Raw genomic sequence first — 47,470 nt, 5'->3', positions numbered from 1 at the left:
TGTTGATTACAAAATCAACCTGCTGGATGACAACGATTTCACCAAAGCTAACGGCATCGCTACTGACGATATCGTCGCTCTGGGTCTGGTATACCAGTTCTAATCTGACGACAGTCTAACGACTGTAACAGAACAGAATTTAAGGCAGAGCTTCGGCTCTGCCTTTTGCTATCTGCTATATTCCCTTGTGTTAAGCCAGTATTTTTCCCTATCCTCGTACGACACTCGCTACCCTATTTTCCTCTCCCATTTCCCCTTTTCTTCTTATTTCTGGTGCTTTTATCGTCATTGAAGCGTTCAGGTAACAACTTTGTATTCTTTTTGTGGCAAACGGTTGGCAAGCCTGCGGCGTAGCGGTAATCTGAGGACTCTCTGGCTCAACTCGACACATGGAAGCCCCTACATGTTTGAAAATATCCCAGCCGCACCAGCGGATCCGATTTTAGGTCTTGCCGATTTATTCCGTGCCGACGCCCGTACCAATAAAATCAACTTAGGTATCGGTGTTTATAAAGATGAAACAGGTAAAACACCGGTGCTGACCAGCGTTAAAAAAGCTGAACAGTATCTGCTGGAAAACGAAACCACAAAAAACTATCTGAGCATTGATGGTATTCCTGCTTTCGCGACCTGCACGCTGGAATTACTGTTTGGTAAAGAAAGCCCAATCATTCAGGACAAACGTGCGCATGCCGCCCAAACTCCGGGTGGTACCGGTGCTCTGCGTGTGGCTGCTGATTTTATTGCGAATAAAACATCAGCTAAGCGAGTTTGGGTAAGCAATCCAAGCTGGCCTAACCATAAAAGCGTATTTAACGCCGCAGGGCTCGAGGTGCGCGAATATGACTACTATGATGCCGATAACCATCAATTAGACTTCCCTGGCCTGCAAAAGAGCTTAGAGCAGGCTGAAACCGGTGACGTGGTGCTGTTCCATGGCTGCTGCCATAACCCTACCGGTATTGACCCTACGCCGGAACAGTGGGAAGCGCTGGCTGAAATGTCAGTGTCCAAAGGCTGGTTACCGCTATTTGACTTCGCTTATCAGGGCTTTGCCAATGGTTTGGAGGAAGATGCTCAGGGCCTGCGTATCTTCGCCGCTAAACATGATGAACTGCTGGTTGCCAGCTCTTACTCGAAAAACTTTGGTTTGTATAACGAACGCGTGGGTGCTTGCACATTGGTTGCCGCCGACAGTGAAACGGCAGACAAAGCCTTCAGCCAAATCAAAGCCACGATCCGCGCAAACTACTCTAATCCACCGGCTCACGGCGGTTCAGTGGTCGCGACTATTCTGGGTAACGAAGCTCTGCGTACCATCTGGGAGCAAGAGTTGACCGATATGCGTCAGCGTATCCAACGTATGCGTCAGCTGTTTGTTAATACCCTGCAAGAGAAAGGTGCTGAGCAAGATTTCAGCTTCATCATCAAGCAAAACGGTATGTTCTCTTTCAGCGGTTTAACCAAAGAGCAGGTTATCCGCCTGCGCGATGAGTTTGGCGTTTACGCCGTGAACTCTGGCCGCGTGAACGTGGCGGGGATGACGCCAGACAATATGGCACCATTGTGTGAAGCTATTGTCGCCGTGCTGAAATAGTATTACCTCAGCAACGCAAAAGGAGCCTTTCGGCTCCTTTTGTATTACGGTTGGCTAAACGGTTATTACCACACCGCAGGCTCATCGCGCACAAACGGATTCGTCTGGCGCTCTTGACCAAAGGTAGACATAGGTCCGTGACCAGGGATAAAGGCAACATCATTCCCCAGAGGCCAGAGTTTGGTTTTGATAGAGTTAATCAAGGCCTGATGGTCACCACGCGGGAAATCACTACGCCCTACACCACCGCTAAACAAAACATCGCCCACCTGCGCTAAGCGTGACTCTTCACTGAAGAAAATCACGTGGCCAGGGGTATGTCCAGGACAATGGAGCACCTGTAGCGTCTGATTCCCTACCTGCAACGTATCACCGTCGTTAAGCCAGCGCGTTGGGGTCAATGGATCACAATCGGTGAAGCCAAACATTTTGCTTTGTGCCGGTAGCCCTTCAAGCCAAAACTGATCTTCTTCCTGTGGGCCATAAATGGGTACGTTCAGGCTCTTCGCCAAATTCCCTGCCGCTCCAACATGGTCTAGATGACCGTGGGTAAGCAGTATTTGAGTCACCGTTAAGCCAAGCGCCTCCACTTCACGCAAAATTTTTGCAGGCTCACCGCCCGGATCAACGATAGCGGCCTGAAGTGTATCTTCACACCACAACAGGGTGCAATTTTGTTGAAATGCAGTGACAGGAATTATTTTATATTTCATCGTTGCCTCAATACCTTGCCCACAATGATTTATCACAATAAAAAAACACGCCGGCAAAAGCCGACGTGATGGATGTCTTTGACTCTACCGCTAATAATACCTGCTTAGCAAAGTATTACCAATTTCTGACAGGGCCAGTATCAATATGAACAAAATTACTACGTGGATAATATCCAACGCCACCCGCACGCATTTTCAATGCGGCTTTACGAATATTCGCTAGCTGAACGCCTTCAATATGGAAATCCATCGCTTGACCGAGAGTATGGTAACTATGCTTAGCAACACCACTGCCACGCTCACGTAATTCACTATTCGTACGTGGAGAACGATATCCAGAAATAAGCTGAATAGGTTTGCGCGTACCTATCATCGCTTGTAAGCGGAATATTTGATCGAATAAACGAGGGTCAATGCGTTTAACTTTATTTGCGCGATAATCGCGGAATAAATGATTGAGGCGAGCCAGCTCTTCTTGAATATAGTTCTTGCCGTCGAAAAACTCGGCCTTGAGTTGTTCACCGGTATTTAAATTATTCAATACTAAAATACGTGGGCGCGGTGTAGAAAGCGTTGCTAACGCTTGCCCAGGCAGCATTGCCATTCCCATAGCAACGCCACCTAAAGCTAACCACTTGCGACGATGAATATTGATTGGATCCATGAGATGTTTTTACCCGGCAAAGTATCTAAAGATCACGCATTAAAGCGCACCGTCAGGCACCATAACCGCCATGGATGGTCGAGTCAACCCGCTTCCCGCCGTGCTCGGCGGGATATCACAGAAATTTATGACTCGCAGTTACATCATCAACAAAACAACGCTATTGCTAACTACTTGCTAAAGCTGAAAAAGACGTTCAGCTTGAGCTGCCACTTTTGCCCCTGAACGGACGGTATCATCATAATTGTAAATATCTGTGCGGAATTGCGGTTTTCCATCTTCAGAAACCCACGCCGTCAGATAATAGAGACGAACCGGAATACGGTGACGAATAGGCACATATTTCGTATTCCCCTCTTTTAATGCAGATGATACCCGTGCGTCATTCCAGCCAGCATCTTGTAACAACATATTTGCTAGCGTTGATGCTTTATTCACACGGACACAACCCGAACTTAAAGCACGAATGTCTTTTTCAAACAATCCATGATTCGGCGTGTCATGCAGATAAATAGCATCCTGACTCGGCATATTAAACTTGTAACGGCCTAATGAATTATTAACACCGGGTGCCTGCTGAATGCGATATGGGAAATTACGCGGGGAAACTGATGCCCAATCGATCATATAGGGATCGACAACTTCAGCATCATTACTCCAACCAGAAAACAGACGATATCCATGACGTTCAAAATAGCCAGGATCACGCATTGCTTTAGGGACAATGTCTTCGCGAATAAGCGTGGTCGGGACATTCCACGGTGGATTGACAACTACGTTATTCAGCTCACTATTCATCAGCGGCGTTTTACGCGTCGGGCGTCCAACGATAACGCGTGAAGTAAGCACCTCTGTACCGTTTTGGTAATAAATCAGAGAGTAGTTGGGAATATTCACCATAATGCCGGTATCCACTTCTCCCGGCAAAATACGCAGTCGCTGGATATTTAACGCCAGTAACGTTGCTCGTGTTTGCGGTGAAACGTTCAGCCACTCACGGGTACGTTTGCCAATCACTCCGTCGCTCGCAAGGCCCTGCCACTGCTGGAAACGTTTCACAGCTTCAACTAACTCAGGCGTATAGCGATTGTCCGTAGCTGAAACAGGCATTGTTTTCGCCGGTGTTGCTTCTGGCGTTGGCTGCTGCGTCAACTCAGACACTGCGGTGGTCGAAGGACTGATTACCGCGTTAGGTTCCTGACTTGCGGGTGATTGCAGCGGCTGAGCCTCTGGCACCGGTGTAGGCGGCTTGGCGCTTGCATCTTCGGTAAGCATCCCCGTTCGCTGTAAAACCTCACGCAGCGCAGGCATATCTGGGCTCAAATCGCCTGGTTTTAAGCTTGGACCATCGTTTACGGTTGGCCAAGGACGCGTATCCGCCAGCAAATCTTTTAGCGCTTTATGCATCGCAGCGTATTGGGGATGTGACGGTGCCAACGATTGAACAAACGTGGCCAAGCGCCCATCACGTACGGACAGCTGCCAGTTGTTAACCAACGTTGCTGGAGGCTCGGCTATAGCGTAAGGCACTGAGCTGTATAGCCAACTGCCCTTGGTTGCACTTACCCCCGAAACAAACTGCAGATACCCCAGCATCGCATCGGACAGTACAGCGTCACGCGCCATATCTTTGACCTCTGGGTTAACAAGCGCCTGTACCCATTGAGTAAACTGCGGTTGTACGCCAGAAAGCGCGACTTCAGCTAGCTGCTGCTGAAACTGCTGGACGGCGGCACGATCCTGCCACAAAGGCTGCATATTATTTGCAGCATAAAGAGAGGAAAGTTGATTTAAATAACGCAGCGATACTCCCTGCGGAAGCTGCGATATCAGCATAGAACGCGACTGAGGCACACTCATGGTCGCCACTGAAACCGCTGGCTGCTGCGTTACTGGCTGTATTACTGGCTGTGTGGCAACCTCTGCGTAAGCAGGCATCAGGCTCATCGCCAAAGCACTCATCGCCATTGAACCACCGACAACCATATGGCCTAGACGGAATCTGTTATTCAGCACCATCCCTTGCTCCCTTGTTAGCTCATTGGCTCCGACTTTCGGAACCTTAGCTTAATTATACAAATAGAAATGACTTTTTGCCGTTTCAAGTGCCGGTTGGTGCATCAACTGCCCGGACATCACGTTTTATTTATATGATGATACGTTACAGCCTACATTCTGCCAAAAAAAACGGCCTTATAAGAAGGCCGTTTGCGTTAATAATGATTTCAGTATATGAAATTTATTAGAATTTAACTCTCTGACTCTTCTTGAGTCACTGATTCCATTATGTTTTTCTCGGGAGCAAAGCCACGCAGACCCACAACATGAACATGTTCAGTGTTATTGAACACTTTACGCATCAGTTTATATGTGGTGCCCTTTTCTGGGCTGATGTTTTCCGGAGCCGCAATAATCAGCTGCATCTCCAGACGCTCGCACAGCTCAAACAGCGTAGCGATAGATTTCGCATCCAGACGCGCAGCCTCATCAAGGAACAGCAAACGACACGGTGAAATATCTTTGCCACGTAGACGGCGTGATTCCTCTTCCCAGCTTTGAACGACCATAACCAAAATGGACATACCGGTACCGATAGCTTCACCCGTTGACAGCGCCCCGCTCTCTGCTCGTAGCCAACCATCCGAACCACGGTTAACCTCAACTTCCATTTCTAGATAGTTGCGATAATCCAGCAGTTCTTCGCCAATGGTTTGCGGCGTGCGCTGGCCCATGTCGATTTGTGGATTCAGGCGCTGATACAGTTTCGCTAACGCTTCCGAGAAGGTTAACCGGTTGCTGTTAAACAGATCCTGATGTTGCTCCTGCTGCTCTGACAATACCGTCAACAGCGTTGAGTGAGCTTCACGTACGTTGACATTCAGACGAACGCTATTCACCTGCCCAAAGGCAACCGTCTGCAGACCTTGGTTGAGCATACGAATGCGGTTCTGCTCACGTTGAATGGTCTTGCGAATAATATTGGCGACGCTCTTCGAGCTAATAGCCAGTTTCTGTTCACGAGAGGTCAACTCTTCTGTCAAACGCGCAAGCTCGATTTCCATCTGCTCGATAGCGTCAACAGGGTCGTCACTGCGAATAATATCCTGACGGATACGCTCACGCAGATGCTGATAAACGGCAATATAGAACTGGATTTTACGTTCAGGACGTTTTGGATCTTCAGACAAACGCAGCACATCTCGCAAATGCTCGTTATCAGCCACCGCCAGACGCAACGCACCTAGCGCCTTATCCGACATAGAACGTAGCTCATCCGCGTCCATATACGCCAGCTCACGACGATGGAGTCGACGCTCAACGCCATTGTCTTTGACTAAGCGCATCACGGCACACCAGCCCGCTTTCGCGGTGGTAACCTGTTCGCGGATCTGATGGTAATCGCGCTCAACCTTACGCAGGCGTTTTTGCAGATTATCCATTTCTGATTCACAGAACATAATCTGTTTTTCAAGCTGATTACGACGCGCACGGTTATTGCTCAATGCGGTATGCAGCTCATCTCGACGTATGCGCGCGCGCTCTTCTGCATTTGGATCGGCCTGCACGCCAATATCTTGCAGCTCTTGAGACAGCTCTTTAAGCATGTCACGCTTGGCTTCAAACGAACTCTTCAGCGAAGCGAGCACCTGATGATATTGAGCCAACTGCACCTGCTGTTGACGAAGCTGATCGCGGGTACGCGCACGATCGGCTTCAGCGTGTTCTAAGCGCTGACGCAGTTTATCGTTAAGGTCAGAGTTCTCCATCAACATGCCAGCAGAATCGCTGTAGCTGAAGTGTGCACGACGCTGAACCACTTCAGTGAGCGCAAAGGTCTGCTGTTTCGCGGAACGCTGATTTTGCTGAGCCTGCTGATAATCTTGACGCAACTGCTCATGCTGCTCTGGGTCGCTCTGCAACACAGAGAGCATCGGTTCTAGCTTGGCTAGGTTTGCCCCATGCTGTTGCAGATAGCGCGCCGCTTCCTGCGCCTCTTCCAGTTCCTCACGGATCTCTTCAACGCGATCCTGTAAGGTTTCATCAGCAAGCAAACCAATATGCGGTGTTAACTTATGCAGCAACGCAACGCTTTCTTTCGCCTGAGCTAATTGCTGACGTTGCTGCTGTGTAATATTGTCCTGATTATTGAACTCACGTTCGATCTCGGTACGACGACCGTTAATTTGACGTAATTCAGCTTCCGGATCTTGCTCAAATGCAACGGCTAAATGGCTGCCGATAAAACGACTAAACGCCTGATGTAGACGTTGGGTTTTCTGCACGTCGAACGACAGGGTGGCATAACGTTCAGCCAACTCATCGCGCTGCGCATACAGCGTTTCCAAACGGCTTTCGCGGGCTGCACGGCCAAATAACGGCACTTCAGGGAAGCGAGAATAGCGCCATTGGCGATCCGATGCTTTGACAACCACGGCTCGCTCAAGCTCATCCGCGGCAAATACGCTGTCATCAAACGACTGCGGATCCCCTTCGATCAGATAGAGATCTTCCGGACAATCTTCCAGACCCGCCAACTGTTCACGCACCAGAGAAAGGTCAGGGACAACAATCGCATGGCGTGCGGGTCCATACAACGCAGAGAAATACGGTGCATCATCGATGGTCACGTCATCGTAGATTTCAGACAGCAGAACACCGCCGAAACGTTCGGCCAGCGCAATCAGTCGGCCATCTTCAGCTCCGCTTGGCTGGCTTAAACGCTCAATCTGGTTTTCAATTTCACGCTTCTGATGGGCAACTTCATCGCGTTCAACGGTAGATTCACGTTCACGCTCCAGCAGTTGTTGCATCTGCTCAGTAACCTGACGACTGTCGGAGAGCTCGTCACCGCACTGCTCGCTAAGCTGGCTTAGTGCTTCCTGCGCTGCTAACCATACTGGCGCTTTCGCCGTCAGATCTTTTGCTTTCGCGGTGATCTGTTCCAGCTCCTGACGCAGCACCATGCGGCGTTCGCTGGCTTCGGCTACGTCGAGGGTCAGCGTTTCAATCCGCTCTTCCATTTCGCGCTGGGCATCATCCAGCTCTTCAGGCTGATATTGCTGTCCGCTGCGTTTACAGAATTCCTGTAATAAACGTTCCGCGTCTTGCTGTGAACGTAAACGCTGTTCTAATTCAGCCAAACGCATACGTAATGGTTGTACACGTTCAGATTGGTGCTGGAGTGAAGACCAGTCGCGTAATAAATCTCGACCTGCCTGCCATGCCTCGCTGCGGCTCACTTCGCCCACCAGCTTAACGACCAGTTGGTAAGCATTTTCAAACTGGGAATGCGCAGCGCTTGCCACATTCATTTTTTGCTCAAGCTGCATCAGAATTTCAGTCGCTTCCTGCTCACGCGCACTGAAGGTTTCAAGCCACTCTTCGCTGTTATCGGCGTTGAGATCTGGCAGTTGGCACACCTGACGAGCACGCTCTAACGCTTGCAGTGCCTGCTGATACTGAATAGCGCGGGTCTGCTGCACGTCCAGCGCCTGCTGGTAATCAGCCAACTGACTTTTTAGCTCATCCACTTCAGCTTCGGCCGCTTCTGAGCGCGCTTCATAGTCTGCGTGCAGATCGCTGGCCTCAGCGACAACTTCATTCTGCTCTTCTAAGCGATAGGTCAGCTCTTCCAAATCACTTTGATAACGCTCGATCTTCTCCTGCTGACGCATCGCTGTTTGGACAAGATTTAAGTGATCGCTTGCAGCCTGATAATCGGTTTCGAGATCGGATTCAGAGCCGCTTTGCTCGGCCAGTTCACGAGACATTTCGACATGGCGATATTGTTCCGCCAGCAGCTGTTTACGCCCACCCAGCAGCTCACGTCGCAGTAACAGTGCCTGATCGAGGTGAATGCGACGCTCATTGGCGTGGCGCATATAGTCAGCCGATACATAGGATGTTGCCTCAGTGATCAGGTGTTTGAACAGATCACGGTCGGATTGCGTTACGCGAATAGCTTCGAGCGTCATGCGGTTTTCACGCAGCGCCGCTTCCATATCCTGGAATGCTTTACGCACCCCGCTGTTTTCTGGCAACAGATAATCGCGCAGAGAACGGGTAATCGCGCTGGAAATACCCCCGTACAGCGAAGCTTCAATGAGGCGATAGAACTTGCTGCGGTCAGATGCCGAGCGCAGACGACGTGGGATCACGCCCAGATCAAACATCAAAGAGTGATAGTCGGTGATCGAGTTAAACTGCTTGAACTGTACGCCTTCGATCGCTTCTACACGCTCTTTTAACTCGGCCAGCGGTAACACGCGAGCCTGACGTTCGCCCACGGTTTCCGTTAGGATCTGCGTTGGCTGGAACGACGTCGGTAAGCCTTGGATCGTGAAAGGCTTGATATCCACTTTACGGTCGCGACCAGCAACCTGCTGTAAGCGAACCCCGACCAAAACACGCTGGTGACGCGAGTTGACGACGTCAAGCGTGGCATAACATACGCCTGCGCGCAGTTTGCCGTGCAAGCCTTTATCACGAGAACCCGACGTCGCCCCTGCTTCCGTGGTGTTACGGAAATGCAGCAGCGTTAGATCGGGGATAAGCGCCGTAACAAACGCCGCCATGGTGGTCGATTTACCCGCACCGTTGCCCCCAGAGAGCGTCGTCACCAGTTCATCAAGATCAAAAGTTCGGGCAAAGAAACCGTTCCAGTTAACCAGTGTCAGCGAGCGAAATTTTCCGCGTTCAATCATTCCTGTTCATCCTCCGCATTGTCCGCGCTACCGTCTGCACTGGATTCGTTTTCTTCGTTTTCATCATTCAGCGACAACGTGTTTTCTAACGGCATGGCTTCGCCGTCACGGATCATTCTGAGCTGGGATTCACGTGGGTCATCGCCGCTGCGCACGTCGGCACCAAAGCGGAAAACCGCCTCAGTGATGCGGAATTTAGTGCTGTCATTACCCATGAAATAAACCATGCCCAACCGACGTAACCTATTTAATGAGGTACGAACTTTCTCTTGCAGCTTTTGACGGTCAAGATCCGAACCGGTGGAACGCTGGTTAACATACTTCAGCAGCTTGCTTTCATCGGCCAGAGAGAGCAACTCATCATAGAGTTCCTGCTGGCTGAAGATACCTTCGTGCGCCAAACGTTCAGGGCTTAAATAGAGGTAGCACAGAATTTTGCCCACCATCATATCCAGCTCAGACAGAACAGAGCGTGGGATAAGCGTGGTAGAACGCGGTCTGAGATAGAAAAAGCCTTCCGGGGCACGAATAAGTTCAACGTTATAGCGGCTATAAAAGAGTTCCAGCTCATCCTGAAAATCCATCAGGAAAGCATGATTATCTAACTCATCAATGCCAATGTGACGACCGGAACGCAGTTGACTATCCAACGCGGGAAACAGCGGGTTAAACACCGCTTGCGCCAGTTTAGCTGGCATCATATTTTCAGTATTTGTCGATGACATGGGCCTGTACCTTGGCTCCGTAATCATTGATCGCCTGCCATTGGGCAGGTAATCCGGTGAAATCAGCTTCAGCCACACCTAAGCGAACGGCTTGGTCGACCAAAATTCTTGCCAAATCGAAATGACGTTGACGCGGATACTGAGCAAGGTATTCGCGTAAAACCGCGCCGAGATCCAGCGGGCGTTGCTCTTTTTGATAAACTTTTAGCTCTTGCTCGATCATTGCCGCCAGCTGTTCGCGAATTTCAGAAAACTCTTCATATTCCATATCCGGTGGCAGCTCGCCGGTCACTTCTTCGTTGAGCAACGCAAGCTCTTCGTCACGCATATCAAACAGACGATCGGCATTCGCAATAGTGAGCGCCCAAGGATTGTCAAAGTAGCTCTGCACGGACTGACGTAATCGCTGCGCAAAGACGCGGTTTTTATCCATATCAATCGCCGTACGGATAAACTTATGCACGTGTCTGTCGTAGCCGATCCACAAATCGATGGTTAACTGGCCCCAACTGATAATGCGGTCTAGCTTGTTTTGCAGATCAAATACTAACTTGTCTACAAATGCCAAATCCGGATTATTCATATTGGCATCTTGGATACGCAGCAAATTAGCCTGCAGCTTATCACCTGCGGCCTCCAGCGTATCCTGCAATTCACGCAGCGTGCCTGAGGTTTCCGACAGCAACACTTCACAGCTCGAAATCGCGGCGCGCCAGTCTTGATTCAGCAGAGCTGCGATATCCGCTTTTACCCCCTGCTGCTGCTCATCCATAATGCGTTGAGTCAGATCGATACTATCGAAAATCTCGGCGACTGAGTATTTCAGAGGAGCAAACACGTTGCGGTGCCAATGATATTCATCGCCACCTTCTTCGGCGGCTTCCGCCGCGCTACGCAATTCTTGCGCCACGATAGACAATTGCATAGACAAACGCAGCGTAGAAAACTCTCGCTGTCGAATGTAGTAATCCGTGATGCCAATCCCCAACGGAGTTAGACGATAAATCGCGTTACCGTCGGCTAACTCGCTGGTAAAGCGGTTAAGTAAACGCTGCTTAACTAAATCGTTAATCGCATTGTTGGCTCGGATTGCTACCGTTTCATGTGTTTGTTCAAAAGCTTTGCTGACGTGTCGGAATGCATCGATCAGTTCGCCTTCACTCATCTCTCCGTCTAAACGTTCACTGTTCAAAGTGGCTATAGCCAAAATGAAAGCCAAACGCTCGGTAGGGAGTGAAATTGAAAAATCATTTTTCCGCGCCCAGGCAACCAGCTCCGGTACAGTCTGGGAGAAATCACTCATAGTTGGTCCTTCGTGTCGGGTTTGTACGCCATCACATGGATGTAGCGTCCCAAACTCACAAAAGGCTCCTGACGACAATAACGCTGCTCCAGCGCCAATAAATCGTCAAAAGCCTCAATCTGTTGCGTTTTATCTCGCAGGTAATCATGAAATACCCGCACGCCCGTTTTACCGGAAATTGTCAGCCCTATCTCTTCTAACCAGCCATACACCTTTTGCGGATCTAAAGGATGATCAGGGGAAAGCGTTCGAGTTTTACGCTTTTGCATCCCTTGATTGACGTATGCCGTATTGCCAATGATCACATTTCGCATCAATAGACCATTGTAGTTATAGAACATTAAAGACAATGCGCCGCCGGGATTTAAACACTTCATCAAAGACGCCAGTGTTTCCTGAGGTTCTGCTACCCACTCCAAAACCGCATGGAACAATATCAGATCAACCGGCTGTTCTAAATATTGATACATCTCTTGTGCGGGACTTTGCACAAAACGCATGTGCTGGCTCACACCTTTTTCATCCGCATAGGCCTGTGCACGCTTTAGCATCTCACCGGAAATGTCGCACAGCGTAATGTGATGACCGCGCGCGGCGAGCTCACAGGATACCTGTCCAAGCCCACCGCCTGCATCAAGAATGTGTAAAGGTCTGTTGGGGAGCTGGGTCAGTAACTGTTCCAGATCCTGCCATAATACGGCCTGACGGATTTTTCCTTTGGTTGTGCCGTAAATGTTGCGCGCAAATTTTTCAGCGATATTGTCAAAATTACGATCCTGCATACCTCGACTCATGAATATGTCGGCTCCTGAATATTTGCACAGCGCATCACCAGAAAAATCTCCCGTGAGGGACGCTTTAAACCTGCTATTTTGACACAGGCTGGCATAGAATGAATCTTATCGGCCACATATTCTATCTAGATGTCGTTTTTTCATTCAGAAAGGCACCTGATTTATGCTGTTTGCGCTAAAAAAGTTTGTCGGTGGGCTCCTTTTGCCTCTGCCCTTGTTGCTCTTGATCATCGCAGTGGGCCTGATTTGCATCTGGTGGACACGGTGGCAGCGCTTAGGAAAAATCTGCATTTCACTCGCTTGGCTTGGAATTCTGCTATTAAGCCTACAACCTGTTGCCGATCGCTTGCTGGCTCCGCTTGAAAATCATTACCCAACGCTCAATACGCCAAGCAACGCAGATTACATTGTGGTGCTGGGTGGCGGCTATACTTTTAACCCAGACTGGGCACCAAGTTCAAATCTCATCAATAACAGTTTGCCTCGAGTAACGGAGGGGATCCGGCAACTTGAGTTAAATCCTAACGCAAAAATTATTTTTACCGGTGCTGCTGCCATTAGCAATCCAATAAGCAGTGCCCAAGTGGCCGCCAATGTGGCCAAAAGTTTAGGTGTACCCGCTGAAAAAATTATTATCTTGGATAAACCGCGTGATACGCAGCAGGAAGCACAGGAAGTGGCTAAGATTGTGCAAAAGCAGAGGTTATTGCTGGTCACATCGGCAAATCATCTCCCACGCGCACTACGTTTTTTTAAGGCCGAAGCGTTAGATCCGATTCCAGTACCTGCAAATCAACTTGCTATTTCATCGCCATTAAATCCTTGGGAACGCTGGCTACCATCACCACTTTACCTCGGCCATAGCGAACGAGCATGGTATGAAACCTTAGGAAGTTGGTGGCAGGCATTGCTAAAAGCGAAGGATGAAAAATGAAACACAGAGTAATCAGTATTCTCATTGCCCTGATTGTGTTTGAAGCGCAGGTGATTTTACTTGATGTGTTATCAAAAGCAGAAAACATGCCCGTCAGTTTGAACCCGCTGAATGCCATTAGCGCGGTGGCGTTCGTACTGGGTTGGACTACGGGATTAAACTCCTCCATGGCCTTGGTGACAGCCACTGTGGCGCTGTTGCTAATCCCCATCGGTGTCTACTGTCTCTGCCATACTTGGCTGAAACAAAGACACCGATAAAGAAAGCAAACTGCCTATAATCTGCCTCGATTCACCAACAAGCAGGCTAAGCGATTGTGATGCTGCACAACGCAAGGTAAATCAATCGTTTGCAGCTCCCCTTCACGTATCACCACTCGCCCGTTAATCACATTATAGGCAACGTTGCCTGGCGTACAGAAGACCAGAGCCGCCAGCGGGTCGTGTTTGGCTCCAGCCAAATTTAGCGTATTCAGATCGAATGCCACGAAATCCGCCGCCATTCCTGGTGCTAAATAGCCAATATCGTCGCGATTGAGCACCTTAGCGCCACCGCGAGTCGCAATCTCCAACGCTTGTCGAGCATTCATGGCATCTGGGCCAAAGCCGACGCGCTGTAACAACATGGCTTGACGCGTTTCCGCAATCATATTTCCTGCATCGTTAGAGGCTGAACCATCTACGCCAAGTCCCACATTTACACCTTCATCTAACATCGTGCGTATTGGAGCAATCCCTGACGCTAATCTCATATTTGAGCAAGGACAATGAGCAACACCTGTACCTGTTTTGGCAAACAAACCGATGCCAGCCTGATCCAACTTAACGCAATGGGCATGCCACACATCCGCACCGACCCATCCCAAATCCTCTGCATATTGGGCTGGAGTCATACCGAAATGCGACTGACTATAGCTAACGTCATTATCATTTTCAGCCAAATGCGTATGCAACGACACGCCATACTCGCGCGCCATTTGTGCCGTTTTCACCATCAATTCTCTGCTCACGGAAAACGGAGAGCAAGGCGCTAACGCTATACGTAACATGCTATAGCGTTGTGCATCATGGTAGCTAGTAATCAGTCGTCGCGAATCTTCCAAAATAGCCTGTTCGCTCTCAACGAGCTCGTCGGGAGGCAATCCACCTTTACTACGCCCAACGCTCATGCTTCCTCGGCATGCATGAAAACGCATGCCTATTTCCCTAGCCGCCTCGATGCTGTCATCCAGACGACAACCGTTAGGATAAACGTAAAGATGATCGCTTGAGGTCGTACAACCAGAAAGCATCAGTTCCGCCATGGCTGTTTGTGTGGAGACTCGGATCATCTCTGGGGTCAGTCCAGCCCAGATCGGATAGAGATTATTTAGCCAACCAAACAATTCTCCATCTTGTGCTTCAGGTATCACGCGAGTTAGCGACTGAAACATGTGGTGATGGGTATTCACCAAACCAGGGATCACGACGTGCCCATGGAGATCAATTTCTTCATCAGCAGGGGCTGCGCACAACTCTTTCCCCCCAACAGCAACAATACGATTTCCCTCAACCAGCAGGCAACCGCCTCTAATCTCTCTTCGCTCATCATCCATCGTGACAAGTAATTCTGCATTTTTAAAGAGCAGCGTTTTTTTGTGCATTTTGTCTCCTCCGCATGGCGATATATTCACGCGTTGTAGTGAAGGCTTCCCGAGCTGCGGTACTGTTCATGTCTAAATCCTGCAACGTGCATTCTTTGCAGCCGGGAATTTTGGCCTGTCTGTCTCGCCCATTGAGAATCAGATTAGCTGCAATCGCAACGACCGTACCTATCGTAATACCGCTGTGTAAAAACATCTCAGCGGCTTTCGGCATTTGTTGAAATAACTGGGGAACCATCACGGGTAACATGCCTAAACCAAGGGTCAGCGCAACCACCATGCCATTGTTATTATTTCGATAATCAACCTGTCCTAGCGTGCGGATCCCTGACACGGCGACCATCCCGAACATCACAATCCCTGCACCGCCGAGCACTGGCTTAGGTACGGCAACCACGAAAGCCGCTAGCTTAGGAAACAAACCGAGAGTAATGAGAATGCACCCTGCAACGCCGACAATAAACCGGCTACGAACACCGGTCATACTCACCAATCCTACGTTTTGAGCAAAAGCAGCATAGGGAAACATATTAAAAAAGCCGCCAAACAAGGTGGCGGAACCGCAAGCATAGAGACCACGTTTTAACGTAGCCTGATCGGCGGGACGCCCTACAATCTCGCCCATCGCCATCATTGATGACATGGTTTCCACCATCACAACGATCATCACCATGCACATCAAAACGGCTGGAAAGAGGTGAAATTCAGGTACGGCGAAACGCATGGGGTAAGGAAAGGTCATCCAACTGGTGGCGGCCACCTGAGAAAGGTCGAGTTTGCCCATGAAGTAATACGCTACAGTACCAATAATAATACCCACCAGCACGGCGATATTCTTCAGCATGCCCTTACCAAAGGTGTAGATCAGCATCACAATGGCAAGCGTAAATAAGGCCATCAATAATGAGCCGTAGCTACCAAAACTTGCGGCATCCAGATCTCCGCCGCCTATCCATCCACCCGCCACGGGAAGTATTGAGAGGCCAATGAGTGTCACAATGGTCCCCATGACGGCTTTCGGGAAAAAGCGTACCAGCTTGCACACAAACGGCGCGCACAGGAGTGTAAACCCACCGGCAATAATCACCGCGCCCGAGATACCCCCGATCCCATACTGCTGACCAATCAGCGCCATGGGTATCAATGCAGCAAATGTACACCCTTGAACAATAGGTAATTTACTACCAATAATATTGAATAGGCCTATCGACTGAAGAATAGTGGCGCAACCGCATATAAACAGATCGGTGCTGATCAAGAAAATAATTTGTTCCGGCGTAAAACCAACGGCTTTACCAATAATTAAGGGAACGGCAATCGCCCCTGCATACATGACCAATACGTGCTGCAAACCATAAACCAGCATTTGCCCTAACGGTAATATTTCATCAACTGGATCAACATTGATCTTATTTTGAGGGGAGTTTTTTCTCTCCTGAATATTGATGGCATCATTATGAATAGCTTTCACGACAGCTCCTTATATCCATGATTCTCAACATCACGGATATTTCATTTCATCAATATGCAGAAAATGGCCCCTCTCCATTTTCTGCATCCGGGTTTAAACTGTTTTTTCTTTAATGGCCTTTGCTAAGGTTATTTTTTTCGCTTTTGTATCATCAGTTTCATTATCAGGATGATAACCATTGAAATAGAGATTTAGGCTCACCGCACATACGGTTGCTAGCAGGATCCCGCTATGCAATAAAGGTTGGATTGCCGCAGGTAGCTGGCTAAAAAAATCATGGGAAACCGTGGGGATCATGCCAATCCCTAAACTGATAGCAACGATGTACAGGTTATAACGGTTAGTACTGTAATTAGCGCGCGAAAGGATACGTATTCCTGTAGCCAAGACCATACCAAACATGACAATACCAGCGCCCCCCAATACAAATTGAGGAATTGAAGCAACAATCAATGCCATTTTAGGAATCAGCCCGAATACAATTAATATCCCGCCTGACATAACACATACCCAACGGCTAGATACGCCTGTTACACTAACCAAGCCGACGTTTTGTGAAAATGAAGTATGTGGAAAACTGTTAAATAAGCCACCAATAACAGTACCGATGCCATCAACGCGTAAACCCCGAATGATATCTTGCTGTTTTGCCGGCCGCCCGACAATATCGCCTAGCGCTAAGAACATCCCCATCGACTCTATAAAGGTAATCAACATAATCACCGTTAATGTAATGATGCTGACGGGTTCAAATGTTGGCCAGCCAAACGCAAAAGGTTTAATGGGGGCAAACCACGCCGCATTGCCAAGCCCGGCAAAACTGACTTTCCCCATCATAAAAGCAATGGCAAACCCAAATAAAATACCCAGCAATACCGAAATATTGCATAGGAAACCTTTAGCAAAACGGGTGACTAATAGAATAAATACCAATACCAGTAATGATGTCCCGATATAGATTGGGCTGCCGTAATCAGGATTCCCTTTCCCTCCCGCAGCCCAATCAATACCCACCTGCATAATGCTAATGCCAATAGATGTGATGACGACGCCGGTCACAACGGTAGGAAATAGAGGCATGAGTCGGCCAATCACAGGTACTAATAATGTGGCGATAATTCCCGAGGCGATTGTCGCACCGAATATTCCCGTGAGGCCTATGGTTGGGTCAGCCCCAATCGCCAGCATGGGAGTTACCGCGGCGAAGGTTACAGACATGATGACCGGCAAACGAATCCCTGCAAAACGGCCAATGCCTAGACATTGTAGTAGTGTGACAACGCCACAACAGAAGAGGTCAGAACTGATCAGAAAAGCAATTTGTTCTTTGGGTAATCCGAGGCTGCCGCCAATCACCAGTGGCACAGCCACTGCACCCGCGTACATAACTAACACATGCTGAAGGCCTAAAGTAAAAAGCTGCGCAATTGGCAATCTACGTTCCACTTCATCAACGACGGGCTCTATCTTGCTGTGCTCTATTTTAAGGTTAGGATTTATGACGCTCATGGACACATCGCTCCTTACGGCTCGGCTAAAGGGTAGGTTAACCAGCTACGATTCGAGAGCCTTCGCTCCCCTATTTACGGATGTACAGCGATATCATGGCGCAAGTAGCGATGGCGTTGAGTAGACATATCGATTCTTTGCGCACATGCCAACCATGCACAGAACATGCGCACTTTTATTATTTGTAGGGTTAATGAGAAGAAAAACGAAATAATTGCGGGGGAAATCACACTTGAGGCTAAATAAAACCGCTCTTTTCAGAAGATATAGCGAGCAAGCACAAAAATAGAGATTTAAAAAAGAGTTTATCTGATAGGAAGAAATATCAAAGTGGTAGAGGTTTGTATCATTATCAGATTATCACCTCTCATAGTGATTGATAATTAACCAGCAAACCACTTTTGATTTGCCGGTTATCAACTGGCCGATTAGGGATTACTTTTAATAATCAGCCAAGCCAAGGCAATAGTTGCTGTGCGGCGCGATCTACAACTGGGCGTTCAACAACGCCGGTATGCAGATAGCGTCCAATGGACTCCCACAATACATAGAGCCACCGCCTCATCATAAAATCATCGCTCACCGGTGCTTTTTGTAAATAGGTATGGAGAAGCTCCGTTGCCATTCCATCTTCACTCAGACGAAAGAGATCATATTCACGCGGGGCCCACAACATCATTCCTGGATTAAGCATCGCCAACAATTGATCGCTTTTCTGATCTTTTAACATACTTCTTAGCGTTAAATTTCCGTGAACCAAAACGCAGCTGTCATCAAAGCCTGCAAACAGCTCTGGCAATTTTTCTTTGCTGCGAAATAAAATTCGCCGTGTTTCAATACCCAGCTCTGCGGTTTGCATATTACCAAGGGTTGACCAAATCACTTCCAAACGCTGCTGATACCATTGCGGCCACGTATTTTCCTGCACGCTATCAACATTACCTACACAGCCATGGCTATCAATGCGGTGCCAAGAAAGAATGCCTTCCGCAATCTGTTCTTTCAGACATTGCCATCGTTGTGGGGTTCGAGTGGGTGCTTCAACAGAAACGCCGCGCAGGCGTTCAATCAGTAGGACTTCTTTATAAGGAAATTGGTGCGTGGTTAATACGCCATAAACCGTGGGTAAACGAATATCCCCCTGACGCGCCAGCATCGACAGCTTATAAGCCTCCTGCTGAGCAATTCCCTGACATAGAAAAGTTTTAGCGACTAAAGGTAAAGGCGTGCCCTGTTGATTATAAAGGGTAAAAAGGCTAGCGTACGGCTGTTCACTGATTTGCTCTAGACGCCCTATCGACTCTCCCAAAACGACGCTCAGTTCAGCTTTCAAATGATCCATGTTGTGATACAGATTTTGCTGCATTTCACGGTACCTTTTATCGCCATATATCCAATCATCATGGCGGAATTATCAAGGTATTGTATGCGACTAGATCAAAAGAGCGCACTCTTGCACGCTCTTATTTTGAATATAGAGAACTGAAACGATCTGCCTATTTGCCAGCAGCAAAAATACGGCGAACCTGCTCTAAATCTTCCATGGTATCGACACCAGGGCTTGGTGCGGTCGCAGCAACATCCACGTGGATTTTTTCGCCATACCACAGCACTCGTAGTTGCTCTAACATCTCAATCTGCTCAAGGCTGCTCGGCGCCCACGTTACATAGCGGCGAATAAAACCGGCGCGATAAGCGTAGATACCAATATGGCGCAAGAAAGTATCACCAATCTCATCGCGAGAAACCGCAAAACGATCGCGATCCCAAGGGATTGTCGCCCGAGAGAAATACAGCGCATAACCGTTTTTGTCGCAGACAACTTTAACTGCATTAGGGTTAAAAGCTTCTTCACTCGTCGTGATAGGCACCGCCAATGTGGCCATCCCCGCGTCACTGCCTGCCAAATTGTGAGCTACCTGACGAATGATCGACGGTGGAATCAGCGGCTCATCGCCCTGAATATTGACGATAATCTCATCGTCAGCAAAACCACATTTCTCAATCACTTCGGCTAAACGCTCGGTGCCTGAATGATGATCTGCGCGTGTCATACACACTTCACCACCCGCAGCTTCCACTGCTTGTTTAACGTCAGCATGGTCAGTTGCCACAATCACGCGTGAAGCACCAGACTCCAGCGCTCTTTCCATAACGTGGACAACCATCGGTTTTCCACCGATATCCGCGAGAGGTTTCCCAGGTAAACGCGTTGAGGAATAACGCGCAGGGATAATAGCAATAAAACTCATCTGATTATTTCTCATCCACAGGAAGTAAGCGGGCCTCATTCTCCAGCAGCACTGGAATACCATCGCGTAGTGGGTAACCCAAACGATCGGCTTTACAGACTAGCTCTTGATTTTCTTTGTTAAAGTAGAGTTTTCCATTACAGACAGGGCAAGCAATAATTTCGAGTAAGCGATGATCCATGATTGTTCCTAAACGGGTTCTTGTCTCAGCGAAAAAGCATGTGCTAAGGATAACTCGCAACAGCAAAATTATCACGGCTTGTATGATGATAGAGGCAAATAACAACAAAGATCGGCACAACTTATCAGATCGATAAACAAGACTCTCATTCTGAAGAGAATTTTATCTACTCTCCTTTTGCCCTACTCACATCAGAAACAGTATCTGTACAAAAAATACGCCAGCATCAGACCCATACCCCGGTTTTATGCGATAGACATCACAAATTAAGTATGACAAAAGCCTTCCATCCCGTTGTGGCACAAGTGTTGAATCAAGAGAAATTAGACATGAATTGCGTCGAATCCCCCTCTGACTCGCCACTTTTCATTATTTTCACAACTGCTATCTCTGATGACCTGAATTAAAGAACAGGTTCGTAATAGCGTTACGTAAGGAGAAATTCATGAGTGCATCATGCACCACAACGGCAATCCGTCGCGTTGATGGATTGGCTAAAGTCACAGGAACAGCCATATACGGTAACGATATGTCACTCCCCGGCATGCTGTATGGCGTTTGTCGCTACGCCGACATCGCCGCGGGGAAAATTGAGCACATCGATCTTACGGAAGCCCTCAACATTGACGGCGTCGTCAAGATCGCAACCTATCAAGATATCCCCGGTGAGCCCGTGGTTGGCGTCATCGTCAAAGACTACCTGCCGATTGTTAAAGATGAAGTGGTTTTTCACGGTGATGTCATCGCCGTTATCGCGGCAGAGACATACGAAGCGGCTTGCCTCGCAGCCGACAAAATCCAAGTTAGCTATACGCCTTATACCCCGATTACTGACGTAGAACAGGCACTCAAAGACGATGCTCGCCTGATTCACCCAGAACGCGGTAATAACATTGCGGCGCATCATCACACCATCAAAGGTGATATCGATGCGGGCTTTGCGTCATCAGCACACATTCTTGAGCGTGAATACGAAGTCGGCTTTCAGGAGCATGCCTACATTGAGCCGGAAGTGGTGCTGACTTGGCTTGATCCTACCGAACGCCATTTAATTATCTCCGGTTCAATTCAGAACCCACACCGTGTACGTGGTTTTGTCGCCAAATTCATGGGGTGCCCACAGGGGCATATCAATATCAAACGCGCGGTGATGGGAGGATCTTTTGGCGGCAAAGATGACGTTATCGATCACCTTGCCTGTCGTTCTGCACTGCTGACAACCTTAACGGGTAGACCCGTCAAATTCTGTTATACCCGTGAGCATTCCATTCTAGAAAGCTGCAAGCGCCATCCGTATAAGATGAAATATAAGGTTGGTGTCAATAACCATGGCCAAATACTGGCGATGAAGATTGATATTTTGGCCGACAGCGGCGGCTATGCAGCCTCAACGCCCTTTGTAACATGGCGTAGCTCGGTTCAAGCGGCGGGCCCATATCGGATTCCTAACGTTCGAATTGACGTCACCGGCGTCTACACCAATAACAGCTATACCTCAGCAATGAGAGGCTTCGGTTCCCCTCAGGTAGTGTATGCCAATGAATCCTTGATGGATGAAATTGCTGAGCATCTGCAAATATCACCAGTCGAAATTCGCCAAATTAATGCGCTGCAGCAGGGAGATGCATCAGTCACTGGACAAGTTTTTGATAAGCACACAGTCTCTGCCCAAGAGGTTTTAAATCGCGCCGTCGAAGCCGCAGATTTCAACAACAAACGTCAACATTACGCCGAGCTAAACCGTCAAGGCGGCTTATACCGCTATGGCATTGGTTTAGCCCTCAGCTACCGTGGCTGTTCCATCGGTGCCGAAGGCGTAGATACGTCCACTGCGCTGGTTCAAGTCAACGAAGACGGTAGTATCAATATAGCAACCTCGGTTTCTGAAAATGGCCAAGGGCTGCAAACCACCATGTCGTTAATCACTGCCGAAGCTTTTGGCGTGCCGCTGGCAGAAATTATGTTCAGCGAGCCTCCTACGTCGGTTATCGGCGATGGTGGTTCAACGGCAGCGACACGTGGCACGTTAGTCGGCGGTGGCGCAATTCTTGATGCCGCCATGAAAATCAAACAACGCATTCTCGGCGTGGTCGGTGAACTGATCGGCACTCGGGAGTTAGCGGATACTCTTTGGCAAGACGGTTTGATTATCAATAAACACGACCCGTCACAGTCTATTGATTTCAAAACCGCGGTAAACAAAACTAAATGGGCCAGCGTCAGCCTGACAGAATATGGCTGGTTTGTTCCACCACCGATTCATTGGGATGAAGAAAAAGGCACTGGTAGCCCCTATTTCACCTGGGTTTATGGCTGTCAGATTGCAGAAACCCGCGTCAATGTGAGTACGGGTAAAACCGATTTACTCCATGTTACCGCCGCTCATGATGTCGGACATGTCATCAATCCTGTGGGCTTTAATGGACAGGTCAGCGGTGGCATTGCGCAAGGCTTTGGTTATGCGCTGCTGGAAGATTTCAACATTGAGAATGGGCAGGTAAAATCTGAAAACTTCGATACTTATCTCCTCCCCACCATCAAAGATATCCCTGAAATCACCATTATCGGCGTCGAGAATCCCGACCAAGCAGGGCCTCTAGGGGCCAAAGGTATCGGAGAGCCAGCAACAGAGCTGGCTGCTGCAGCCATCAATAACGCTCTGAGTTTCGCCTTACAGACACGTTTCAACAAGCTCCCACTGACACTCGAGCAGGTGATATTGGGCTATAACCTAAAGAAACCCGCCAGACAAAGCGAACTCATGGTTGAGACAAGCAACAAAAAACAGGTTCTACGCTTAACTGACGTCAGCGTTACTCGACCAAAAACATTGTCCGAGGCCTTAGACTTGCTGGCTCAGGACGATGTCAGCGTTATCGCTGGCGGCACAGACGTGATTGTTCAGGGACGCTTGCAAACCAAGCCAATGAATCTGATTGATATTTCACGCTTATCAGAACTCACGCAAATTATCGAAAACAACGGTTGCTTAGAAATCGGGGCGGCAACAACGTTTAACCGTATCGTTGAGCATGAAATCGTTAGAACTCGCTACCCGCTGCTAGCCCAAGCCTGTAAAACCGTAGGCTCGAATCAAATCCGTAACCGAGCAACTATCGGCGGTAACATGGTTAATGCGGCTCCCTGCGGCGATTCTTTGCCTCCGGCGATTATCTATGATGCGGAAATTGAATTGCAGTCTCGTGACAGCACACGTCGCATGCCTCTGTGTGAGTTTCTTCAGGCTGGATATAAAACTCAGCGTAGACCTGATGAGCTGATGACCAAAGTGATATTGCCTGCGCCACCGCAACCAATGCCACATGCGTTCTATCACCAGTTGGGACGGCGAAACGCGCTAAACATTACCCGCCAAAGCTTAACCTGCTTAATCGCCTGCGACCCTACCGGCGTTTTGAACTACTGCCGTTTGGTTGACGGGGCGTTGTTTAGCAAACCACAGCGATTACTGGATATAGAGCGCTGCCTGCTCGGTCATCATTTGACGTTGGAAACTATCGACGCCGCCAGCCAACAGCTAGAAAAACTGATCTATGCAGCCATCGGAAAACGCTGGTCTGCCGCCTATAAGCAGCCAGTATTTATTAGTATGTTCCGCGACATGATGATGGAAGCGCAAGCATCGCTATATCAATCAGAGCAAGCTTAGGAGTGTGTGATGAGCAATATTAAAGTAAAGGTCAATGGCAAACTGATTGATGCTCAGGTCACTGGGCAAATGCGCCTGCTAGATTTTGTGAGAGATAAATTAAGCCTTACCGCAACGAAAGAAGGTTGTGCTGTCGGTGAGTGCGGGGCATGCACCGTCATTATGGATGGTAACGCCGTTTGCTCTTGCCTCGTCTTGGCTGAACAGTGCGATGGCGCTGAAATTACCACGTTGGAAGGGCTCAGCAACGATCCAATGGCAAAAAAACTGCAAAATGCCTTTGTTGAACATGGTGGTGTGCAATGTGGTTTTTGTACACCCGGTGTTTTAATGAGCACTTCGGCACTTCTGGCCAAACATCCTAAACCCAGTGACGAACAGCTTATGGACGCACTGGAGGGGAATATCTGCCGCTGCACCGGCTACCAGCCTATCATCCAGTCGATTCATGCTGCACTGAAAGAGTAAGCCCTCCACTTTGCTCACCCAAGAAAAATCGGCCTCGTGCCGATTTTTTTCATTTAATTAACATTAAAAACTCATTCACAAAACATGTTGCAGTTGAATTTACAGAGGAGTAAATTAGTAAATGTGATGTATATCACACAATCCTGCAAAATTAGAAAGTAAGACACATATGAAACTGCTGAATAAAATCATCGCGATGTTCGCCAATTTCAGTAACTGATTGGCTAAAGGGCAATGACAGAGTCATTGCCCTTTTGGCATCCTATCCATTTTCACCTTCAACGATGCCTAATCGCCAGCCTTCTCCCCAATAGCGACGCCAGCTCTCTGGCTGATTCCGGACAACAACCTGCGTAGCCTGTTGCCATGCCGCAAATCGGCTGATTGATTTCTTTAGTTCATCCAACTTCTTATCACTAAATTTTATGTCAGTTTCCTGATAGCAGGACTTGAGCTCTAATACATTCTCTTTGCGATGCACTTTAGCATCAACTCGGCCCACCAAAGCCCCCTGCTGTAATATCGGTAGGGAGAAATAGCCAAAGTTTCTTTTAGCTTCTGGCGTATAACATTCGAGGCGATAGTCAAAATTAAACAGCTCAAGCGCTCGTCGGCGATCCCAAACCACAGGATCAAAAGGAGAAAGTAAGGTGGTGTGAGTCGAGATTAGCGCCTCTCCCCGTGCTTTTTCTAATAGAGAATGGAGACTATGGTGTACGTAGTAGCGCTCTTGAGTTCCTGCCAGCAAAACCGGCGTGATTTCCTGACGATCCAGCATCTGCGCAATCATCGATTTAATATCAATTTTTTTCAGCCGATAGTAATCGGGTAACCACTGAGCCTTAAACACGCCTAAACTACGAGCGCTGTTGATGATCATTCTTTGCCGCGCATGCTCTGGGCTAATGTAATGCATCTCATCATTCCAATCAGGAATGACTCGCTCCGCTAAATCGTAAATACGATGGAAATTCTCACGTGCTTTTACCATCAGTTCACCGCACGAAAATAGCGTCTCCAAATGGCGTTTTTCTGGTTTCCACTCCCACCATCCGCTGGTCTTTTTATTACGGACGTTAAAATCCGCCGCCTTCACCGGCCCGTATTGACGAATGTGAACCAAAAGCGCGTCAATGGCCTGCCGATGTTCATCGTGCCACTCTTTCGAGTATTTCCACCCCATATTTTCAGGCGCCAACATCTGTGGCCGCACAAGAGAGTAGTCTTCCCGAGGAATAAAGCAGGCTTCATGCGCCCAGTACTCAAAGATTTCGCCATTGCGCAGCGCATCATCCAACCAATGGTTCTGGTATTCGCCTAGACGGGAAAACAGGACCAGATAAGGGCTCCGCGCCACAACGTTAATCGTATCAATCTGCAACAGGCTCATTTGGCGTATACAGTCGACAACATCACTCGCAGTCGCTTTGCGTTGATATGGCTCGGCTAGCCCCTGAGCATAGAGATGCAAGTTTCGGAGTGCGTTTAGAGATAAAGATAATTCGGACATCGTAACCAGACGAACCTCATACCGAGAGAACCGGAAAGATGATTATACGCGAAGGGATTGAAGTCGCAGCAAGAGGAAAGAAGTACAGTTCAGCCAGCGTGAAGATGTGTAGGGAATAACGCTGGCTGATACGCTGTCATCAGTAGGCGATGACGTCTTCTGCGGTGAGACCGCGGCTACCTAGGTAAGTTGAGAATTCAACGCGCTGACCTTCTGTCAGTAATTTTTTGCGTGAATTTGCAATGCCTGAACGATTAACATAAATATCATTACCACCGTCGAGTGGAGAGATAATGCCGAAACCTTCAGATTGGCTGTACCATTTTACTAGACCCATTTTTAGTGTCATATTTTTTTACCTTATATTTACATCCCTCTAAATTCTAGTTCAGATTAGGATGTGTAGCTCATATTCAAGTTATCGTTAAGAACCTCTTCGAGCGGATTATTAAAAACAAAAGCCCGCCGATGGCGGGCTTTTTGGTCTTGTTACTGACTCCGCAGAATGTTGCTAACACCCTTGGTGCTAACCCACTGCGATAACGATCAGTTCAGTATCAAAACAAGTTCTCTGTAATCTTACAGAGCAACAACATTCGCAGCAGCCGGCCCGCGCGGGCTGTCCTGAATGGTGTATTCTACACGCTGGCCTTCAGCCAGAGTTTTGAAACCTTCGCTAGCGATAGCTGAGAAATGTACGAATACATCTTTGCCGCCATCGTGCTGTTCGATAAAACCGAAGCCTTTGCTTTCGTTAAACCATTTTACTTGACCAGTCTTCTTAGTCATTTGTATTACCTTTATAACTTAATTAAATTTGCCCTAAGGCGTAGGGGCCGAGCTCAGAAACAATACTTATGGATGGCACTAAGAAGGTGGTTCGTCTGACAAGCGGAATCGGAAGATAACGTCTTAAGGAGGAACTGCTTTATCTCATGTCGTGCATAAATAGGTCTGTATCACAGGCCAAAGACATTTACTCATAAAGGCGAATAATGAGCAAGCCTTTCTTTTAAAAAAATGACGTGCCGGAAATATTTAAACGCAAAACTATATGCATCCAAAGATAAAAAATAGCAGGCTAAAATATTACTGATTGATAACTAATGTTTTTTCAACACTAGCGTAGTAATTTTTGTTAACAATTCATTCCCCTGCTCTGAAGGAATCTCAGCGCTAATAGGTAAATACCACCAGTTGGATTGAGCGAATTTACGGCATTTAACCGCGTCTTTTTCAGTCATGATGAGTGGCTGACTTTCTGGCGTTAGCGCATTTAAAGCCGCTGCGTCATATTCTTGGTGATCGGCGAAAGCAACGCAGTCGGTCACCTTTGTTCCCAACTGGTTTAACGTAGCAAAAAAACGAGGAGGATGACCGATACCAGCCATTGCGACTGCGGGCATCAGTGAGTCAGCGGCACAGCGTTCGCCGGTTTGAATATTCACCAGTGTGCTACCAGCAAGCTTCATTGGAATTTCACCCGCAGCAGCCTGCCCACCATTGGTAATAACCGCATCGACAGAACGTAAACGCCCTGCTCTTTCACGCATTGGCCCTGCAGGCAACCACCAGCCGTTACCAAAGCGACGCACACCATCAACCACAACAAGCTCTATGTCTCGTGCCAAAGCATAATGTTGTAGGCCATCATCAGTAATGATCACATCTATTGCAGCATGTTCAAGAATTGCTTTTACGGCGTCGCTACGCTTCGGTGCAACGGCCACCGTTGCGCCTGTGCGTTGATAGATAAGAACGGGTTCGTCTCCCGCCTGAGCCGTTGACGTTTCTTTATCTAATAAAAGAGGATAGTGCTCTGAACGACCGCCGTAGCCACGTGATACCACACCAACACGCAGTCCCTTCGCTTGTAATTGCTCAACCAGCCAGATCACAACGGGTGTTTTACCATTCCCTCCCGCAGTGAGGTTTCCCACTACAACCACAGGACACGGTGCTTTCCAGCTTTTTAACCAACCTGCACGATAACATAACTGGCGAATACCGCTCACCAAGCCATAGAGCCAGGAGAGCGGTAGCAGAAGCAGGTATAAAGGCGATTGCCCAGACCAGATGCGCTCAATCATTGCCCGAACTGCAATCTGTGCAACTGTGCATATGCACCGTTCTTCGCCAACAACGTTGCATGGTCACCGCGTTCAGCGATATAGCCGTCTTCCACCACGATAATCTCATCAGCTTTCTCAATAGTAGAAAGACGGTGAGCAATCACCAGTGAAGTACGGTTCTTCTGCAGTTCATCCAACGCAGACTGAATTGCGCGTTCGGATTCCGTATCCAATGCAGAAGTCGCTTCATCAAGGATGAGTACCGGGCTGTCACGCAATAGCGCACGAGCAATAGCGATACGTTGACGTTGACCACCAGACAGCAGAACACCGTTTTCACCAATTACGGTATCCAAACCATTTTCCATTTTCTCAATAAAGTCCATCGCATATGCCATACGCGCAGCTTCTTCGATCTGCTCGCGGCTATAGACTTCGTTACGAGCATAGGCAATGTTGTTTGCAATCGTATCGTTAAATAAATGGACATTCTGAGAAACCAAACCAACCTGATTACGCAAAGAGCTCAGCGTATATTCGCGCAAATCATGACCATCCAGCAGGATCTCACCTTCTTGGATGTCATAAAAGCGCGTCAGCAAGTTTGCAATGGTTGATTTACCCGACCCCGAGCGCCCAACTAAAGCGACGGTTTTGTTAGCAGGAATTTTGAAACTAACGTTCTTAAGCGCAGGTGCACCTTTACCGTTATAGCTAAAGGTGACGTTACGAAACTCCACGTCGCCCTTCGCACGCTCAACTTCCAGCTTGCCGGTATCTTTTTCTTGCTCAAGATCCAAAATTGCAAACAGCGTTTGACAAGCAGCCATACCGCGCTGGAATTTGGCATTCACGTTAGTCAATGATTTCAGTGGACGCATCAACGCAATCATGGAGGAGAACACAACCGTGATAGTACCCGCGGTTAGCGTTTCCATCACTGACGGAACACTGGCAGCATAAAGAACGAATGCCAAAGCAAAAGAGGCGATTAATTGGATAACCGGATCTGATACTGAAGAGGCAGCCACCATCTTCATATTCTGCTGACGCATCCAGTTACTGGTTTTGTCAAAGCGCTTACTTTCGACTTTCTGCCCGCCAAAAATCAGCACCTCTTTGTGCCCTTTCAGCATCTGTTCCGCGCTGGTAGTCAGCGTACCCATGGTGTTCTGCATATTCTTACTAATATTGCGGAAGCGCTTCGACACCATACGAATGGCAATTGAAACCACTGGGGCAATCACGATAAGAATGAGTGACAGCTGCCAGCTGTAGTAAAACATCATGCAGAACAGCGCAATGATGGAAGCACCTTCACGCACAACAGTGATCAAAGCATCCGAAGACGAAGAGGCCACCTGTTCTGAGTCATAGGTGATGCGCGATAGCAGCGTACCCGTGGACTGTTGGTCAAAGAATGAAACCGGCATCCCCATCATATGGCTGAATAAGCGGCGACGCATATTCATCACCACTTTGCCAGCCACCCAAGAGACACAATAGCTGGAGATGAAACTGGAAATCCCACGGACAATCATCAATCCAATAACGACGAATGGCATCCATTTCAGAATATCGGTCCCTGTCTTGCCAAAACCATCATCCAATAATGGCTTTAACAAGGAGAGCATGTAGGCATCACTACCCGCGTTAATTACCAGAGCAATCGACGCAACAATTAGGCCTGCCTTGAAAGGAGAGATCGATGGCCATAAGCGACGAAATGTTTGCCAGGTCGAAAGATCTTTGTCATTCAGCATTTAGTTAACCAGCTTTGGAAGAAATAGCGGATCATTTTACTCATTATGTCCTCTTACGCCAAACCAACCGTGATACCAACGTGGATTTAATTGTGTTTTTAGCTCACTTATTCGCCATCCTGATGGTTTTGCAGTCATAATGACCTCACCAGAGTGAGCGGTATCATGCCATTTAACCTGTTGGCGTCTATAACGCTCAACAACTTTAGGTGACGGAAAGTGCCATGGTGAATAGCGAGCAGATGAACTCAACGCATTTTCTGGCTTTATCGTTCGCAGCAGTAAACTGCTCGAAGAGGTATTACTTCCATGGTGAGGAACTTGTAAAACATCCGCGACAAGCCGTTCTCTCCAACGTTGGACTATCTTCATCTCTGCTTCTTTTTCTATATCCCCCGTCAGTAAAAGTTTACGTCCTCTTCTCTCAACCAAAATAACACAAGAGTCATTATTCTTAGGCTCAGAAATAGCTCGGGGCGGCCACAGAACAGTAAAATTAATACCTTGCCATTGCCAACGACTGCCTATGTAGCAGGCAAAATCGTTGAAATCAGGACTACGGATCCACGCGGATGGAAAGGCTTTATGTAACGATGCCCTCCCCCCGCTGTGGTCAGAATCGCTGTGGCTAATAATGATTCCGTCCAGTGCGAGCCCGTGCCAGCGCAGGTAAGGAATAATTTCACTGCTGGCTACATCTCCCCCTTCCCACTTATTTCCCGTATCGTATAAAAGAGCTCTTCCCTGCCGTTCAATCGCTATCGATAGCCCATGACCGACATCGAACATATGAACGCGCCATTCATCTTCACTCGTCTTTTGCATACTAACAAAAGCCAGAAACACGCTGATCTGAACCAGCCCCCATAACAGTAAGCCGCGCTTAGAAAAAGAACGCACCGCTATAAATAGCATTAGCACACTCAGGCTAATCCAGATGTCACGCTCACTCATATCAACCCACAACGTCGGTAGATGAGCCAACAACCACTGCATTCTCTCAAGCAAAAAACCAGCCACATACCAAGCACCAAAAGGATCGGCTGCCCAGAGCGTGACAAGCCCTAGTAATATCATCGGCACAACAAGGTAGGTAACTAGAGGTACAGCGATAAAATTAGCCCACAGAGCACCACCGCTAATGCCGTGAAATAGGTAAATTTGTACAGGCATCAAACACAGAGCAATACCCAACTGCAAATGCAGCAATCTTAGCCCAATATACCTTTTGGCGATCGCAAAACGTGCCGGTAACGGGGCAAACCAATACCAAAACAATAAGCTAGTCACAGCAATCACAGATAACCAAAAACTGTCTGATAAGAGCAGCAATGGCTCACACACCACCATCAGGCACACCACGTTGAAGAGGGATTTTCTTGGTGATATAAACCGTCCAAAGCAGCGGTAGCCCGCAATGATCGCCATTGCTACCCCTACTCTTACCGCTGGAGGATTAGCACCAGCCAGCCAAACATAGGTCCAGCCCACACTAACCATCATAAACAACGGAAAATAGGGATGGATCCAGCGTAGCGGGAAACACAATTGCAGAGCGCGAGCCCCGTACCATCCCAGCATCGCCGCCAAAGCAATATGTAATCCAGAGATAGCTAATAAATGAGATAAGCCGCTCATGCGGAAAAGCGAATTCTGACTATCTGTAAGCAATGCCCGTTCACCGAAAGCTAGGGCGATGATGATTGACTTCGAGGGTGTATCAGGCACAACCGAAAGCGTTTGGCTTATCATCTTTTGCCGCCAACTGCATTCGTTCGAGAGCTTTTCATAGGCCGTTGGCGCGCCCTGCAGCACAATATGATGGCTCACCGAATTTCGCTGAGCATCATAGCCACCTTGATTCAACCGCCCATGTACAGGCCGCAGATTGGCGATCAACGACCAACGTTGACCTGAGCAAAAAGGACTATGCACAGAGTCCCAAAACAGCGTGGTATCAAATTCATGCCTTATCGATGTGCCATTTATCGCTGCAACACGAAACACCACTTTCTCCTGTAGCGATACGCTATCCAAAGCCACGCTAATAACTTCACCTGTATAATTTGCAGCGTGGTTGATGGGATATTGCAGAGGCTCCAATACACGTTGTGCGCAGCTAATCCCCCACACCACGCCTAACATGATAAGCGCAGCCTTAAGCACCATAGCCGAGTGATGAAATACGATAATCACTGCCACGGGTAACATGCCATAGGCCAAGGGCCATGCGGGTATCGAGGGAAGAAACATCAGGGATACGCAGCCAAAAGCGAGGTACTGAAGGCTTTCATCAAGAGTAATTCGCATCTGTGTTCCTTCACTGCGCTAACGAATAAGCATCTTGCCTCAATCAAACAAAAGCGAAATGGGCAGCGCTAATCGATGCGAAAGTGACTGCAAAGAACGGTAGCAACACGGATGATATCGGTTTTTTATTGCGAAACGCTTCGCAAAAGAGTGTCAAAAAAACGCATCACGAAGTGGAATATCGATAGGTAAACTTTAGATATGAAAACGGCACCCGAAGGTGCCGTTTTAGACTTTAAGCAAACTGCTTAAGCGTAGATGTTCGCCCGGTCACGTAGTTCTTTACCAGGTTTAAAGTGGGGAACGTATTTACCTTCCAGTTCCACTTTATCTCCCGTTTTAGGATTACGACCGACGCGGGGCGCACGGTAGTGAAGTGAAAAACTGCCGAATCCACGGATCTCAATGCGTTCACCGTCAGCAAGCGTTGTTGCCATATGCTCAAGCATTTCTTTCACTGCATCCTCAACGGCCTTCGCAGGCAGATGTGGTTGCTGGCTAGCAAGTCTTTCAATAAGTTCGGACTTGGTCATATTTCCTCCAAGCTATTTCCCCTCATTGGGGAACGCACTTTGCAGCTTAACTACCGTTACAGGGCGGCCGAAACCGCCCTCATCATTATTCGCCTTTAGCCGCTTTGAATGCTTCAGCCATAGCGTTAGAGAAGTTTGGTGCATCTTCCTGTTTGTTGCTGTTAACAGTTGCGATTGCATCTTTCTCATCAGCTTCGTCTTTAGCACGAACAGACAGGCTTACAACGCGATTCTTGCGGTCTACGCCAGTGAATTTAGCTTCAACTTCGTCGCCTACGTTCAGAACCAGAGTGGCATCTTCAACGCGGTCACGGGAAGCTTCAGAAGCACGCAGATAGCCTTCTACGCCATCAGCTAATTCAACTGTAGCACCTTTAGCGTCAACTGCAGTGACTTTACCAGTAACAATTACACCTTTCTTATTCATAGAGATGTAGTTGTTGAATGGATCTTCTGCCAGTTGTTTAACACCAAGGGAGATACGCTCGCGCTCTGCATCAACCTGCAGAACAACTGCTGCGATTTCGTCGCCTTTCTTGTATTCACGAACTGCTTCTTCGCCTGCAACGTTCCAGGAGATGTCAGACAGGTGAACCAGGCCATCGATGCCACCGTCCAGGCCGATGAAGATACCGAAGTCAGTGATTGACTTGATTTTACCTTCAACGCGGTCGCCCTTGTTGTGGGTTTCTGCGAACAGCTGCCATGGGTTAGATTTGCACTGCTTCAGACCCAGGGAGATACGACGACGTTCTTCGTCGATATCCAGAACCATAACTTCCACAACATCACCAACGTTAACAACTTTGGATGGGTGGATGTTTTTGTTGGTCCAATCCATTTCGGAAACGTGAACCAGACCTTCAACGCCTTCTTCGATTTCTACGAAGCAGCCGTAATCAGTCAGGTTAGTCACGCGACCAGTCAGTTTGGTACCTTCTGGATAACGCTTAGCGATAGCAACCCATGGATCTTCGCCCAGCTGTTTCAGGCCCAGAGATACACGAGTACGTTCGCGGTCGAACTTCAGCACTTTAACAGTGATTTCGTCGCCAACATTCACGATCTCGCTTGGGTGCTTAACGCGTTTCCAAGCCATATCAGTGATGTGCAGCAGGCCGTCAACACCGCCCAGATCAACGAATGCGCCGTAGTCAGTCAGGTTCTTAACGATACCCTTAACTTCCATACCTTCTTGCAGGTTTTCCAGCAGCTGATCGCGTTCTGCGCTGTTCTCAGATTCGATAACGGCACGACGAGAAACAACAACGTTGTTGCGTTTCTGGTCCAGCTTAATGACTTTAAACTCAAGCTCTTTGCCTTCGAGGTGCAGAGTGTCACGTACCGGACGAACGTCTACCAGAGAACCTGGCAGGAATGCACGGATACCGTTCAGCTCTACAGTGAAGCCACCCTTAACTTTACCGTTGATAACACCGGTAACAGTTGCAGCTTCTTCGTAAGCTTTTTCCAACGTGATCCAAGCTTCATGACGCTTAGCTTTCTCACGGGACAGCTGAGTTTCACCGAAGCCGTCTTCAACTGCATCCAGAGCAACATCAACTTCGTCGCCTACCTGAATTTCCAGTTCGCCCTGTGCGTTTTTGAATTGTTCTGCTGGGATTGCAGACTCAGATTTCAGACCAGCGTCAACCAGTACGATATCTTTGTCGATAGCAACAACAACGCCACGAACGATGGAACCCGGGCGGGTTTCGATTGTTTTTAAGGATTCTTCAAAGAGTTGAGCAAAAGATTCAGTCATATTGATAATCTTCAGGGTTCTTTATTTTAACGTCCATCAGGCATCCTGCTAGATGGGGTTGTTTAACATGCCCCGCGACAATCCATAGCGGCAGGGAGGGTAATATTATACATCGTTCAGCAATATTAGCTGAACAAATTTATCAATAACAACAATAGCCATAATGTAGTTTAACATTATGGCTATCGGCTTATCCTTATCGGTAAGCTCGACCTCCCGCTTTACTCAGCAGGAAGTTGTAATGTCTGCTTGGCATAAGCCAATGCTTTTTCAATCACTTGCTCAATAGACATCTGGGTTGAATCCAGCATCAGCGCATCCTGCGCAGGAACAAGCGGAGCCACGGCACGATTACGATCGCGATAGTCGCGTTCTTTTATCTCGTCCAAAAGGCGGTCAAAGTTAACACTAAACCCCTTCTCCTGCAACTGAAGCATGCGGCGGCGAGCACGTTCTTCAGAGCTGGCATCAAGGAAAATTTTCACGGGTGCATCTGGGAAAACCACGGTTCCCATATCGCGACCGTCCGCAATAAGTCCTGGGAACTCACGGAACGCACGTTGGCGGCGCAATAAAGCCTCTCTGACGCGCGGGAAAGCCGCAGCCTGAGACGCCGTGCTTCCTACGGATTCAGTGCGAATTTCATTACTGACGTCCTCGCCTTCCAGAATAACCTGCAACTGACCATTCTGTGCCACAAAACGCACGTCGAGGTGAGCGGCTAATGGCACCAAAGCCTCCTCGGACGTGATATCAACTTGATGATGCAACGCAGCCAGGGCAAGCACGCGATAAATCGCGCCGGAGTCTAAAAGACACCATCCCAAAGATTCAGCTAACGCCTTACACAACGTCCCTTTACCCGCACCGCTCGGCCCGTCAACGGTAATTACCGGAGCTATTGCCGTCATTTTTCTCTCCTTTCTGGGGAAACATCTGTCCACGTAGACATGATCTATGAAGACTTGGGTATGTTCTGCTATGACTCGACGACCATCAGGTCGACATCAAATGATCGCATTGACCATAGCGGAACACGCTCACATCGAACGGCGCGCATTATACGCTTATCAGCGCTTTACTGTTACCCCAAGCAGTGCTGGTTGCTGGAAAAACTCCCAGTCATAGACATACATAGATCTGAATAGTTTAGGCGAAAGCCGCGAGGTGGGGCGCAATTCATTCCGACTAATCGGTTGCGTACACAAAATGGATCGATTTAGCCTTGGTTTGAAATGGAAGAGGCCCGCATAGCGCAGGCCTGATTTTCGGATTAGTACTAACGACTTAAACGTTCAAACTGCTGGAAATAATCAGGGAATGTTTTCGCCGTGCACTTAGGATCTAAAATCGTTACGGGCGTATCCGACAGCGCAACCAGAGAAAAACACATCGCCATACGGTGATCGTTATAGGTGCCAATTTCCGCCGCCTTTAGATGCACAGGCGGAACCACACGAATGTAATCTTCTCCTTCTTCCACCTCAGCGCCAACTTTACGTAGTTCAGTCGCCATGGCTGACAAGCGATCGGTTTCCTTCACGCGCCAGTTATAGATGTTGCGGATAGTGGTTGGCGCATCGGCAAACAGCGCCGTTGTCGCGATCGTCATTGCCGCATCAGGAATATGGTTCATATCCATATCAATACCGTGCAGTTCACCGCGGGTACATTCTATGAAATCATCGCCCCACGTTATTTTCGCACCCATTTTTTCTAGCACGTCGGCAAAGCGAATATCACCCTGCACGCTGTTTTTACCGATGCCAGTCACACGAACAGTACCACCTTTAATTGCGGCGGCAGCGAGGAAATAGGACGCAGACGATGCATCACCTTCCACCAGATAATCCCCTGGAGAAACATATCCCTGACCACCAGCAATGCGGAATGACTGATAATTTTCGTTTTCGACGCTAACGCCAAACGTTTTCATCAACGCCAACGTAATATCGATATAAGGCTTAGAAACAAGGTCGCCTTTAATTGAGATAACGGTGTCATGCTGCGCGAGAGGAGCCATCATCAGCAAAGCTGTCAAAAACTGGCTGGAAACGGAACCGTCCACCTCAACATCGCCGCCGGTATAGCCACCGCGCAAACGCAGTGGGGGATAGTTTTCCTGCTCGAGATAGTCGATCTGCGCCCCACCTTGGCGTAATGCATCCACTAAGTGCCCAATCGGGCGCTCTTTCATTCTTGGCTCGCCGGTGAGAATAATGTCGCTATCACCGAGGCATAGCGCCGCAGCCAGCGGACGCATCGCCGTTCCTGCATTGCCTAAAAATAGCTCTAGCGGGCTATGAGCCTGTAAAGCACCGCCGTTTCCTGTGATTTCACAACGGGTATGGTTGTCTGACAGCTGGAAATGAATTCCCAGCTGTTTGAGTGCGGTCAACATATGACGCACATCATCGCTATCCAACAAGTTATGTAAACAAGTCGTTCCACTTGCCAACGCTGCCAATAGCAGAGCTCGGTTCGAAACGCTTTTAGAACCGGGTAAATTTATCTCACCAGAAAAGTGTTCAATAGGTTGTAAAGTCAGGGAATCCAGCATAAAAAATCACTCCAAATATTCAGTTAATGCAGCGAGCCCCATCGCTGCAAATAAATCATTACACTGTTGTACCGTTTTTCGTGACAGCTGTCATCTTTCTTGGACTGTAATAAAAAACCCCGGCTCGCCGGGGTTTGCAATCAATTCAGCGTAAATTAACCATGACGACGTTCAAAATCAGCCATGAAATCGGTTAATGCCTTAACGCCTTCAATTGGCATCGCATTATAAATGGATGCTCGCATACCGCCCGCCACGCGATGGCCTTTCAATGCCTGAAGACCAATTGCTTTCGCTTCTTGCAAGAACAACGGGTCCAACGCGGGATTAGCCATCTGGAACGGCACATTCATACGTGAACGGTTCTGAGGTGCCACGCCGTTGCGATAAAAGTCGCTGCGGTCGATAGCGCTGTACAAAAGGTCGGCTTTCGCTTTGTTGCGTTTTTCCATTTCAACTAGCCCACCCTGCTCTTTCAGCCACTTGAATACCATGCCGGAGAGATACCATGCAAAAGTAGGAGGCGTGTTAAACATAGAGTCGTTTTCAGCTAAAACGGTGTAATCGAGGATAGAAGGCAGTTCTTTGCGCGCTTTGCCAAGTAGGTCCTCACGCACAATCACCACCGTGATCCCCGCAGGGCCGATGTTTTTCTGTGCGCCAGCGTAGATCACACCATAGCGGCTAACGTCGATTGGGCGAGAAAGAATCGTCGATGAGAGATCGGCAACGACGATTTTATCGCCAAAATCTGGCTCTTCATCAATAGCAATCCCATCAATGGTTTCGTTCGGGCAATAATGGACGTAGGCGGAGTCATCTTGCAAAACCCACTCACGCATCGGTTTGATTGCCTGTAGGCCTTGAGCATCGGTGGTCGTGATATCAAACACATGTGGCGTGCAATATTTTTGCGCTTCTTTGACGGCGCTGTGTGCCCAATAGCCACCATCCATATAATCAGCAGAGGTTTTATCGCCCAACAGGTTTAGAGGAACCGCCGCGAACTGCGCACGAGCGCCACCGTGGCAGAACAACACCTTGTAGTTATCAGGCACTTTCATCAAGGAGCGTAAATCCTGCTCGGCTTGTGCGGCGACCTGCATAAACTCTTTTCCGCGGTGGCTGATTTCCATGACCGAAGTGCCTAAGCCATTCCAGTTACACAGCTCTTGTTCTGCACGACGCAATACCTCTACTGGCAACATTGCTGGGCCAGCACTAAAATTGTACACCTGTGTCATTTCCCCTCACCGCTCTTCGCTATGTTTATTAGACAATGTTTCTTGTTCACTCAAACTCTGCTCATACAGGCAATGACGCTAGGCCACCGACGCTCTGCCGAGGTTAATGTGCAGAAATTGATATGTAATTTATTCACAACCAATTTACTTTATTCTTCGGTTTTATCATTCAGCAGCCCCGCCTGCAATGGTTATCGGTAGCTGTCCCCAATCAGATCAACAAAGTATCACCAGACCATGCAGGGATATTGAGAAATAAAGTTCTGCATCAATGAGGTAACCTGCAATTTTTATTCTTTTTTGACTCAGTTTTTAGTTAACACGCCTGTTATTGTGGGCCTTAACCCAAGAGTGGTTTCCACAACGAGAACACGTCGGCTGGCTGATTTCCATCTGATGCTCAATCAAGCTGCACTCGCTACAGGCGTACTTGCCCGGCTCACAAATTTTATTGAGTTTGGTAATACAGGTGTTTGGCAACACGGGGAGACCATAGCGCACCGATTCTTCGTCAAAGAAATAGACGCTAATAGCCCCATTCACTTCCAGTATCGCTAACCGAACCTGTCCTAAGTGCTCAACACCTTCTAGCCTGAGCTCCATAAAAAATTCGTCATGTGTGATATTTTCGCGTTTGATCGTATCCCAAACCAGCGTACCGTCGCTGATAATCACCAAGGGCTTCCCCTCCATCCATGTCTGGATCTTCTCACTTTTAGACATCAACAGTGTGGATAAGCGATAGAGCAGCATAATACAGATGAAAACGGTCAATACCGGCAGCATGGGCACATCGTCATAAAAAGCCACGTCACCCGCAGCAGACCCAAGGGTTAAAATAACGATCACTTCGAACAGAGACATCTGCCGAACGCCACGCCGCCCAGTCATTTTCAGAAATAAAAATACAAGCAAGAAAGTGAACAAGCATCGCACCGCCACTTCTGCAAGGAAGTCGGGGGGCGCTTTGTCAAAAGCCATACGTTTTAAATCAAAGGATTGCATCGGGAAGGATGTCCATTTGCCTGAGGTATGAATACAGCTTAGTCGGCAAAAGAACGAAGGGGAGCTTAAAACTCCCCTTTTAATTTAATAGGAATTAGTACTGATTAAACATCTGCTGGATCTGCTTAGGATCTTTAGTTTGCGTTAAAGCTAACTGCAGCAGCACACGTGCTTTTTGTGGATTTAACGTTCCAGAGGCAACAAAGCCATATTTCACATCATCGACTTCAGCATCTTCGGTGGTTGAGCCGGAAGGCACTCGCGATGAACGCACCACAGCCACACCGTTGTGTGCCGCTGTCGCCAAGGTGTCAAAAATAGACTTGTACAGGTTCCCGTTACCTACACCGGCACTGACGATCCCCTGATACCCTGCTTCAAGTAGCGCTTTCGCAGGTAAATCTGAAGCATTGGCATAGTTGTAAACGATGCCCACTTTTGGCAACGAAGTGAGTTTGCTGACATCAAATGGCGTTTGTGTCGTGTGCTTACGCTCAGGCGCTCTCTGATAATCGACTTTGCCATTATGAATATAGCCCAATGGGCCATAGTTAACGGCTTGGAAGGTTTGTACACCCGTCGTGTTGGTTTTGGTCACATCACGGCCATCCAACACGGTGTCGTTCATCGCAACCAATACGCCACGTTTAGCTGAGGCAGGATCGGCAGCAGTGACAACCGCATTGTACAGGTTGAATGGGCCGTCCGCGCTCATGGCCGTTGATGGACGCATCGCCCCCACCATTACCACGGGCTTATCACATTTGACGGTTAAATCGAGGAAATAGGCGGTTTCTTCCATGGTATCGGTGCCGTGCGTGATCACGAAACCATCGGTTTTGTTGCAATCCGCGTTAATTTTCTTCGCCAGTTTTAGCCAAACATCGTCATTCATATCCTGCGAACCGATGCTAACCACCTGCTCGCCTTTGATATTTGCGATATCTTTAAGCTGTGGTACGGCATCGACTAAGGATTCCACGCCCACTTTACCGGCTGTATAATTTGATTTTGTTGCCGAATCACCGCCGCCCGCGATGGTTCCGCCGGTTGCCAAAATGGTGATATTTGGCAACGCAAATGCCGCGCCACTAAATCCTGAAACCAACAGCGCTAGCAAACTTACTTTGACCAACTTCATTCGATTTCTCCTATTAGATAACTGCATGAATTATCTTCTATATCCATAAAAAAAATGTGACATTACCTATGGTTATGGAATTCATGGAGGAATAGGCTAAAAAAACGTATCATGCCGTTTTTTGCAGCTAAACAAGTGACTCAAATGACACAGACCTACATTCCCGGCAAAGATGCCGCATTGGAAGACTCTATCGCGCGCTTCCAACAGCAATTGACCGATCTCGGGTTCAATATTGAAGAAGCCTCTTGGCTGAACCCTGTCCCCCACGTTTGGTCTGTTCACATCCGCGATCGTGATTGCCCGCTTTGCTTTACCAACGGTAAAGGCGCCAGCAAAAAAGCGGCACTGGCCTCTGCGTTAGGGGAATACTTTGAGCGCTTGTCGACCAACTATTTCTTCGCCGATTTCTACCTTGGACGCGAAATTGCCGAAGGCGACTTCGTTCATTACCCGAATGAAAAATGGTTCCCTATCCCAACCGATGACAGCCTGCCAGAAGGTATTCTGGATGAACGCCTGCATGCGTTTTATAACCCTGAAGGAGACGTTGGCGCGCAAGATCTCATTGATCTGCAATCAGGCAATGTCGATCGCGGTATTTGTGCGCTGCCATTCACGCGCCAGTCCGATCAGCAAACCGTCTACATCCCAATGAACATCATTGGTAATCTGTACGTATCTAACGGGATGTCTGCGGGTAACACGCGCAATGAAGCACGTGTTCAAGGCCTGTCGGAAGTTTTCGAGCGCTACGTCAAAAATCGTATCATCGCCGAATCTATTAGCCTGCCTGAAATTCCGACTGAGGTTCTGAATCGTTATCCTGAAGTGGTCGAAGCCATCGCTAAACTGGAACAGGAAGGCTTCCCAATTCTCTCCTACGATGCCTCACTGGGCGGTAAATATCCGGTGATCTGCGTTGTACTGTTTAACCCTGCCAACGGTACCTGTTTTGCCTCCTTCGGCGCTCACCCTGACTTTGGTGTCGCGTTAGAACGCACCGTCACTGAGCTATTGCAGGGTCGCAGCCTGAAAGATTTGGATGTGTTTACCGCCCCTACCTTCGATGACGAAGAAGTCGGCGAACACGCTAACCTAGAAACACACTTCATTGATTCAAGCGGTTTGATCTCTTGGGATATGTTCAAGCAAGACGCTGATTATGAGTTTGCCGACTGGTCGTTTAAAGGTACGACGGAAGAAGAATTCAGCACTCTGATGAACATTTTCGAACAGGAAGATAAAGAAGTTTATATCGCCGACTACGAGCACCTCGACGTGTACGCTTGTCGCATCATCGTACCGGGCATGTCTGACATTTACCCTGCTGAAGACCTCCTGTTAGCGAATAACAGCATGGGCGCACATCTGCGCACACAGCTGCTACAGCTGCCAGCATCAAATTTCAGTAAAGAAGAGTATCTGCAAATCATCGAGCAGCTTGATGATGAAGGATTAGACGACTTTACCCGCGTGCGTGAACTACTAGGTATCGCGACAGGCAAAGACAATGGCTGGTACACTTTACGCGTTGGCGAACTGAAAGCCATGCTGGCTCTGGCCGGTGGAGATCTGGAGCAGGCGCTGATATGGACCGAGTGGACCCAAGATTTCAACGCCTCAGTATTCAGTCCTGAACGCGCTAACTTCTATCGTTGCCTGCAAACCTTGCTGCTACTGAGCATGGAAGAGGAACGAGATCCTGCGCAATACTATCAGGCATTCAGCCGCATGTATGGAGCAGAAACTTTAGAAGCCGCCTCAGCGGTTATCGCAGGCGAAGAGCGTTTCTACGGCCTGCCTGCCGTAGACGATGACCTAAAAGCGCTGCCAGCGCACCAGGCGCTATTACAGGCTTATCAAAAGTTGCAAGCCGCGAAGCGTCGTTACTGGGCTAAATAACACTGCCCCTTCCGCTCCCCTGCCCATGATAAGGTGCAGGGGATCTTCACAAGCTATCTTCATCAATACTGACCGATTCATCCTCAATAACGCATTTATCATCACAGCAAAATTTGCCCAACAGCTACTATAGAGGCAGAGAAAATAAGCCTGCGTTTTTCCTCTGTCGTCTTTTATATAGGGAAACATAGAAAAATAACGACTAGGCTAGCGGGGATTTATCCGAATTATGGCGATATTTGTAATTAAATTGTTATTTATAAGTGCGAGTATTATTGGCATTGCAAAATAATATCTTCAGTTTGATCGAATTCTTAGGTGATTTTTTTACTTTTGATAAGACCTGTTAGCTTCTAGATTCAACTTACAGTGTAAATATTAAAAAATATTTTTCCTTTTGAATTCAAAGAGTTTATTATTTAACTTACTGTTTTTAGGGGTATTTTGGGTAGGCTAGTTCTGCGCATCATGATCCAAATCAATTTTTGCCGTATACTGCTTTGTTAGTATCTCGGCGCTGATTAATATTAAGAGAGAGTTAGTGTGAAAGCTGACAACCCCTTTGATCTACTACTACCAGCAGCAATGGCCAAAGTGGCCGAAGATGCTGGCGTTTATAAAGCCACTAAGCACCCGCTGAAGACTTTTTATTTAGCGATCACGGCTGGTGTCTTCATTTCTATTGCTTTCGTTTTCTACATCACCGCAACAACCGGCACTGCTGGTGTTCCATTTGGCTTTGCTAAATTGGTTGGTGGTATCTGTTTCTCTCTTGGCCTGATGCTTGTTGTGGTTTGCGGGGCTGACCTGTTCACTTCAACCGTATTAATTGTTGTCGCCAAAGCCAGTGGCCGCATTACCTGGAAACAGTTGGGGCTTAACTGGCTAAATGTCTATGTAGGTAACCTGATTGGTGCGCTTTTCTTTGTGGCACTGATGTGGTTTGCCGGCGAGTACATGACAGCCAATGGCGCATGGGGTCTTAATGTGCTGCAAACCGCCGATCATAAGTTGCACCATACTTTTGTTGAAGCTGTTTGCCTCGGCATCCTCGCTAACTTGATGGTTTGTCTGGCTGTCTGGATGAGTTATTCCGGTCGCAGCCTGATGGACAAAATGTTCGCAATGGTTCTTCCGGTGGCGATGTTTGTTGCCAGCGGTTTTGAACACAGTATTGCAAACATGTTTATGATCCCATTAGGGATTGTAATTAAGAATTTCGCAGCTCCTGAATTTTGGCAAGCCGTAGGCGCTGCACCAGAACAGTTCTCTAACCTAACCGTTAGCCACTTCGTTATCGATAATCTGATCCCTGTCACGATCGGGAATATCATCGGCGGTGGTCTACTGGTTGGTTTGACATACTGGGTTATTTATCTGCGCGGTGGCGATAAGCACTAATAAGAGCTTTTTACCGCAGCGCCGGGTTTACGAAGAAATCCACACTAGAAGGTAGGTGTTAAATGTCCGAGCTTAATGAAAAACAAGCAGCCGCATGGGAAGGTTTTACTAAAGGCGACTGGCAGAATGAAGTCAACGTTCGTGATTTCATCCAGAAAAACTACACCCCGTATGAAGGTGACGAATCCTTCCTGGCTGGCGCTACTCAAGCGACGACCAACCTGTGGGATAAAGTCATGGACGGTATCAAAATTGAAAACCGTACCCATGCTCCGGTTGATTTCGATACCAACGTAGCTGCAACCATCACCTCTCATGATGCTGGTTACATCAGCAAAGACCTGGAACAAATCGTTGGTCTGCAAACTGATGCCCCTCTGAAACGTGCTCTGATTCCGTTCGGCGGCATCAAGATGGTTGAAGGTTCATGTAAAGTTTACGGTCGTGAACTTGATCCAATGATCAAGAAAATCTTCACCGAATACCGTAAAACGCACAACCAGGGCGTGTTTGACGTTTACACCAAAGACATCCTGAACTGCCGTAAATCTGGCGTCCTGACCGGTCTGCCTGATGCGTATGGTCGTGGCCGTATCATCGGTGACTATCGTCGCGTTGCCGTTTACGGTATCGACTTCCTGATGAAAGACAAATACGCTCAGTTCCAATCACTGCAGACCAAACTGGAAAACGGTGAAGATCTGGAAGCGACTATTCGTCTGCGTGAAGAAATTGCCGATCAGCATCGCGCTCTGGGTCAAATCAAAGAAATGGCTGCCAAATATGGCTGCGATATCTCTGGTCCAGCTAAAAACGCGAAAGAAGCTGTACAGTGGACTTACTTCGGCTATCTGGCTGCGGTTAAATCTCAGAACGGTGCTGCAATGTCCTTCGGTCGTGTGTCCAGCTTCCTGGATATCTACATCGAACGTGACCTGAAAGAAGGCAAACTGACTGAAGAAGAAGCTCAGGAACTGATTGACCATCTGGTTATGAAACTGCGTATGGTTCGCTTCCTGCGTACTCCAGAATACGATGAGCTGTTCTCTGGTGACCCAATCTGGGCAACTGAATCTCTGGCTGGTATGGGTCTGGATGGTCGTACTCTGGTTACCAAAAACAGCTTCCGTTTCCTGAACACCCTGTACACCATGGGTCCATCTCCAGAGCCAAACATGACCATTCTGTGGTCTGAAAAACTGCCTCTGGCGTTCAAGAAATTCGCAGCTAAAGTTTCTATCGACACCTCATCTGTACAGTATGAGAACGATGACTTGATGCGCCCTGACTTCAACAATGATGACTACGCAATTGCTTGCTGCGTAAGCCCAATGATTGTTGGTAAACAAATGCAGTTCTTCGGTGCTCGTGCAAACTTGGCTAAAACCATGCTGTACGCAATCAACGGCGGCGTTGACGAAAAACTGAAAATGCAGGTTGGCCCTAAAGAAGCACCAATGATGGATACCGTACTGGACTATGACAAAGTCATGGAACGTATGGATCACTTCATGGACTGGCTGGCTAAGCAGTATGTCACTGCGCTGAACATCATCCATTACATGCATGACAAGTACAGCTACGAAGCATCCCTGATGGCTCTGCATGACCGTGACGTATATCGTACTATGGCATGTGGTATCGCAGGTCTGTCTGTTGCTGCTGACTCCCTGTCTGCAATCAAATATGCAAAAGTAACCACTATTCGTGACGAAGATGGCCTGGCTGTTGACTTCGACGTTGAAGGTGAATACCCGCAGTTTGGTAACAACGACCCACGCGTCGATGACATCGCTTGTGACCTGGTAGAACGTTTCATGAAGAAAATTCAGAAACTGACTACTTACCGCAACGCGGTTCCTACTCAGTCTGTTCTGACCATTACCTCTAACGTGGTTTATGGTAAGAAAACGGGTAACACCCCAGATGGTCGTCGTGCTGGCGCGCCATTCGGTCCAGGTGCTAACCCAATGCACGGCCGTGACCAGAAAGGTGCTGTTGCCTCTCTGACTTCCGTTGCTAAACTGCCGTTTGCTTACGCTAAAGATGGTATTTCTTATACCTTCTCTATCGTTCCTAATGCTCTGGGTAAAGACGACGAAGTTCGTAAAGCTAACTTGGCTGGCCTGATGGATGGTTACTTCCACCATGAAGCTAGCATCGAAGGTGGTCAACACCTGAACGTTAACGTTATGAACCGCGAAATGCTGTTAGACGCGATGGAAAACCCTGAGAAATATCCTCAGCTGACCATCCGTGTATCTGGCTACGCTGTACGCTTCAACTCTTTGACCAAAGAACAGCAGCAGGACGTTATTACACGTACTTTCACACAGTCCATGTAATTCCCTGCCCGCTTAAAATGGCATAAAATAAAGGCTCCACTTCGGTGGGGCCTTTTTAGTAAATGTGAGACAATGGCGTGCCGAGTATGCTCGTCCGTGATAAAAATGACATGATTTGACTGTTTTGCCGGATTGCTCTCAGCAACAACTCGACCAATACTCAGAGTATTTCTTTGCCGATGGACATCAGGCAAAACAGTTATCAGCAAGATATGAACCTCTATGGTGTATATCATTGCCTTTTTAGACTGCTATTAATCAGTCAATTTTGGAGAAAACCCCGCAATGTCACTCAAAGGTCGCATCCACTCTTTTGAATCCTGCGGTACCGTAGATGGCCCAGGTATCCGCTTTATCACATTCTTCCAAGGCTGCCTGATGCGCTGCCTGTATTGTCATAACCGTGATACATGGGATACCCACGGTGGTACTGAAATCACCGTTGAAGATTTAATGAAAGATGTCGTGACCTATCGCCACTTTATGAATGCCTCCGGCGGCGGCGTTACCGCATCTGGTGGCGAAGCCATTCTGCAGGCGGAATTTGTGCGTGACTGGTTCCGTGCATGTAAAGAGGAAGGTATCCACACCTGTCTCGATACCAACGGTTTTGTTCGTCGTTATGATCCGGTCATTGATGAGCTGTTAGATGTTACAGACTTGGTTATGCTCGACCTTAAGCAGATGAACGATGACATCCATCAGAATCTCGTCGGCGTATCTAACCATCGCACGTTGGAGTTTGCCCGCTATCTGGCAAAACGTAACCAGAAAACGTGGATTCGTTATGTTGTTGTTCCTGGTTGGTCAGATGATGATGCTTCTGCCCACCTACTGGGTGACTTCACGAAGGATATGACTAACGTCGAGAAAATCGAGCTTCTACCTTACCATGAGCTAGGCAAGCACAAATGGGAAGCCATGGGTGAAGAGTACAAACTCGGTGGCGTAAAACCGCCTTCTCATGAAACGATGGAACGTGTAAAAAACATTCTCGAAAGCTATGGTCATAAAGTGATGTATTGATCATTAAAGCTTGTGGGCTGACATTTATTTCGTCAGCCCGCTTAATTATCAAGTTCGATACTATTTCATCCTTCCCCGCCTGTTTTTACTGCTCAACGCCTCCTTATTGATAATTGTTATTATTACCCTCTCACCACTCTGAATATAAAACCAATTTATATCGCTAAAAACGCTTTAAAAATCGCTTTGCATGAGTAACTAACATTTAGTGTTTTATTCCGATCTAATCACGCTGGTTTGAATTATTTGGCTAATATTCCCAA

General features: G+C 48.1%; 36 protein-coding genes. 10 read left to right on the top strand and 26 right to left on the bottom strand.

What is annotated here, in order from left to right; genetic code table 11:
• Both HMPREF3091_RS22915 and HMPREF3091_RS16215 read left to right on the top strand, forming a co-directional pair.
• The coding region (locus HMPREF3091_RS22915) for a porin (RefSeq protein WP_246840006.1) at positions 1-103 on the top strand (103 nt) is incomplete at its 5' end.
• A gap of 300 nt (positions 104-403) precedes the next feature.
• Entirely contained in the window at positions 404-1,597 is a 1,194-nt protein-coding gene (locus HMPREF3091_RS16215) for an amino acid aminotransferase (protein WP_070717074.1), read from the top strand.
• Between the two features lie 65 nt (positions 1,598-1,662).
• Here HMPREF3091_RS16215 and HMPREF3091_RS16210 read toward each other — a convergent pair whose 3' ends face one another.
• From HMPREF3091_RS16210 to cmoM, 7 genes are all read right to left on the bottom strand, one after another.
• Positions 1,663-2,310 carry an MBL fold metallo-hydrolase gene (locus HMPREF3091_RS16210; protein ID WP_004095692.1) on the bottom strand — a complete coding sequence of 216 codons (648 nt, stop codon included), beginning with the start codon at positions 2,308-2,310 and terminating at the stop codon, positions 1,663-1,665.
• A 115-nt stretch (positions 2,311-2,425) separates the two neighbouring features.
• Positions 2,426-2,974 carry a peptidoglycan L,D-endopeptidase MepK gene (locus tag HMPREF3091_RS16205; protein ID WP_004095694.1) on the bottom strand — a complete coding sequence of 183 codons (549 nt, stop codon included), beginning with the start codon at positions 2,972-2,974 and terminating at the stop codon, positions 2,426-2,428.
• Positions 2,975-3,151: 177 nt separating this feature from the next.
• Entirely contained in the window at positions 3,152-4,993 is a 1,842-nt protein-coding gene (gene ldtD, locus HMPREF3091_RS16200; RefSeq protein ID WP_083321446.1) for a L,D-transpeptidase, read from the bottom strand.
• A 230-nt stretch (positions 4,994-5,223) separates the two neighbouring features.
• Positions 5,224-9,678, bottom strand: a complete 4,455-nt coding sequence (gene mukB / locus HMPREF3091_RS16195) for a chromosome partition protein MukB (protein WP_070717070.1) — start codon at positions 9,676-9,678, stop codon at positions 5,224-5,226.
• The gene (gene mukE, locus HMPREF3091_RS16190; RefSeq protein ID WP_008813024.1) at positions 9,675-10,403 is read right to left on the bottom strand and encodes a chromosome partition protein MukE; all 729 of its coding nucleotides are present in this window, start codon (positions 10,401-10,403) and stop codon (positions 9,675-9,677) included. The genes mukB and mukE overlap by 4 nt, the downstream gene beginning before the upstream one ends.
• Complete coding sequence (mukF, locus tag HMPREF3091_RS16185; protein ID WP_004095701.1) at positions 10,384-11,706, bottom strand: chromosome partition protein MukF; 1,323 nt, start codon at positions 11,704-11,706, stop codon at positions 10,384-10,386. The genes mukE and mukF overlap by 20 nt, the downstream gene beginning before the upstream one ends.
• Positions 11,703-12,488 (bottom strand): tRNA uridine 5-oxyacetic acid(34) methyltransferase CmoM, encoded by a 786-nt coding sequence (cmoM, locus tag HMPREF3091_RS16180; RefSeq protein ID WP_070717067.1) that lies wholly within the window; start codon positions 12,486-12,488, stop codon positions 11,703-11,705. The genes mukF and cmoM overlap by 4 nt, the downstream gene beginning before the upstream one ends.
• Before the next feature lie 175 nt (positions 12,489-12,663).
• Between cmoM and elyC the strand changes: the two genes are divergently transcribed.
• On the top strand, positions 12,664-13,434 hold the full coding sequence (elyC, locus tag HMPREF3091_RS16175) for an envelope biogenesis factor ElyC (protein WP_070717064.1): 771 nt from the start codon (positions 12,664-12,666) through the stop codon (positions 13,432-13,434).
• Positions 13,431-13,694, top strand: a complete 264-nt coding sequence (locus HMPREF3091_RS16170) for a hypothetical protein (protein WP_008813020.1) — start codon at positions 13,431-13,433, stop codon at positions 13,692-13,694. The genes elyC and HMPREF3091_RS16170 overlap by 4 nt, the downstream gene beginning before the upstream one ends.
• Positions 13,695-13,708: 14 nt before the next feature.
• On the opposite strand, the gene HMPREF3091_RS16165 is transcribed toward HMPREF3091_RS16170, so the two are convergent.
• From HMPREF3091_RS16165 to HMPREF3091_RS22270, 6 genes are all read right to left on the bottom strand, one after another.
• Positions 13,709-15,076, bottom strand: coding sequence for an 8-oxoguanine deaminase (locus HMPREF3091_RS16165; protein ID WP_070717060.1), 1,368 nt, complete (start codon positions 15,074-15,076; stop codon positions 13,709-13,711).
• Positions 15,051-16,547 (bottom strand): nucleobase:cation symporter-2 family protein, encoded by a 1,497-nt coding sequence (locus HMPREF3091_RS16160; RefSeq protein WP_070717056.1) that lies wholly within the window; start codon positions 16,545-16,547, stop codon positions 15,051-15,053. The genes HMPREF3091_RS16165 and HMPREF3091_RS16160 overlap by 26 nt, the downstream gene beginning before the upstream one ends.
• 93 nt (positions 16,548-16,640) lie before the next feature.
• Entirely contained in the window at positions 16,641-18,056 is a 1,416-nt protein-coding gene (locus HMPREF3091_RS16155; RefSeq protein ID WP_070717053.1) for a nucleobase:cation symporter-2 family protein, read from the bottom strand.
• Between the two features lie 448 nt (positions 18,057-18,504).
• Complete coding sequence (locus tag HMPREF3091_RS16150; RefSeq protein ID WP_172635552.1) at positions 18,505-19,398, bottom strand: YcbJ family phosphotransferase; 894 nt, start codon at positions 19,396-19,398, stop codon at positions 18,505-18,507.
• Between the two features lie 154 nt (positions 19,399-19,552).
• Positions 19,553-20,308, bottom strand: coding sequence for a 3-deoxy-manno-octulosonate cytidylyltransferase (kdsB, locus tag HMPREF3091_RS16145; RefSeq protein WP_035504140.1), 756 nt, complete (start codon positions 20,306-20,308; stop codon positions 19,553-19,555).
• A 4-nt stretch (positions 20,309-20,312) separates the two neighbouring features.
• Positions 20,313-20,489 (bottom strand): Trm112 family protein, encoded by a 177-nt coding sequence (locus HMPREF3091_RS22270; protein ID WP_008813014.1) that lies wholly within the window; start codon positions 20,487-20,489, stop codon positions 20,313-20,315.
• 445 nt (positions 20,490-20,934) lie between these two features.
• Between HMPREF3091_RS22270 and HMPREF3091_RS16140 the strand changes: the two genes are divergently transcribed.
• Both HMPREF3091_RS16140 and HMPREF3091_RS16135 read left to right on the top strand, forming a co-directional pair.
• On the top strand, positions 20,935-24,159 hold the full coding sequence (locus HMPREF3091_RS16140; protein WP_070717051.1) for a molybdopterin cofactor-binding domain-containing protein: 3,225 nt from the start codon (positions 20,935-20,937) through the stop codon (positions 24,157-24,159).
• A 9-nt stretch (positions 24,160-24,168) separates the two neighbouring features.
• Positions 24,169-24,627, top strand: coding sequence for a (2Fe-2S)-binding protein (locus tag HMPREF3091_RS16135; RefSeq protein WP_004095729.1), 459 nt, complete (start codon positions 24,169-24,171; stop codon positions 24,625-24,627).
• 262 nt (positions 24,628-24,889) lie between these two features.
• Here HMPREF3091_RS16135 and HMPREF3091_RS16130 read toward each other — a convergent pair whose 3' ends face one another.
• From HMPREF3091_RS16130 to ansB, 13 genes are all read right to left on the bottom strand, one after another.
• Positions 24,890-26,137, bottom strand: a complete 1,248-nt coding sequence (locus HMPREF3091_RS16130) for a winged helix-turn-helix domain-containing protein (RefSeq protein ID WP_070717049.1) — start codon at positions 26,135-26,137, stop codon at positions 24,890-24,892.
• A gap of 139 nt (positions 26,138-26,276) precedes the next feature.
• The gene (locus HMPREF3091_RS16125; protein ID WP_004095731.1) at positions 26,277-26,486 is read right to left on the bottom strand and encodes a cold-shock protein; all 210 of its coding nucleotides are present in this window, start codon (positions 26,484-26,486) and stop codon (positions 26,277-26,279) included.
• Positions 26,487-26,716: 230 nt separating this feature from the next.
• The gene (locus HMPREF3091_RS16120) at positions 26,717-26,926 is read right to left on the bottom strand and encodes a transcription antiterminator/RNA stability regulator CspE (RefSeq protein WP_004095733.1); all 210 of its coding nucleotides are present in this window, start codon (positions 26,924-26,926) and stop codon (positions 26,717-26,719) included.
• Between the two features lie 314 nt (positions 26,927-27,240).
• Positions 27,241-28,227, bottom strand: coding sequence for a tetraacyldisaccharide 4'-kinase (lpxK, locus tag HMPREF3091_RS16115; protein WP_070717044.1), 987 nt, complete (start codon positions 28,225-28,227; stop codon positions 27,241-27,243).
• Positions 28,224-29,972, bottom strand: coding sequence for a lipid A ABC transporter ATP-binding protein/permease MsbA (msbA, locus tag HMPREF3091_RS16110; protein ID WP_004095737.1), 1,749 nt, complete (start codon positions 29,970-29,972; stop codon positions 28,224-28,226). Before msbA ends, lpxK begins: the two co-directional genes overlap by 4 nt.
• Before the next feature lie 36 nt (positions 29,973-30,008).
• A complete protein-coding gene (locus tag HMPREF3091_RS16105; protein WP_070717040.1) occupies positions 30,009-32,282 on the bottom strand; it encodes a DNA internalization-related competence protein ComEC/Rec2 in 2,274 nt (757 codons plus the stop codon).
• 248 nt (positions 32,283-32,530) lie between these two features.
• Positions 32,531-32,815: an integration host factor subunit beta gene (gene ihfB, locus HMPREF3091_RS16100; protein ID WP_004095742.1), complete on the bottom strand. Its 285-nt coding sequence runs from the start codon at positions 32,813-32,815 to the stop codon at positions 32,531-32,533.
• 85 nt (positions 32,816-32,900) lie between these two features.
• Entirely contained in the window at positions 32,901-34,580 is a 1,680-nt protein-coding gene (gene rpsA / locus HMPREF3091_RS16095) for a 30S ribosomal protein S1 (RefSeq protein ID WP_004095747.1), read from the bottom strand.
• Positions 34,581-34,801: 221 nt separating this feature from the next.
• Positions 34,802-35,491 (bottom strand): (d)CMP kinase, encoded by a 690-nt coding sequence (cmk, locus tag HMPREF3091_RS16090; RefSeq protein ID WP_004095749.1) that lies wholly within the window; start codon positions 35,489-35,491, stop codon positions 34,802-34,804.
• Between the two features lie 368 nt (positions 35,492-35,859).
• Complete coding sequence (gene aroA, locus HMPREF3091_RS16085) at positions 35,860-37,137, bottom strand: 3-phosphoshikimate 1-carboxyvinyltransferase (RefSeq protein ID WP_070717193.1); 1,278 nt, start codon at positions 37,135-37,137, stop codon at positions 35,860-35,862.
• A 158-nt stretch (positions 37,138-37,295) separates the two neighbouring features.
• Complete coding sequence (gene serC, locus HMPREF3091_RS16080; protein ID WP_070717035.1) at positions 37,296-38,384, bottom strand: 3-phosphoserine/phosphohydroxythreonine transaminase; 1,089 nt, start codon at positions 38,382-38,384, stop codon at positions 37,296-37,298.
• A 312-nt stretch (positions 38,385-38,696) separates the two neighbouring features.
• Positions 38,697-39,389, bottom strand: a complete 693-nt coding sequence (locus HMPREF3091_RS16075) for a DUF421 domain-containing protein (RefSeq protein ID WP_070717032.1) — start codon at positions 39,387-39,389, stop codon at positions 38,697-38,699.
• A 94-nt stretch (positions 39,390-39,483) separates the two neighbouring features.
• Positions 39,484-40,530: an L-asparaginase 2 gene (gene ansB / locus HMPREF3091_RS16070; protein ID WP_004095766.1), complete on the bottom strand. Its 1,047-nt coding sequence runs from the start codon at positions 40,528-40,530 to the stop codon at positions 39,484-39,486.
• 144 nt (positions 40,531-40,674) lie between these two features.
• Here ansB and ycaO point away from each other — a divergent pair, with 144 nt between their 5' ends.
• From ycaO to pflA, 4 genes are all read left to right on the top strand, one after another.
• Positions 40,675-42,435: a 30S ribosomal protein S12 methylthiotransferase accessory factor YcaO gene (gene ycaO / locus HMPREF3091_RS16065; RefSeq protein WP_070717190.1), complete on the top strand. Its 1,761-nt coding sequence runs from the start codon at positions 40,675-40,677 to the stop codon at positions 42,433-42,435.
• 543 nt (positions 42,436-42,978) lie between these two features.
• Positions 42,979-43,836 (top strand): formate transporter FocA, encoded by an 858-nt coding sequence (gene focA, locus HMPREF3091_RS16060; protein ID WP_004095770.1) that lies wholly within the window; start codon positions 42,979-42,981, stop codon positions 43,834-43,836.
• Between the two features lie 62 nt (positions 43,837-43,898).
• Complete coding sequence (gene pflB, locus HMPREF3091_RS16055) at positions 43,899-46,181, top strand: formate C-acetyltransferase (RefSeq protein ID WP_004095771.1); 2,283 nt, start codon at positions 43,899-43,901, stop codon at positions 46,179-46,181.
• Between the two features lie 285 nt (positions 46,182-46,466).
• Complete coding sequence (gene pflA / locus HMPREF3091_RS16050) at positions 46,467-47,207, top strand: pyruvate formate lyase 1-activating protein (RefSeq protein WP_008813001.1); 741 nt, start codon at positions 46,467-46,469, stop codon at positions 47,205-47,207.
• Positions 47,208-47,470 lie beyond the last annotated feature (263 nt).

Source organism: Hafnia sp. HMSC23F03 (assembly GCF_001816025.1).
GTDB lineage: Bacteria > Pseudomonadota > Gammaproteobacteria > Enterobacterales > Enterobacteriaceae > Hafnia > Hafnia paralvei.
This window is presented reverse-complemented; position numbering and strand designations above follow the sequence as displayed.

Bases quoted from the DNA above. Each gene is read 5' to 3' on its own strand.
- HMPREF3091_RS16215 (WP_070717074.1), top strand. From the start codon at position 404: ATGTTTGAAAATATCCCAGCCGCACCAGCGGATCCGATTTTAGGTCTT.
- HMPREF3091_RS16210 (WP_004095692.1), bottom strand. From the start codon at position 2,310: ATGAAATATAAAATAATTCCTGTCACTGCATTTCAACAAAATTGCACC.
- HMPREF3091_RS16205 (WP_004095694.1), bottom strand. From the start codon at position 2,974: ATGGATCCAATCAATATTCATCGTCGCAAGTGGTTAGCTTTAGGTGGC.
- ldtD (WP_083321446.1), bottom strand. From the start codon at position 4,993: ATGGTGCTGAATAACAGATTCCGTCTAGGCCATATGGTTGTCGGTGGT.
- mukB (WP_070717070.1), bottom strand. From the start codon at position 9,678: ATGATTGAACGCGGAAAATTTCGCTCGCTGACACTGGTTAACTGGAAC.
- mukE (WP_008813024.1), bottom strand. From the start codon at position 10,403: ATGTCATCGACAAATACTGAAAATATGATGCCAGCTAAACTGGCGCAA.
- mukF (WP_004095701.1), bottom strand. From the start codon at position 11,706: ATGAGTGATTTCTCCCAGACTGTACCGGAGCTGGTTGCCTGGGCGCGG.
- cmoM (WP_070717067.1), bottom strand. From the start codon at position 12,488: ATGCAGGATCGTAATTTTGACAATATCGCTGAAAAATTTGCGCGCAAC.
- elyC (WP_070717064.1), top strand. From the start codon at position 12,664: ATGCTGTTTGCGCTAAAAAAGTTTGTCGGTGGGCTCCTTTTGCCTCTG.
- HMPREF3091_RS16170 (WP_008813020.1), top strand. From the start codon at position 13,431: ATGAAACACAGAGTAATCAGTATTCTCATTGCCCTGATTGTGTTTGAA.
- HMPREF3091_RS16165 (WP_070717060.1), bottom strand. From the start codon at position 15,076: ATGCACAAAAAAACGCTGCTCTTTAAAAATGCAGAATTACTTGTCACG.
- HMPREF3091_RS16155 (WP_070717053.1), bottom strand. From the start codon at position 18,056: ATGAGCGTCATAAATCCTAACCTTAAAATAGAGCACAGCAAGATAGAG.
- HMPREF3091_RS16150 (WP_172635552.1), bottom strand. From the start codon at position 19,398: ATGGATCATTTGAAAGCTGAACTGAGCGTCGTTTTGGGAGAGTCGATA.
- kdsB (WP_035504140.1), bottom strand. From the start codon at position 20,308: ATGAGTTTTATTGCTATTATCCCTGCGCGTTATTCCTCAACGCGTTTA.
- HMPREF3091_RS22270 (WP_008813014.1), bottom strand. From the start codon at position 20,489: ATGGATCATCGCTTACTCGAAATTATTGCTTGCCCTGTCTGTAATGGA.
- HMPREF3091_RS16140 (WP_070717051.1), top strand. From the start codon at position 20,935: ATGAGTGCATCATGCACCACAACGGCAATCCGTCGCGTTGATGGATTG.
- HMPREF3091_RS16135 (WP_004095729.1), top strand. From the start codon at position 24,169: ATGAGCAATATTAAAGTAAAGGTCAATGGCAAACTGATTGATGCTCAG.
- HMPREF3091_RS16130 (WP_070717049.1), bottom strand. From the start codon at position 26,137: ATGTCCGAATTATCTTTATCTCTAAACGCACTCCGAAACTTGCATCTC.
- HMPREF3091_RS16125 (WP_004095731.1), bottom strand. From the start codon at position 26,486: ATGACACTAAAAATGGGTCTAGTAAAATGGTACAGCCAATCTGAAGGT.
- HMPREF3091_RS16120 (WP_004095733.1), bottom strand. From the start codon at position 26,926: ATGACTAAGAAGACTGGTCAAGTAAAATGGTTTAACGAAAGCAAAGGC.
- lpxK (WP_070717044.1), bottom strand. From the start codon at position 28,227: ATGATTGAGCGCATCTGGTCTGGGCAATCGCCTTTATACCTGCTTCTG.
- msbA (WP_004095737.1), bottom strand. From the start codon at position 29,972: ATGCTGAATGACAAAGATCTTTCGACCTGGCAAACATTTCGTCGCTTA.
- HMPREF3091_RS16105 (WP_070717040.1), bottom strand. From the start codon at position 32,282: ATGCGAATTACTCTTGATGAAAGCCTTCAGTACCTCGCTTTTGGCTGC.
- ihfB (WP_004095742.1), bottom strand. From the start codon at position 32,815: ATGACCAAGTCCGAACTTATTGAAAGACTTGCTAGCCAGCAACCACAT.
- rpsA (WP_004095747.1), bottom strand. From the start codon at position 34,580: ATGACTGAATCTTTTGCTCAACTCTTTGAAGAATCCTTAAAAACAATC.
- cmk (WP_004095749.1), bottom strand. From the start codon at position 35,491: ATGACGGCAATAGCTCCGGTAATTACCGTTGACGGGCCGAGCGGTGCG.
- serC (WP_070717035.1), bottom strand. From the start codon at position 38,384: ATGACACAGGTGTACAATTTTAGTGCTGGCCCAGCAATGTTGCCAGTA.
- HMPREF3091_RS16075 (WP_070717032.1), bottom strand. From the start codon at position 39,389: ATGCAATCCTTTGATTTAAAACGTATGGCTTTTGACAAAGCGCCCCCC.
- ansB (WP_004095766.1), bottom strand. From the start codon at position 40,530: ATGAAGTTGGTCAAAGTAAGTTTGCTAGCGCTGTTGGTTTCAGGATTT.
- ycaO (WP_070717190.1), top strand. From the start codon at position 40,675: ATGACACAGACCTACATTCCCGGCAAAGATGCCGCATTGGAAGACTCT.
- pflB (WP_004095771.1), top strand. From the start codon at position 43,899: ATGTCCGAGCTTAATGAAAAACAAGCAGCCGCATGGGAAGGTTTTACT.
- pflA (WP_008813001.1), top strand. From the start codon at position 46,467: ATGTCACTCAAAGGTCGCATCCACTCTTTTGAATCCTGCGGTACCGTA.